We start from the raw sequence: 55,155 nt of genomic DNA on the forward strand, positions 1-55,155 counted from the left end.
CCGATTTTGTAGCCGTGACTTCCCATGCGCTGATCAGCCGTCGCGCGGGGTTCCATGTGGCGCTTGGCATTGCCGCAGCGATCATGGTGTGGGCGGCTCTCGCGATGTGTGGCCTGGGCCTCGTACTGACGCAGATTGCATGGGCTCACCTTGCCGTCCGGATCGCCGGTGCCGTGTATCTCGGTTACCTGGGCAGCAAGATCCTTTTGTCGGCTTGGCAGGCGCGGCCACCGCTGGCCGTCGGTGGCGCAGAGACTACGGCTCCTTGGCGAAGCGGATTCGTTGTCGGAATTACAAATCCGAAGACGGCCGCGTTCTTCGCGAGCCTGTTCATATCGGTATTGCCGATGCAGGCTCCGATCTGGGTCCAGGCAGTGTCGCTGGCCATAATCGGGCTGGTCGCGATGGCGTGGTTTGGGCTTGTCGCGCTAATGTTCTCCACAAGAAGGGTTCGGTCGGTATATGGCAGCGTCCGCAGGCCGATAGATGCCTTGCTCGGAGTTGCACTCATCGCGCTGAGTGCAAGAATTGCGGTCACCCACTAGCAATAGCCCAGCTGCTCGGCACACCTTCGCGCGCTTGCCCCCCGATCGTTTCCGTTTTTTGGGCCAGTGCGTTGATTTGCGCAGCCTCTGGCTGTACCTGTCCGGGAACAAGAGTGGCCAATGGCTGTGATCGCGAAAATCCTCGTCTTCGCCGGCTCGGTGCGCAGCGGCGCCTTCAGCGGCAGGACCGCCGATGTGGCGCAGAAGGAGCTGGCCATGCAAGGCGCCGAGGTGACGCGCATTTCGCTGGCCGACTATCCGCTGCCGATCATCGACGAGGACCTCGAAAAGGAAAAAGGCGTTCCCGACAACGCCGTGAAGCTCGGCCGGCTGATCGCCGCCCATGACGGGCTGCTGATCGCGACGCCGGAATATAATGGCTCGATCCCGCCACTGCTCAAGAACACGATCGACTGGGTAAGCCGGGTGCGCCTCGATGGCGGCTGGCCGGTGAGGCCATTTGTCGGCAAGGTCGCCGGCCTGTGCTCGTCTTCGAACGGACATTTCGCCGGGATCCGCTGCATCAACCATCTGCGCGCCGTGCTGGTGCGCTGCCAGCTGGAGATGGTGACGCCGGAATGCTCGGTATCCGATGGCGGCAGTGCCTTCGACGGCGACGGCAATTTCAGGGATGATAGACTGACCAAATCGATGGAGCACCTATGCCGCACGCTGATCGAAACCTCGCGCATGCTATCGACCCGGACCGGGGCATGATTTCCACAGCCATGCAGGCCCATACCATGAGAGACAGGCTGATCGTCGGCCTCGACGTGCCGACGGTGAAAGAGGCCGAACAGGCGGTGCGCGAACTCGACGGCGTCGTCTCCTTCTACAAGATCGGCTACCAGCTGGCCTTCGCCGGCGGGCTCGACTTCGCCAGGGAGTTGGCCAGCGGCGGCACCAGAATCTTCCTCGACATGAAGCTGCTCGACATCGACCACACGGTGGCCAAGGGTGTCGAGAACATCGTGCGCATGGGCATGACCATGCTGACCATCCACGCCTATCCCAAGGCGATGCGGGCCGCGGTGGAGGCCGCCAGGGGCAGCGACCTGTGCCTGCTGGCGGTCAGCGTGCTGACCTCGATGGACGAGCAGGACGTGATCGACGCCGGCTATGAATATGACCCGCACACGCTGGTGCTGAGGCGCGCCGAACAGGCGCTGCATGCAGGCATGGGCGGCGTCGTCTGCTCGGCCGAGGAGGCGGAAGCGGTGCGCCGCATCGTCGGACCCGACCTGGCGGTGGTGACGCCGGGGATACGGCCCAAGGGCAGCGACCATGGTGACCAGAAACGCGTGGTGACGCCCGGCCAGGCGATCCGCAACGGCTCCAGCCATCTTGTTGTGGGCCGGCCAATCGTGGCGGCAAGCGACAGGCGCGCGGCGGCGGAAGCCATACTGGAAGAGATGCGCGCCGCGTAACGAGGAGAAGAAAATGCGCAAGGGATACTGGATAGCCCGCGTCGATGTGTGCGACGCTGAAGGCTACAAGGACTATGTCGCTGCCGCCAAGCTCGCTTTCGACCGTTTCGACGTGAAGTTCCTTGCCCGTGGCGGTGAGCATGAAAAGGCCGAGGGGCCTGGCCGCGCCCGCAATGTCATTATCGAGTTCGAATCGCTCAGCGCGGCGCATGACTGCTACCACTCGCCGGAGTACCAGCGCGCCGTGGCCATCCGTCAGAAAGTAGCCGATGGCGAGATCGTGCTGGTCGAGGGTATCTGACGCGCGAAGCTGCTCTGCTCAGTGCGGCGCTTCCTCCTGCGCCAGCACCTCCAGTTGATGGCGGTGCCCCGACAGCTCATAGCCGACAACGGTGACGGCCGGCGCTAGCGTGAGTAAGATGAGGCAGACCGCCATGTCGACGCCGGCAAGGGCGGCGATGATGGCAAGTGCGACGACCGCAGCCGTTCCCGCCAGCAGCCAGACATGGAGGGGATCGAAGCGCTGGACGAGATAATAATACAGCGCGTAGATCGCCCCCAGGAACACGCCTAGCGGAATGGCGACCGAGAGCAGGGTCGCTACCGGGCCGATATGGGCCTTGTGCTCGATGAAATAGGCCGCGACATGCAGCCCGGCGCCGGTGGCGACGATGGCCGCCACGATCAGCATCTGGCCATAGCCCCAGACAAAAGAGCGATTGCGGTGCTGGTGCAGCACCGTCCCCGAGGGCAGCATGTAATAGACCCACCACATGCCGAAGGTGAGACCCATTCCGGCAATGCCGATCAAGGCGGCATCGAGGTTCCAGCCCTGCTCCTCGACCACGGCCGACAGCGTCGCCAGCGTGCCGACCACCCCTTCGCCCAGCGCGATGATGGCGAAGAGGCTGTAGCGCTCGGCGACGTGATGCGCGTGCCAGGGCGTGCCGCCATCCCGGCGTTCGGCGATGACCGGTCCGGCAAGCTCGATGAGAAGCAGGACCGCGCCGAAAGCCAGGCTCGTCGCCAGCGAGAAATCGACCAGGATCTGCACCACCCAGCCGATCTGGGCGATCGCGATGGCGATGGCATAGGTGAGACAGGCACGCCGCCGCCCAGGGTCCTGCCGCGCCGCGCGCAGCCATTGGAAGATCATGGCGACGCGCATGATGACGTAGCCCAGCACCATCACCGAATTGTTGAGGTGTTCGCCATGCTCGATCGAGGCGAACATGCGCGGCAGGCCGATGGCCAGCACCAGCACGCCGATCATCTGCACCATGGTGACGAGGCGGAAGATCCAATCGTCGGTGTCATAGGCGGAGGAAAACCAGGAGAAATTGATCCACGCCCAGCAGATCGCGAAGCTGGCAAAGCCGAAGCCGATCAGCGCCGCCGCGTAGTGGCCCTCGGCCAAGGCATGCGCCAGTTGCGACGAGGCAAGGCTGAAGGCGGTGACGAAGGTCAGATCGAACAGCAGCTCGAGCGGCGTGGCGACGCGATGCGCCTCATGCGGATCGCGCCCGGCCATGCGCCTTATGTGATGATGGAGGGAGCTTGCTGGTGTGCTCATCGCGCGGCCTTGCCTGAGGACTGTCCCGCGACACTAAAGGTGGAGCAAAAGCCGTCAAGGCGCGGTAGGTCGTGCCGGTCCCCGCGGCCTTTCAGATCGCCTGTCGGTTCAGTCGGTTCGCCGCCGTCTCGGCAACCGCATCGGCCAGCGTCATGCTCCATTGCAGCCGGCAATAGGCGCGGAAATCGAAGCAGGGCAGGCCGGGACAGACTTCGAACTCGATGAGGTGGGCATGATCGGTGGCCTCGACCCTGAAATCGATGGAAAACACGTCGCGCAGGCCAAGTCCGCTGACCAGCCGCTCGGCGATGCGGCGGATGGTTGCCGCGGCTGCCGGCTGGGTGTCGGCAACCGCCTCCAGCACCGGCTCGCTGTATAGTCCAGCCGCCTTGGCGGCCTCGCCGGTGTCGCCGTAAAGCGCCATCGAGTCCGCCATGGTCTGGAAATCGCCGCCGGAGTCGACGAACGCAATGCCGAGCGCTTCCGCCCCGGCATCCGTTTGCAGCCCAAGGAAGCTGGCGCGGACATTGCGACCGCCGACATAGGGCTGGACGACGACATCGTCGCGATAAGCGGCATAGACCCGCCGGCTAAGCTCCAGCGCATGGGCCAGGTCGTTGCAGCGTGAATCCGGCCAGATGCCTACCTTAGAGCCGAGCCGGTTCGGCTTGACGAACCAGCCGGCTTCCGAAGCTGGCGGGGCGGCCAGCCAGCGGCCGTCGCGGGCCAGGCCTGCCTGCGGCGCCGGCAGGCCGAGCGCGCAAAGCACGGCGCCGGAGCGGAACTTGTCCTGGCAAAGCGCGAACAGCGCATCGTCGGCTCCGATGGTTCTAAGCCCGTTCAGCCTGGCAAGTGCGGGCGCTGCAGCACCGCGGAAATAGGCAATGCCGTCGGTCAGCGTCCAGACAAGCGTGGTTGCGGGATCGGCCTTCGCCAGCGCGCTTGCCGCATCGTCGAGTGCAACCGGCATGAAGGCGAGGCCGCGCCGCCCGCAAGCGGCGGTGATTTCATCGAATTCGGGCGCGAGATCGGTCGATTGCGCCAGATAGGACGAGATTTCCAAGGCACGCTCGGCAGGAAAACCATCGGCGACCAGCCTGTCGAAACAGGCCTTTTCAGGCTCGTAGACGAGGATCAAGGTCGGGCGCGGCATGGGTCAAAGCTTCTCGGTGATGCAGCCACACCATCGCACGGCCAATGCGATCGGCTTGCGCGAAATCGACCCGCGCCCGCCGCCTGCACGACAACCGGTACGCTCAGGCGATCAGCACGCGCGGCTCGAAGCGGCCGTTGACGGGGATGTCGAGCAGGAAGGTCATGCCGGCCTGTGGGTCGAGCTTGCGCTGCTTGTCGTCCTTGCCTTTCCAGGCCGAGGTCACCGCCAGCCGATCGGCCTTGGCGCCGACAAAGGCCGGGCACGAGGACTGCCCCGCCGGCACGGCAATCTCGCGCAACAATGTGCCGTCCGGCGCATAAGCCTTCACTGCCTTGCCGCCCCAGACCGCGTTCCACAGCACGCCGTCACGGTCGACAACCGAGCCGTCGACATAGCCCCGCGACGAGCGATGGTCGACGAACACTTTGGACTCGCCGACCGGCAGGCCCGTCGCCGGATCGCAGGCGACGCGCATCAACAGGCCGGTCGCGGTATCGGTGTAGTAGGCGATCGTTCCATCCTGCGAGAAACAGATCGAGTTCGACACGGTGATGCCGGTGTAAAGCGTGCGCAATTCGCCCTTGAAGAACCAGTAGATGGCGCCCGCGCCCTTCTCCTCACCCTTGCCCATCGTGCCGACCCAGAAGGCGCCACAAGGGTGGACGCGCGAATCGTTGGAGCGGGTCAGCGCATTGTCGGCCTCGATGGGCGTATGCAGCGTCAGCTTGCCGGTCGAGACGTCGCGGACATGCAGGCCGGTCTCGGTGGCGATGAGCTGGCGATGGTCGTCGATGATGGCGATGGCGCTGGCCATCTGGCCGAGGTCGTGGACCTTCAGCGCGCCGGAAGCGACGCCCTGCTCCAGCAGAAGGCCGTTGACGATGTCGAACCAGAACAGCGTATCGGTGGCGGGATCGTAGCTCGGCCCCTCGCCGAGTTCGCAGACATGGTCCGAGAAAACCGAAACGTTTTCCATCATGCCGCTCCGCCGAAGGCCGCATCCCAGGCCGTCACCGCCGCCTGCGCGCGCGAGGCCACCTCGTCGACGCTCATGCCGGGTTTGAACAGGCTGGAGCCAAGACCAAAAGCAGTCACCCCAGCGGCTTTGTAGCCGGCAAAGTCTTTGTCGGAAACGCCGCCGACGGCGCCGACCACGGTATCGGCCGGCAGCACGGCCCGCATCGCCGAAATGCCGCTAGGCCCGAGCACGCTTGCCGGGAAGAATTTGAGCGCCGAAGCCCCAAGCCTAATCGCCTGAAAAGCTTCGGTGGGGGTGAACACGCCTGGCATCGTTACCATGCCATGGTGCATGGCGCGGGCCATGACGTCGGCATCGATGTTGGGGCTGACCAGCAGCCTCCCGCCGGCCTTGGCCAGGGCGTCGACATCGGCTGAAGTCAGCACCGTGCCGGCGCCGACCAGCGTTGTCTTGGGCAATGCGGTGACAATGCTGGCGATCGATGAAAACGGCTCCGGCGAATTGAGCGGCACCTCGATGGCTTCGATGCCGGCGTCAAACAGCGCCTGGCCGATGGCCACCGCCTCGGACGGCTTCAGCCCGCGCAGGATGGCAACGAGGCCGCGCTTCAGCTTCGGGAAAGGTGCGGTCTGGGTCACGCTGTCACTCCACTCTGGTGCGTCATTTGGCGATCATGCCATTTTCTCGCGCCGCTTCGATAAGCCCGGCACGCACCGCCTCGTCGGCGTCGACCGTCCTGACGGCAAGCCCGGCAAGGTCGAGCGCCTGCCGGTAGAGGGCTGCTAGCGAGCCGGACGCAACCAGCACGATTGCGGTGGTGCTTTCGCCATAGCGGCGGCCCGCCGAGGCGATCTCGCCGCCGATCAGCAGGCCGGACAGGCAAGCGGCGGCATCGTCGGCCTTGAGGTTCTGCAGCAGGCCGGCGGCGCGGATCGAAAACAGCCGCGAGGTGACATCGCCGCCCTCCGCCAAAGCCTTGCGGCACCATTCCTGGAAGAACGGATTGTCCGGAGTGACCGGCTTCGGGCTCTCGCCCAGCGAATGGCGCAGGATAGAGTGAGTGGCCAGCACCGAAAACAGCTCGCCGGTCGGCCAGGTGCAGAAGCCGTCGACCGCGCCGTCTTCGACCAGAACCCATTTCGAATGGGTGCCGGGCATGCAGACGAGATGGCGACCTTTTGCCGGCAAACCGGCGCCGGCAAGCTGGGTTTCCTCGCCGCGCATTACGTCCGGCGCATCTTCCAAGCGTTGCGCCAGGCCAGGCACGATGCGGATGTCGCGGCTCTGGCCGGGAATGCGGGCGGCCCCCGCGAGGATGGCACTGAGCGGCGCCGGCACGATGACGTAAGGCGCTTCCAGCCAACCCTGGCGCGAGCCGGCCATGCCGCAGATGATGACCGGCAGTGTGTCAGGTGCGCCGAGCGCCGCCAGATGGCCCTCGAGGATGGTCGAAAAGCCTTTTTGCTGCGCGGTGATCAACCCATCATCGCCGCGACGCTCGGCGAGCACCCCGCCCGCCTCGTCGACCAGCCAGACCCGCATGCGGGTCGTGCCCCAGTCGACGGCGGCGACTGCCGGCGTGCCTTTGGCCGGATTTTGATTCACCGGGCTCACAGGAAACCCCCGTCCACGATTAACATCTGCGCCGTCAGCATACGCGAGGCGTCGGAGGCCAGGAACAGCACCGTGCCGACGATGTCGTCGGGCTGCATGACCTGCTTGATGCATTGCTTGGCGACATGGGCGGCGAGCCCCTGCTCGGTGACCCAGAGTTCCCGCTGCCGCTCGGTGATCACCCAGCCCGGCGCAATCGCATTGACGCGGATGCCGTCGACCCCAAGCTTGCCCGCGAGACCTTTGGTGAGGCCGAGTATGCCGGCCTTGGCGGCGGTGTAGGCCGGCATATCGGGGTGGTTGATGAGATAGGAGGTTGAGGTGAAGTTGATGATCGAACCGCCGCCGGCCCGCTTCATGCCCGGCGCGACCGCCTGTGCGGTGAAGAAATGCGGGCGCAGATTGACGGCGAGATTGTTGTCCCAGAACTCGACGGTAACGTCGGCGACGTCGTGGCGTTCGTCCCAGGCGGCATTGTTGACCAGCACGGTGACGTCGCCATGTGCCTCAGCCGCTTTGGCGGCCGAAGCGCGCAACGCCTCGACGTCGCGCAAATCGGTCTTGAGGTAGAGCGGTCGCCGGCCAAGTTCTTTTTCGACGCGGTCGGCAAGCAGCGTGCTTGGGCCATCGGCGATGTCGATGAAGGCGACATGGGCGCCCTGGCGAACGAAGCCCTCGGTCAGTGCCGCACCAATTCCGGAACCGCCGCCGGTGATCAGCACCGAGGCTCCCCTGAGGTCGGCAAAATCGGCCGATGGCATCATATCTTCATCTCCCGGTCCGGTCGGCGCGCATCCTATCCAGCCAAGTCCGGGGAGCAAGGGCGAAAACGGCGATTTGATTGGCTTATGTCAGACAAAAGGCCGCAACATGGCGGGCACAGTCGATCTTGGCTCGCACCGCTGACTTGCTCGACGCAGGCAAGACCGCCGGTCAGACTGCCTTGGCGTAGAGGGCGCCGCGATAGGAATCGCGGAGGTAGCCGAGCGTGGCGTCGGCGTCGACCGGTTTGCCGAAGAGATAGCCCTGGCCGCCGGCGCAGCCGAACTGAACGAGGCGGTCGGCCTGCGCCTCCTCCTCGATGCCTTCGGCGACGACATCCATGCCGAGCCCTTCGCACATGGCCAGAATGGCGCGGATGATGTGTTCCGACGGGCGGTCGTCGAGGATCGAGGAGACGAAGGCGCGGTCGATCTTGAGCTTGTCGAAATGGAATTCGCGCAAGCGGCCGAGCGAGGACTGGCCGGTGCCGAAATCGTCGAGCGAGACTCGGATGCCGACGCGACGCAGGTCCTCGACGATCTTCTCGGCCGAGGCCGGATCGTTCATCAGGCCGGTTTCGGTGATCTCGATCTCCAGCCGTCGCGGATCGAAGCCGGTGCGGTCGAGGATCGACAATATGTGCAGGCCAGTGTTCTGGTCGACGAGCTGCGAGGGGGACAGGTTGAAGGACAGGAACAGGTCCTTCGGCCAGCTGCGCGCCGCTTCGGCCGCCTTGCGCAGCACCAGCTGCGACAGCGGGCCGATGATGCCGCGCTCTTCGGCGATCGGGATGAACACGGTCGGCGGGACGACGCCGAGGTCGCGATCGGTCCAGCGCGCCAGCGTCTCGAAGCCGATGGTGCGGCGGGTGGTCAGATCGACGATGGGCTGGAAATGCGGCTCGACCTCACCGGCCGAGACGGCGCGGCGCAGCGCCTGTTCGATGCGGGTGACGCGCTTGGCCGCCTCTTCCATTTCGCGGGTGTAGACGACGACGCGGCCACGGCCCGAACGCTTGGCGTGGTAGAGCGCCGTTTCGGCCTTGTTGACGAGGATTTCCGTGGTTTCGTCGCCGGAATAAAAGAGCGAGCAGCCGACCGAGGCCGAAAGCCTGGCGGTGCGTTCGCCGACATCGTAGGGCGCCGACAGGATTTCGATCATCATGCGCGACTTCTCGGCCGCCGCCTCCTCCGAGAACACCATCGGGTAGAGGAAGGCGAATTCGTCGGCGCCGATGCGGCAGACAGTAGAGTGGCTGTCCATCGAGGCGCGCAGCCGCATCGCCACCTGGATCAATATGTCGTCGCCGGCCTTGTGGCCGAACAGATCGTTGATCGGCTTGAAGCCGTCGAGGTCGAGAATGCCGACCGTGAACGGCGCGGGATCGTCTGCACGGTCGCTGATCAGGCGATCGACCTTGTCGAAGAAGCGGCGATGGTTGCCAAGCCCGGTCAGCGCATCGGTGAACGCCAGATCCGAGTTTTCCCTGCTTGCCTGCCCGGTGCCAAACGTCGTTTGCATCGGTATCCCTGTTTGTGACGCCCGAAATTTAGGCTGAGACTGGCAGCAAAGCGTTTAGGAAGCGTATCGCGAAATCGATTTTTCGCTGGCGAATGATGCTTTAGCGGACGCGGTAGAGTTCGACCGGGGTTCCGCGCGTTTCGGCCACCGGTTCGAGCCAATCGGGGACGCTTCCCTGCATCAGCCTGGCCAGGAAGCCTTGCGGCGCCTTGGCGGCAAGCATCTTGCTTTCGGCGCTGCCGCGGCAGAGCGCCATCAGGCCGACGTGGTGAGCCGCCGCGATCGTCCTCGCCTGGTCCGCCGATCCGAGGAAGGCATCGAGCGCAAGCAGGTCGCCGGCGATGTTGCGATGATAGGGGCCGGCAAAGACGCGGTGCCCGGAATAGGCCAGGATGGGCGAGCCGAGATTGGAAATGGCAAGCACCGTGGTGTCCGGCAGCCGGGCCAACGCCGCGAAGGAGGCCTTGCGCTCGCAGGACGGATCGCTGTCGGTGTCCTGTGCCTCGACCGAGACCTTGTTGGCCTCGAACACGCTCGACGTCGCGGCGGCAGCGCCGGCCCAGACGGCATTCACCGACACCACCCAGACCGCCGCCATGCGCAGCGATACGCTGCGCGCAGGGCTGATCCTCGCCCGTTCGCGCCAGCTTGCGATCCAGGCCGACAGCGGGATGACGGCAAAGGCGATCGAGAATGTCGAGCCGCGGACCTGCCAGGCGCTGACGATGAAGGCGCCGACCAGCAAGGCGCCGACGAGGCTGTCCTGGCGGCGCCATGGTCCGCGCAGGCGAAGCGCCATCAGCGCGATCGCCACCAGCGGCGTGACATAGCGCGCCGCCAGCGAGGCCGGCTCGCTGGCGGCAATACTGAACAGCGACTGCGCCTCGTCGATGTGATCGAGCCACAATTCCTTGAGGCGCGGATCGAGAGTTGCGTAGGGAGCCGCAAGGCATTGCGGAAACAGCGCCGCGACAACGGCGCCCAGCACAAGCGCGAGCAGGCCGAGCGAAATCAGGCGGCGTCCGGCCGTGCCGTTGGACACCTTGAGCGACGTCACGGCGGCAAGGCCCAGTCCGGCGATTGCCGCGACGACGAATTGTACGGCCGAGAAGGCATCGCACTGCGCCTGGCCCCAGGCCGATGGCGGGATGGTGCTGACGAAGACCAGGGCTGAAACGCCGGCAAAGCCGAGACCGAAATCCCTGGCGATCCGGCGTTCGCCGCCGGGATCGACGACGAACAGCAAAGCGATGCAGGCGCCGATGGTGGCGACATAGGGCGCGGTTTCCATGCCGACGGCCAGCGTCAGGGCCGCACACAGCCCGGAAATCAGCGCCGCCCAGCGACGCGCCGGCGCCTCGAGCAGCAGGCTGAGGCTGGCCATGGTCAGCGTCAGCTGGACATTGTGATGATCGAGCGCACCCGGCAAGAAAATGCCGATGAAATGCAGCGCCGCCGCGCCGATAACGACCGCCGGCAGCACCGCGCCGACGCCGGCGAAGCTGCGCGCCGCACGGGCGAGGAAGAACACCGCCAGGCAAAACAGCAGCGCCGGCCACAGCACCTGCGCGATCGCTTCGGCCATGGCCATGCTGCCGGTCAGCGCCGAGGCGGCGAGGATGATGGCGGCGAGCGGTGCGTCGACCAGCCGCGACCAGTGCATGACGAAACCGCCTTCCGGCCCCATCCTGTACTGATGCAGGTCGAACCAGCCCTGGCCGGCCAGCATGTCGCGAACCTCGACCAGCCGCAGCAGGCTGTCATTGTCGCCGCCGGCATTGCTCAATTCGCGAAAGCCCGTGGCGGCATTGACAGCCAGCACCACCAGCATGGCAAGCAGCGCCAGCGTCATATCGGACTTCCAGGAGGAAGCACCCGCCTTGGCTGCGTTCATCATCATGACCTTCGTCGGAAAGACTGCGGCCTTAAACCTAGCCTTAACAGCTTCAATAAATAGTAAAGTCGCCTGAGCGAGGCCGCATATGAGCGCGGCCGGAGGCTCCGCCGGGTGTCGGGAGACGGAAATGCCGCACGAAGTCCGCCATGAGCCGGCCATTGCCGTGCTCCTGCCTTGCTACAATGAGGAACTGACCATCACCGAGGTGGTGCGGCGCTTTCGCGAGACGCTGCCATCGGCCGAGATCTATGTCTATGACAACAATTCCAGGGATTTGACCGCGCTCAAGGCGCGCGCAGCGGGCGCCATCGTCGTCCGCGAGCCGCGCCAGGGCAAGGGCAATGTCGTGCGGCGCATGTTCGCCGACATCGATGCGGACATCTATCTGATGGCCGATGGCGACGGCACCTATGCGCCGGAAGATGCCTCGCTGCTGATCAACATCCTGCAGACCGAGCGCTGCGACATGGTGGTTGGCACCAGGCGCGGCGTCACCGACGATGCCGGCCGTTCCGGCCATGCCTTCGGCAACCGCATCTTCAACAGCCTCTACAAGCGGCTGTTCGGCGCCGACTTCACCGACATCTTCTCCGGCTACCGCGTCTTCTCGAGGCGTTTCGTCAAGAGCTTTCCCGCGGTTTCCGGCGGCTTCGAGATCGAGACCGAAATGTCGGTGCATGCCTCGCAGCTCAAACTGCCGGTGAGCGAGATCGCGCTCGATTATGGCCGCCGGCCTGAGGGATCGTCGTCGAAGCTGTCGACCTATCGCGACGGCGCCAGGATCCTGTGGATGTTCGCCATGCTGATGAAGGAAACGCAGCCGCTGCGCTTCTTCGGCGCCTTCGCGATTTTCTTCCTGGCGTCGAGCCTTGCCCTGATGACGCCGGTGCTGATCGAATTCGCCCAGACCGGCCTCGTGCCGCGCATGCCGACCTGGGTGCTGTCGGTCGGCCTGCTGCTGCTCTCGATGCTTGCGATGGTGACCGGATTGATCCTCGATTCGGTATCGCGCGGACGCGCCGAGCAGAAGCGCATTTTTTATCTCTCGGTGCCGTCGGGCCGGGTCGAACGGCGCGAACGCACTGGTGAAATCCCGAAGGCCGAACCGGGCAAGACGCCCCGGGCCGCCTGAGGCCGTGAGCCGGCTCGTCCGCTTCGTCCTGGCCGGCGGCGTTGGTTTCGTCGCCGATGCCGCGGCGCTCTGGCTGCTCTTGGCGGTGACGCCGCTCGGTCCCTTCGTCGCCCGTGTCCTGTCGATCGGCTTTGCGCTGTGCGTCACCTGGCAGATCAACCGGCACCTGACCTTTTCGCCGTCGAGCCGCGGCGTGGCTAGCGAGGGTGCGCGCTATGGCGGCGTCGGCATCGCCACCAGCATCGTCAACTATCTCGTCTACTGCGCCATCCTGTTCGCGCTGCCGGCAATGCCGCCGCTGGCGGCACTTGCGATCGCCTCGCTGGTAGCGATGGCGCTGTCGTTCCTCGGTTACTCCCGGCTGGTCTTCGACTGTTAGGGGGTCTGGGCCAAGCAAGCGCGATTGGCAGAAGCCGCCAAGTTCCGTATATCGGCGACTTGCCTTGCCGCAATTCCGGACGGAAAACCGCTACGCACTTTTCCTGGACTTGCTCGACCCGCTGGAGACCAAAAGATGACCCTGAAGATCGCCGTCCAGATGGACCATGTCTCCACCGTCTCGATCGCCGGCGACACGTCGTTTGCGCTGTCGCTGGAGGCGCAGCGGCGCGGGCACCAGCTGTTCCACTACACGCCGGACCGGCTGTCGATGCTGGGCGGCAAGGTGTTTGCCCGCATCGAGGAGATGAAGCTCCGCGACGAGAAGGGCAATCATTTTTCGCTGGGCGACAAGGTGCGCACCGACCTGTCGGAGATGGATGTGATCCTGCTGCGCCAGGATCCGCCCTTCGACATGAATTACATCACCACCACGCATATTCTGGAGCGCATTCACCCGAAGACACTGGTCGTCAACGACCCGGCCTGGGTGCGCAACAGCCCGGAAAAGATCTTCGTCACCGAATTCCCCGATCTGATGCCCGAAACGCTGATCACCAAGGATCCCCAGGAGGTCGCGGCCTTCCGCAAGGAATTCGGCGACATCATCGTCAAGCCGCTCTATGGCAATGGCGGCGCCGGCATCTTCCATCTCAAGGGAGACGATCGCAACCTCGCCTCACTGCTCGAAATGTTCGCCCAGCTGTCACGCGAGCCGTATATCGTCCAGCGCTATCTGAAGGATGTGCGCAAGGGCGACAAGCGCATCATCCTGATCGACGGCGAGGCGGTCGGCGCCATCAACCGCGTGCCGGCCGACCACGATTCCCGCTCCAACATGCATGTCGGCGGCCGCGCCGAAAAGACCGAGCTGACGGAGCGCGAACGCGAGATTTGCGCCCGCATCGGCCCGTCGCTGAAAGAGCGCGGCTTCATCCTGGTCGGCATCGACGTGATCGGCGACTACATGACCGAGATCAACGTGACCTCGCCAACCGGCGTGCGCGAAGTGCAACGCTTTGGTGGCGCGGATATCGCCAGCCTGTTCTGGGACGCGGTAGAGGCGAAGCGGCGGAATTTGGCCGCGTAGTGTGCGTTGCTACGGAGGACTTTGGTGGGTCCAGAGAAGCATCGAAAGATGCTCTTTATCGGGTAAGACTGCCGAGCAAGCGGCTCATCAAATCAAACTATGTCCCGGAAGCGCCGAGGCCTCAGTTTCGGAGGAAGGAGACCGATAAGTCTGGTCTGCAATTTTCGCTGTGGTGTTGCCCAGTCTTTCAGCAGAAAACCCGCATCGGAGTTCTTTTCCAGCAATGCAAAAGCCGCAGACAGTCCGATCAGGTCGACCAAGGTCCTGCGCATTGAGTGGCGGGAGATTAAATGCGCCAGTCCCGGCGCCACTTCGCACCAACGATTGGCCAGTGCCCGCCGTATCGCTATTTCAGTATCAGGCGACATCCTGCCGAGGCCAACTCCGGTACCCAGGATGCGCCCGTCCGCCCAGCCATTGCCGCCGTGAAGCCGATAACTGCCAAGAGCCCGCCCAATCCTCACGGTTCCGCCGATCATATGGGCGGCACGAGCCATATAACCATCGGCACATATCCTTATTTCGTCCGGATCGGATGGACGCATGATTTCAAGCGGAGCTCGACGAAACATCATCCCCGATGTGGTTGACCAAAACCAACCCACGGTACCCCGATCAATAAATAATAATGTCGGGTCAGCTTCGGTGTCGACATGCAGGTAGCCGCTCATTTTCGGCATCGATCGCGGGTCGTTCAGGTGGAATACGGGATGACCGCCCGCAAGCAGGTTGCCGGCCGTATCTATCACCACCTCATCGGAGCTCGACATTGCCGCGATACGGGTTTGGCTGAGATGCGCTCTCACATGGCATTCTATGAAGTCAGGATGCCAAGCATCGTCACCGTCAAGAAAGGAGATCAGGGGCCCGGCTGTCGCGTCAAGCCCGGTCATCATTGCTGTCAACTGCCCGCCATTTTGCAGTCGGGGCAGAAAGCGGAAACGACTGTCGCCAAGCTGGGACAGACACTCTTCAATCCTTCGGCGGGAACCGTCGGTCGAAAAATCATCGACCACCACGCATTCGAACGCAGTGTATGTCTGCGCCGCTACGGATCGGATCGCAGTGTCGATGAATGCCTCTTGATTGAAACAGCCTACGCAAACGGATACGGTTGGTAGCGCGATGTGAGAACCAGCTCCGCTTGGGACGATGTTTTCTTTCAAGAGGCGCTTCTCCGTACACCAGATTTGATCGCCTGAGATATTCCGTCGATCAAATGGCGGTGTTTCTTTGCCAAATTTCTCTCTATCGAAGCGAGTTTTTCTCCGCACTCAAGATCGCAATTGCCGCATGTTGACCCTACAGCACGGGTATCGCCCTCCTACCAAATTCGAGATTGTCAGAGCCATGCTGCGTCATGGCCACAACCTCAGAAAAGGGCACCCTTCCGCGAAGTCGCAACCTGCTCTTCAGGCCAGTTTGCTGTCGGACGATCCGTTCATATCCTATTCGGGAATGTCCGGTACGCCGCTCGGATTAGCAAGTCATATGCCTTTCCTTCCACGCGGCCACCGCGCCTGGTTTCTCATCTCGCCAACCTGGTCCATCGAAAACAGTGCTAGCGTCAAAACCATCCGGACCTATGCCGTTCTGCATAGACTCAAGAACCCCCGTCACTCGCTAATCTTCCTATCCAACACTCAGGCCGAGGCTGATCTGTTGAATCAGTCCGGCGAGGCCGCCGTCCTGCACAACAAGACGTCAACAACCTCCGAACACATATTCAGGCCTCTCGATGACGTCCCTGTAGAATTTGATGCAATCTACAATGCGCAGCTGGCTCCGTGGAAGCGCCATGACTTGTCGCTTGGCATCCAGCGTTGCGCATTTGTCTTCTATCGAGATTCAAGCGGATCCTCCACGACGGAGTCGGAAAGAGCGCGAATAAATCGGCATAGGGAGCTCGCGCCGCATCACGTCTTTATCAACGAGTTTGACGGCACCGGCAAGCCTGTCCGATTGGCACCGGCTCAGGTGAACACGCATCTAAATCGTGCAGCCGTGGGAATCTGTCTCTCTCACCTGGAAGGACCAATGTTCGCCAGCACGGAATATCTTCTCGCGGGCCTTCCAGTGGTCACGACGCCGAACCATGGCGGCCGAGACCTTTATCTGGATGACGACTATTCGCTCACAGTTCCACCCGATCCTCGATCCATCGCGGAGGCTGTCTTAGCGCTGAAGGAGCGACGAATTCCCCGGGATTACATTCGTTCGCAAACTTTGAAACGAATCGAACGAGACCGCGGGCGGTTCATAGACCTTGTAAACGAGATTTTTCTGGAGAGCGGCTCTTCGCGCCGGATCGCCCTGCCTTGGCCTTTCAGATATCCTGTCATGGAGTGGCTTCCACCGCAGGTCGCGATCGATCGATCGCTTTCAGGTTCGGTCGATGCCTTCATCACCGCTTAGAAGCAACACCCTCAGATCGCCGAAGGGCCTAGTCGCCCTTGTTAAACGCGGTCGAGGAGGCGGAGCAGCCGTTCCATTTTGCTTGACCATCTTCCTTTTTTGCAACCGGCACAGCGCGCTGCAGCCACCACGAATGCATGTTCCTGTAATGTTCTTGCCTTGGCCTGAAATCTATGGTTGTCTTGTCCTGACGTCGCTCGCGGTCTGAACCACAAGGCCGAGGCGAGCCGATATCCGGGGGCAGAGCAAGATGGTGGCGCGGGTTCGCACGGTTGCTTTCCAGGGCATCGAGGCCGTACCGGTCGATGTCCAGGTGATGATCGCGCCGGGCAAGGTCGGCATGCAGATCGTCGGGCTGGCCGACAAGGCGGTGGCCGAAAGCCGCGAGCGCGTGCAGGCGGCACTGCATGCGTCGGGGCTGTCGATGCCGTCGAAGAAGGTGACGGTCAACCTGGCGCCTGCCGATCTTCCTAAGGAAGGGAGCCATTACGACCTGCCGATCGCGCTCGGCCTGATGGCTGCACTCGGCGCCATTCCGGGCGACATGCTGGCCTCCTATGTCGTGCTCGGAGAATTGTCGCTCGACGGCACCATTGCCACGGTCGCCGGCGCGCTGCCGGCGGCGATCGGCGCCAATGCCGAGGGAAAGGGCCTGATCTGCCCGTTCGGCTGCGGGCCGGAAGCGGCCTGGGCGGGCAAGGATTTCGACATATTGGCGCCGCGCAGCCTGATTGCCATCGCCAATCATTTTCGCGGCACGCAGGTGCTGTCGCGGCCCGAGCCCGGCATCCATGTCTCGGCCCGCGACCTGCCCGACCTTTCAGACATCAAGGGCCAGGAAAGCGCCAAGCGGGCGCTGGAAGTGGCGGCGGCCGGCGGCCACAATCTGTTGATGGTCGGGCCTCCCGGCTCGGGAAAATCGATGCTGGCGCAGAGGCTGCCTTCAATTCTGCCGCCACTGGCGCCCAAGGAACTTCTTGAAGTCTCGATGATCGCCTCGGTGGCCGGCGAGCTCGGCGAAGGCAAGCTCACCGACCGGCGGCCGTTCCGCGCCCCGCACCATTCGGCTTCGATGGCGGCAATGGTCGGCGGCGGCATCAGGGCGCGGCCGGGCGAAGTATCGCTTGCCCATAACGGCGTGCTGTTCCTCGACGAGTTTCCCGAATTCACGCCGCAGACCTTGGATGCGCTGCGCCAGCCACTGGAGACCGGCGACTGCATGATCGCGCGCGCCAACCACCGCGTCACCTATCCAGCGCGCATCCAGCTGGTGGCGGCGATGAACCCGTGCCGTTGCGGCATGGCCGGCGAGCCCGGCTATCGCTGCCTGCGCGGTGAGCGCTGCCGCACCGACTACCAGGCGCGCATTTCCGGCCCGCTGCTCGACCGCATCGATCTCAGGATCGAGGTGCCTGCGGTTTCGGCCGCCGATCTGATCCGGCCGGATCGGGCGGAGAAAAGTGCCGCCGTTGCGCAGCGCGTCGCGCGCGCCCGCACCATCCAGCGCGAACGGTTCGAGCGGCTCGGCGTGACCAGCGCGACCACCAACGCGCATTGCTCGCCTTCTGTTATCGAGGACATCGCGATGCCGGATGCCGCCGGCCTGTCTCTGTTGAAGGACGCCAGCGAAAAGCTCGGCTTTTCCGCGCGCGCCTATCATCGGGTGCTGAAAGTGGCGCGCACGCTGGCCGATCTCGAAGCGAGAGAAACCGTCGGCCGCATTCACCTGGCCGAGGCGATTTCCTACCGCATGATGTCGGAGCGGGTGGCGCAGGCGGCGTAACGCTCCTCCTTGAGGGGAAGGTGGCCCCGAAGCGGCAGGGTGGGGGTCGCCGAAGAATGGTCGATCTTTTTGGAGCCGAGCCGAGAAAGGGCCTCTGCAATGACATTGCTTGTAGTGTCGTCCGAAGGGAGTCGCCGCACTTCACGCAGGACCCCACCCGGCCCTTCGGGCCACCCTCCCCTCAAGGGGGAGGGAAATGCAGGCGCTAATTCGCCCGCTCTTTCGCCTTCAGCTCCAGCCGCCGTGCGTGCAGCACCGGTTCCGTATAGCCATTCGGCTGTTCGCGGCCTCTAAACACCAGGTCGCAGGCGGCGTGGAAGGCGATGGAATTGTCGAAATCGGTGGCCATCGGGCGGTAGAGCGGGTCGCCGACATTTTGGAGGTCGACGATCGCTGCCATGCGCCGCAGCGAATCCATCACCTGGATCTGCGAGCACACCTTGTGGTGCAGCCAGTTGGCGATGTGCTGCGAGGAGATGCGCAGCGTGGCGCGGTCTTCCATCAGGCCGACATCGTTGATGTCGGGCACTTTCGAGCAGCCGACGCCCTGGTCGATCCAGCGCACGACATAGCCAAGAATACCTTGCGCATTGTTGTCGAGTTCGCGCTGGATCTCGTCGGGGGTCCAGTTCGGCCGCACCGCCACCGGCACCGACAATATATCATCGAGCTTCGCCTTCGGCCGGCTCTTGAGCGCCGCCTGGACGGCATGGACATCGACCTTGTGATAGTGCGTGGCGTGCAACGTCGCCGCCGTCGGCGACGGCACCCAGGCGGTGCTGGCGCCGGCCTTGGGATGCGCGATCTTCTGTTCCAGCATCGCCGCCATCAGATCGGGCATCGCCCACATGCCCTTGCCGATCTGGGCATGACCGGCGAGCCCGCATTCGAGCCCGATATCGACATTCCACGCCTCATAGGCGGAGATCCAGGCGGCCTGCTTCATGTCGCCCTTGCGGATCATCGGCCCGGCTTCCATCGAGGTGTGGATCTCGTCGCCGGTGCGGTCGAGGAAGCCGGTGTTGATGAACACGACGCGTTCCTTGGCGGCGCGGATCGCCTCCTTGAGGTTGACGGTGGTGCGCCGCTCCTCGTCCATGATGCCCATCTTGATGGTGTTTGCCGCCATACCGAGCAGCGCTTCGACGCGGTCGAAAATCTCGACTGCGAAGGCGACTTCCTCCGGCCCATGCATCTTCGGCTTCACCACATACATCGAGCCCGCGCGGGAATTCATCCGACGCCCGTTGGCGCCGACATCGTGCAGCGCGATCAGCGCCGTCATCGCCGCATCCAAGATGCCTTCCGGCACCTCGTTGCCATCGCGGTCGAGGATGGCCGGATTGGTCATGAGGTGACCGACGTCTCGCACCAGCATCAGCGAGCGGCCAGGCAAGCTCAGCGCGCCACCACTGGGCGCGGTCCAGGCGCGGTCCGGATTGAGCTTGCGCGTGAAGGTTTTGCCGCCCTTGCTGATTTCCTCCGCCAGATCGCCCTTCATCAGGCCGAGCCAGTTGCGGTAGACGATGACCTTGTCCTCGGCATCCACCGCCGCGACCGAATCCTCGCAGTCCTGAATGGTGGTCAGCGCCGATTCCAGGATCACGTCGGCAATGCCGGCCGGGTCGGTGCGGCCGATCTGGTTGGTGCGGTCGATGAGGATCTCGATGTGCAGGCCGTTCTGGACCAGCAGGATGGCTTCCGGGTTGGCGCCGTCGCCGCGGTAGCCGGCAAATTGTTTCGGGTTGGCCAGTGTGGTGCCGCCGGCGCCGGCGCCGAGCCGCAAGGTGCCACCCGAAACCGTCAGCCCGTTCACGCCGGCCCATTTGCCCGAGGTGAGCGGCACGGACTCGTCCAGAAAACTCTTCGCCCAGGCAACCACCTTGGCGCCGCGCACGGGGTTGAAGCTTTTTCCCTTCTCGGCGCCACCGGTCTCGGCAATGGCGTCGGTGCCGTAGAGCGCATCGTAGAGCGAGCCCCAGCGGGCATTGGCGGCGTTGATCGCATAACGCGCATTCATCACCGGCACCACCAGCTGCGGCCCGGCAACGGTGGCGATCTCGGGGTCGACATTGTCGGTCGACACGGAAAAGGCCGGCCCTTCGGGCACGAGATAGCCGATCTCACGCAAGAAGCTTTTGTAGGTCTCCATATCGATGGGCGCGCCATTGGCGCGGTGCCAGGCGTCGATCTGTTCCTGCATGGCGTCGCGTTTGGCCAACAGCGCCCGGTTCTTCGGCGCGAGATCATGGACGATGGACGAAAAGCCGTTCCAGAAGGCGTCGGCGGCAATACCGGTACCCGGCAGCGCTTCGCCGACAAAGTCATGCAGTTCGCGGGCAATCCGCAATCCGGCGATCTCGACGCGATCGGTCATCAGGGCTTCTCCAGATGAAAGGCTTTGCGGCCTTTGGCATGTCAGGGGTGAAGGGTCAATTCAGCTTAGGGTGAAGGCGGGGATTTTGAAGCTGCTGATCTCCCCCCAAGGGGACCCCAAGGGGGGAGATTACCTAAACCGCAATCCTCGGCCGACCCGATGCAACCGCCACCACATGCGCTTCGATAAACATCCGTTGGGCCTCAACGGTAGACACCTTGAACTCGGTCGAAACGTCGATCTCGGCATTATCCGTGCCGGCATCCTTCGCCCGCTCGGCTACGATCGCCCGCACATCAGCCTCCGCTGCCGCGATCGCCTTGGCCTCGTCCGTGAAGTCGCGCACCGTTTGCCCCGACGCGACCCGGAACAAACCTTCCTTGGGCTGGCTGACGCGGGCTTCGGCCGAGACGCGGACCTGGCCGACGACGGCGCCGAGCGCGTTGGCGACGTCGGTATCCTCCGGCACCACGCACTCATTACCGACCAGCTCGGCCAAGCCGGCATAGTGCAGCGGCGCCGAGGCGCCGAGGCCAATGACCGGACGATCGAGCGCGACGCTGAGCCTTGCGATGCCGGGATGGGAATCGACGGCGCGCTGCACCAGCGCATGCGCGACGGTGGCGGCGCCATCCAGCCCGTCTTCGGCAAAGGCGGTCTCCAGAATGTATTCGGCCGACCAGCGCGTCAGCGTCAGCAGCACCCGTTCGGAAATCACCTCCGGAGACGGCGCGATGTACTGGCCTCGCCCATCACGCTTGCGGGCAAACAGTTCGGCGCCGAGCCGGGCCGCAAGCGGGTCCCAGTTGGCCTGCTTGCCGAGCACATGGGCGGCGTCCGAGGGGGTGAAGCCCGAGATATGCACAAGACCGCGCGAGACCAGCCGGTTCAGCGTGGCGTTCTGGGCGTTCGAGGTGAGCAGCCTGTCGATGGCGAGCGGCACCGCACCAATCAGTTCATACAGTTTCGCCTCGGGCGCGGTCAGGCCGGCGGCGAGCCTGTCCGGCACGCCGGTGCGCAACGCAAAGCGGCCGTCCATGCGGCCGGGGTTGGGCGCCCTGAGCTGGCGCTCGAGCTCCGATGTCACGGAAACACCATGCATCATGCCGGCCAGCGCCAGCGGCACCAGGCGGCGCGGCCCGAGCAGGATTTTCGGGTTGAGCGCGCCATCTTCCAGTGCCACCTCGGAATCGCCGCCGAGGCCGAAAGTGCGCATGGCGACCGCCTCGACCATGGTGCGGAAGCCGCCGACAGTGGCGCCTTCGGGATCGAGCCGGGGACGGCCGCCGTCGAGCACGGCGACATCGGTGGTGGTGCCGCCAATGTCGGACACCATGGCGTTGTCCAGGCCCGTCATGTGGCGGGCGCCGACCAGGCTGGCGGCCGGGCCGGACAGGATGGTCTCGATCGGCCGCTGGCGGGCAAACGCCGCCGAAACCAGCGCGCCATCGCCGCGCACCACCATCAGGGGGGCTACGATGTTGCGGGCCTCCAAAAATCCTTCGGTTGCCGCCACCAGCCGGTCGATCATCGAGATCAGCCTGGCGTTGAGCAAGGTGGTGAGCGCGCGACGCGGACCGCCGAGCTTGGCCGACAATTCATGGCTGGCGGTCACCGGCAGGCCGGTCTTTTCGCGGATGAGGTCGCGCGCGGCGAGTTCATGCGCCGGGTTGCGGGTGGCGAAATAGGCGCACACGGCAAAGCCCGACACCGAGGCGCCGAGTTCAGGGAGTGCTGCTTCCAGCCCCGACAGATCGAGCTTGGCCGCATTGCCGTGCACGTCATGGCCGCCCGGACAAAACACCACCGGATCGGTGCCGAGCGCCGTCTTCAGCCCGTCGCGCGCAAGGTCGGCCCCGGTAAAGCCGATCATGATGAGCGCCACACGCCCACCCTGGCCCTCGACCAGCGCATTGGTGGCGAGCGTCGTCGACATCGACACGAGTTTGATCGCGGCCGGATCGGTGGCCGATTTTCCCAGCACCGCATCGACCGCGCCGGAAATGCCGACGGCAAGATCGTGCCGCGTGGTCAGCGCCTTGGCCTTGGCCAGCACCTTGCCTTTTGGCCCGCCTTGTTCCGACCACAGCACGGCATCGGTATAGGTGCCACCGGTGTCGATACCGAGAAACAGGGGTTTTGGCTTGGCGGTCATGTCTGGCGGTCCGGGATTCTGCTCCCCCGCCCTTAGCCGATACGGCCCGGCTGATAAAGGCGGGAGAGGTGGGCCAGTTTGACCCTCGTCGCCGCTCATGCCCGCCAAACTTTGTAACGGTCACATTTTTTCATTGGTGCGTGGCCTGCCTTTGCGTGCACCATGCGCCGATCTCATCCCTTTCAGGACTTCGCCATGACCACGCTCCCCGGCATCGCCGACATCCATGCCGCCGCCGCGCGCCTCTCCGGCCTGATCGCCGAAACGACCTTGATCGAATCGCTGGAACTCAACAAACGCTTCGGCGGCCGCATCCTGTTCAAGCCGGAGACGCTGCAGCGCACCGGCTCGTTCAAGTTCCGCGGCGCCTACAACAAACTGTCTTCGCTGAGCGAAGAAGAGCGCAGCCGCGGCGTCGTCGCCTTCTCCTCAGGCAACCATGCTCAGGGCGTCGCCGCGGCGGCTGCCATGTTCGGCGTCAAGGCGGTCATTGCCATGCCGGCCGACGCGCCGGCGATGAAGATCGCCAATGTCCGCAAGATGGGCGCCGAAGTGGTGCCGTTCGACCGCTTTCGCGACGACCGCATGACGGTGGTGCGACCCTACATGGACAAGGGCATGGTGCTGGTGCCTCCTTTCGACGATCCGGCCATCATCGCCGGCCAGGGCACGATCGGTCTCGAACTGACGCGCCAGGCAAAAGCGCTCGGCGTCAGCCTCGATGCGGTCGTCATTCCCTGTGGCGGCGGCGGCCTGACGAGCGGCATTTCGATCGCCGTCAAGGATGCCTCGCCGGCCACAGCAGTCTGGGCCGTTGAGCCCGAGCATTTCGACGACACCCGCCGCTCGCTGATCGAAGGAAAAAGGGTTTCCAACGAGCCCGGCCACAGTTCGATCTGCGATGCCATCCTCACCGCAGAGCCCGGTGCCATCACCTTCGAGATCAACCGCAAGAACCTCGCCGGCGCCATCGCCGTCTCCGACAAGGCGGCCGCACAGGCGGTGCGCGACGCCATGGCCCATCTCAAGCTGGTGGTCGAACCCGGCGGCTGCGTGGCGCTGGCGGCGCTCTCGTCAGGCGAGATCGAACTGTCGGGCAAATGCGTCGCCGTCGTGCTGTCAGGCGGCAATGTCGATTTCACCACCTATGCCGAGATCATGGCCGCGGCCTGAGAACCGATATGGCAGACGCTGAGATAAGGGCGGCTCTCGATCGCCATTGGGCTGCCTCCGATGCCAATGATCTCGAGACGGAGCATCAGATCTATCGCGAGGACGCGGTGCTCGATTATCCGCAATCAGGCGAGCGCATCAGCGGACGGCACAACATCCAGTCGTCGCGCGCCACGCAGCCCAACCGGAAGCGCTTTGCCGTGCGGCGGATCACCGGGTCAGGCGACCTCTGGATCACCGAATATGTCCTGACCTATGACGGGATTCCGTCCTATACGGTGAGCATCATGGAGTTCGTCGATGGCAAAGTGGTTCGCGAGACCCAGTATTTCGGCGATCCGTTCGAGCCGGGGCAGTCGCGCGCGCAATGGGTCGAACGGATACCTTGAAACACGGCGGCGGTAGCATGACCGGCCACCATCCGCTCGATCGTGCCGAACTGCCTGATGATACGGCCGATCTCGCCCGCTATCTCATCGGCAAGCTCGTGGTGCGGGAGCTGCCGGAAGGCATCGTCAGCGGCCGTATCGTCGAGACCGAGGCCTATGTCACCGGCGACGCCGCCGGGCACGGCTATCGCGGCATGACGCCGCGCAACCGTTCGCTGTTCCTCGGGCCCGGACACGCCTACGTCTATCTCGCCTATGGGGTCTCCTGGATGCTCAATGTCTCAAGCGAGGGGCCGGGCACCGGCACCGGCGTGCTGATCCGGGCGCTGGAGCCGCTCGAAGGCATCGCCATCATGCGGCTGAACCGGGGCGTGGAGCGCCTGCGCGACCTGGCGCGCGGGCCGGGGCGGCTCGCCCAGGCATTGCGGATCGACCGTTCGCTGGACGGCCTCGATCTGTGCCGCCAAGGCCCGCTATGGCTGGCAGCCGACGAGCATCAGGCCAGCGACATCGGCCAAGGCATCCGCATCGGCATCACGAAGGATGCGGACCGCCCGCTGCGGTTCTATGTCAGAGGCAGTCCGTTCGTCAGCGGTCCGCGATCGCTCAATTCCTGAACGCTCAGTCGAGCGTGCGCCTGAACCGCACCAATGCGACGCCGGCAAACAAGGCCACGAACCCGACCAGCCAGGCGATCTCGCCCGCAACCGCCGGCAGTTCGGCGCCCTTCAGCATCACCGCGCGGGTAATGCGCAGAAAATGCGTCAGCGGGAAAATCTCGCCGAAGGTCTGCGCCCAGCCCGGCATGCCGCGATAGGGGAACATGAAGCCGGACAAAAGGATCGACGGCAGGAAGAAGAAGAAGGTCAGCTGCAGCGCCTGCATCTGCGTGCGGGCGATGGTCGAGATGGTGTAGCCAAGCAGCACCAGCGCCAGCACGAACACCAGCACGGCGGCAAGCAGCAGCGACATCGAGCCGGTGAAAGGAATGGCGAACAGAAGCTTCGACGCCGCCAGCACGACGACCACCTGGACGCCGCCGACCACAAGATAGGGCAGCACCTTGCCCAGCATGATCTCGAACGGGCTGGACGGCATCGCCAGCAGGTTTTCCATCGTGCCGCGCTCGGTCTCGCGGGTCAGCGCGATCGAGGTCATCATCACCAGGGTCATCTGCAGGATGACGCCGAGCAGGCCGGGCACGATGTTGTATTGCGAGATGCCTTCCGGATTGTAGCGCTGGTGCACCACCACATCGAGCCGGCCCCTGGCGGCCTCACTCGCCGCCTCCTGCATGCCTTGCGCCCGAAGCAGCGCCTGGCTGGCCACTTTGCTCAGCGTCGAGATGGCGCCGCTGGCGGCGGCCGGGTCGGTTGCGTCGGCCTCGATCAGGATCTGCGGATTGTCGCCACGCTCCACCCGGCGGCCGAAATCGGCCGGGATGGTGACGACGAAGGCGACATCGCCGCGCGCCATCAGGAATTCGGCATGCTCGGCATTATGCGCGACATGGTCGAAGCGGTAGTAGCCGGTGGTCTGCAGGGCTGCGACAATGGCGCGGGTGTAGGGGTCGTTGCTGGTCGCCACCAGTGCGGCAGGCAGGCTTTTGGGATCGTTGTTGATGGCGTAGCCGAACAGCACCAGCTGCAAAAGCGGCACGCCCAGCATCATGGCGAAGGTGATGCGGTCGCGCCGCATCTGGATGAATTCCTTGATCAGCAGCGCACCTAGCCTGGCGAAGGAGAAGACGCTGTTCATGCCATATTGTCCTTCGAGCCGGACATGAACTGGATGAAGACGTCCTCAAGGCTGGTCTCGCCGGGTTTTACGCTGACACCCTTGTGCTCCTTCTCGACATCGGCGAGCGCCTTTTCGAGCTTTGCCTTGTCGGAGCCGACGACATGCAGCGTCGCGCCGAACGGCGCCACCTGGTCGACGCCGGGCCGGTCCCTGAGTGCATCGGCGACCTGGTCGAGGCGCGGTCCCTGCAGCACGAAGGTGGTCAGACCGGCATTCGTCACCACCTCGTCCACCGTGCCGGTGGCCAGCATCTTGCCGTAGGAGATATAGCTGATGCGGTGGCAGCGCTCGGCTTCGTCCATGTAGTGGGTGGACACCAGCACGGTCAGACCGCCGCTCGCCAGCCGGTGGATCTCGTCCCAGAATTCGCGCCGCGCCTTCGGATCGACGCCGGCGGTCGGCTCGTCGAGCAGCAGCAGCTTCGGCTTGTGCATGATGCAGGCGGCCAGTGCCAGCCGCTGCTTCCAGCCGCCCGACAGCGTGCCGGCGAGCTGGTTGCGGCGGCTCGTCAGGCCAAGCTCTTCCAGCGTTTTCGACACATGCTCCTCGACCGGCTTCAGTCGGTAGAGCCGCGCCACGAATTCGAGATTCTCGCCGATCGTCAAATCCTCGTAGAACGAGAATTTCTGCGTCATGTAGCCGACTTCGCGCTTGATGCGGAGCGACTCGGTGCGGATGTTGAAACCCAGCACCGTACCTTCGCCCTCGTCGGGCGTCAGCAGGCCGCACATGATGCGGATGGTCGTCGTCTTGCCGGACCCGTTGGGCCCGAGAAAGCCGACGATCTCGCCCTCGGCCACCGTCATTGTCACATGGTCGACGACGGTCTTGTCGCCGAAACGCTTGACCAGGCCATGAACGTCGATGGCGTTCATTTTGAGGCCGCCAGCTCGACATCGACGATCTGTCCCGGCTGCAGCGCTTGCGCCTTGCCCTCAGGCCGCGCCTCGACGAGGTAGACCAGCTTCTGCCGGTTCTCGAGCGAGTAGATCACCGGCGGGGTGAATTCCGGGTCGGGCGAGACATAGCTGACGCGCGCCTTCACCTCCGGCCCGCAGCCGTCGCAATGGACGACAAGCAGCGTGCCGACCTTGATCGACGAGAACGCACTTTCCGGGACATAGACGCTGAGCTTTACCGCACCGTCCGGCAACATCGAAATGACAGGCGCGGTCGGACCAGCGGTGTCGCCGGGATTGCGGATGACGTCATTGATGCGGCCGGGCGAGGGTGCCGCCAGCACGCGCTTCGATAGCCGCCACTCAGCCTGTTCCAACGCCGACTGCGCCTGTTTGACCTGATTGTCTGCCGCCTTGATCGTTTCGGGACGCGCAGGCAGACCGCCGACGGCGAGGTTGGCCTGCGCCTGGCCGACCTGCGCATTGGCTGTCTCCAGCGTCGCGGCGGCGGTGTCGTAGTCGGCCTGCGTGCCGGCACCGCGCTTGAACAGGTCGGCGGCGCGGTCGTATTTGCGCTTGGCATCCGTGGCCTGGGCCTTGGCCATGTCGACCTCGGCCTTCAGCACCGCGATCTCCTCCGGCCGCTTGCCGATCTGCAGGTCGGCAAGCTGCGCCTGCGCCTGGGCGAGCGCGGCCTCTGCCTGGGCGACGGCGATTTTTGCGTCGGCGCTTTCGAGAGTCACCACCGGCGTGCCTGATACAACACGGTCGCCGCGCTTGACCGCGACGGTCTCGACCTGCGCCACTTCGATCGGCGCCAGCAAGACATAGTCGCCCTCGACATAGCCGACGGCAAGCGGCGCTGCCGGCGCGCAGGCGCCGAACAGCTGGGCCGCGAGCGGCAGGGAACAGAGAAAACTCATCGCTTGCCCTCCTTGCGGGCGACCGGATTTCGGGCCGCCAGTATGGCGCCAAGATTGCTTGTGACCGCCGCCACCACCTTGGCGGCTTCGGCGTTACCGATCTCGCGCCAGCCCATACGACGCATCACTGCTTCGCGGCCGATGCGGAAATAGATGACCTGGCCGATCAGCGTGAAGACCACGAGCTTGGTGGCCTCGCTTTCGGCCGGCTCGCCCGTCGCCTGTTCCCAGATCTGGCAGAGGCGGCGATGCGTCGGTTCGAACACCCCGTCATAGATGCGGTCGAGGGCGGCCGTCGGATGCGACAACTCTCTAAGTACGAATTGTACGATATCGCCCGCCTCCGGCCGGGCGACGATAAATCCTACCATCCGCTCCAATGCGGTCGAGAGCTGCGCCCGCGCCGTCTCTGAACTGGCTTGACCTTGCAGCTGCATGCCGCCGAGCGCCTGGCCGGCAACCGCCTGGATGGTCTCGACGATGTGGTCGGCGGCGGCCCCGCGGAGCCCTTCCTTGCCGCCGAAATGATAGGCGATGGAGCCGATGTTGGCCTTCGCCTCCGCCGCGATCTCGCGCGTCGAGGTGCCGTCGAAGCCCTGCCGCCCGAACAGTTTGAGCGCGGCCAGCACCAGTGCGGCGCGCGTCTGCTCGGCGGGCGATGTCTCCTGGCGGGGCATTTTGTCGGGCGCGGATTTGATCATGTCGGCGTCTTTAATCAATCGATTGATTAAAGTCAAATTGATTATCTACGGCCGCTTGCCATGTCGAGCCGCAGACGCTTTAGTGCGCGGCCATGGGCAAGGAAGTCGAGCGCAAGTTCCTGGTCTCCAGCGCCGAATGGCTGGAAATGGCCGAGGCGAATATACGCATTCGCCAGTTCTATCTTGCCGCAGCACCTGGCCGCACCGTGCGCGTGCGCATCAGCGACGGCAGTTCGGCGAAGCTGACGCTTAAATTCGGCAGCAAGATCCGCGAGCGCGACGAATACGAATATGAAATTCCTCTGACTGATGCCGAGGAGATGCTGGCCTTCGCCATCGGACATGTCATCGAGAAGACACGCCACCATGTTAGGCATCGCGGCTATCTCTACGAAGTCGATGTTTTCGGCGGGATCCTAGCCGGCCTTGTGGTGGCCGAACTGGAGACGCCGGAGGATGTACCTGACGAAATGCTGCCCGATTGGCTCGGCCGCGAAGTGACCGGCGAGCAGAGATTTTACAACGCGTCGCTCGCCCTAGAGCCGGATGATTTTAGGTCGGGTCGACCTAAAATCGGAATCCGGCTCTAATCAAAAGAGATGGAGCATGATGTCGTCCGAAAACCGCTTCACACTTTTCGGCATCATGCTCTAGGGGGATTCCGGAGATCGCCGCATGAGCTTTCGCATCGATCCGCGCCTGCCGCTGACCGGCGAGGTCAGGCGTATCCTTGGCGAGGAGATCGGCAAGGCGCTTGCCCATCTGGCCGTCGCGCGCGACCAGCCGGAGCAGGCATTGCACAAATGCCGCAAGCGGCTGAAGAGCGCGCGCGCCTTGCTGCGGCTGGTCCGTTCCGGAAATGAAACATTCTGTCGGACTGAGAACCAATGCTACCGTCAGGTGGCGGCGCTGCTTGCCGGGCCGCGCGAGGCGACCGCGCTGGTCGAGACCGTCGACCGGCTGGCAGCCGCCTTTCCCGAGCAGGTTGCCGGCGGCGGCCTCGACAGCGTGCGCGACCGGCTGATTGCCCGCCAGCATGAAATGCATGCCGGCGCCGGCCTCAACGCCGCCATAGGCGCGGCCACCGCCGCCTGCGAGGAAGGCCTCATCAGGATAGAGCGGCTGCTGCTCCCCGATCTGCCTGAGCATGCAGCCGATGTGCTTGCGGAAGGCGCTCGCAAGACCTTGCGCCGTGCCAGGAAGGCGCTGGACCGGGCGGGATCGCGCGGCGAAGCAGAGGATTTCCACGATCTGCGCAAGGCTGCCAAGACCCACTCGATGCATTTGTCGCTGCTCGGCCGGCTGTGGCCGACGCCGATCAAGGTGCGGCGCAAGGCGGTCGACGAACTGGGCGAAAGGCTCGGCGAACTGCACGACGTCTTCGTCATGCGCGTGTTGCTCGAGGCCGACGGTGAGCCGCTCGGCGATGCGCAGGACACAAGGCTTCTTGGCAAGCTTTTGAAGCGCTCGGAAAAAAGCCTGAAGAAGAGCTGCCTCGCCGGAGCGGCCGAGCTGTTCGGCGACAGCCCCAAGCGCTCGACAAAGAAACTCGCGCGCAATGTGCGCGACGACCTCGCCGGCCCGGTATTGTCGAAAGAGGTCCCGGTCGGTTGATCATGGCCGAGGACGTCACCTCGTGCTAGTCACACTTTACCATGACCGCGCCGCGCGACACGCTTCTCGACCGACTTGGCCGCTGGCTTGCCGGCCGGCTGCAGGACGAATCCTCGGGCTATGAGCCCTACACGCCGTCCGACGCCGAGACGTTGCGGCGCACGCTCGAACCCGGCGACATCCTGCTCATCGAAGGCAACCAGAAGATCTCCGCGGCCATCAAATACCTGACACAGTCGACCTGGTCGCATGCGGCCTTCTATATCGGCGATGCGTTGTCCGAACCGGAGGACGGATCGGAACGGCGTCGGCTGATCGAAGTCACGCTAGGCGAAGGCTGTGTCGCCGTGCCGCTGTCGCGCTACCGCACCTACAACACCCGTATCTGCCGGGCGAGCGGGCTGGCGCCGGAAGACCGCGACCATGTCGTCGCCTTCATGATCGGCAAGCTCGGCCTGAAATACGATCTCAAGAACATCTTCGACATGCTGCGCTTTTTCCTGCCGACGCCACCGGTGCCGGTGCGCTGGCGCCGCCGCATGCTGGCTTTCGGTTCCGGCGATCCGACGCGCGCCATTTGCTCGACGCTGATCGCCGAAGCCTATGGTGAGATCCGCTACCCGATCCTGCCCGAGATCACCCGCGCGCCCGGCCGCGCCTCGGCGCAGTCGAACTATTCGCGCCGCGAAATCCTGCACATCCGCCACCACTCGCTCTACACGCCGCGCGACTTCGACCTGTCGCCCTTCTTCCGCATCGTGAAACCGACGCTGGAATTTGGTTTCGACTACCGGGCGGTGACCTGGGAGGACAAGGCAGGCACCGACGCCGCAGCCGCGAAGGCTGGCGCAATCGCCTCAGACACGTGATGGCTTCGGCCTGAGTCATGAGGTTCAGGCGTCTCACATGGCGGCCTGCATCACGCCGAAACCGCAATAGCGCCCTGGTTTTCGGCCCTGTGTTCGACCCAGACATGGACCGGTTCGTCCCGGCCGCGGATGCTAACCGGTCCATGATCGCGCGCATTCAACCGTGTCGTTGGCGATTCCGCCTTCGCGGCCTCGATCAGTCGTGACCCAAAGCAAATATTCGCCTGAAGCTCCCGGCAGAGCGCCTGCAAACGGCTGGCGACGTTGACGGTGTCGCCCACCACCGCGAAGGACAGGTTGCGCTCGCTGCCGACCGCGCCGAGGACGACGGCGCCATATTGTGCACCGATCCGAACGTCCAGCGGCGGATATCCTCTGGACACACGCTGGACATTCCAGTCTTCGATAGCGGCGATCATCGCTTCAGCGCACCGGATGGCCCGGGTTGCGTCGTCATGGCTGGCTTGCGGAACCCCGAAGGTCGCCATGATGCAATCGCCGATATAGTTGTCGACGGTGCCATGGTGGTCGAAGACGACCTGCTCCATGCGACGGTGGAACTGACGCAGTAGTTCGAACACTGCTTCGGCCGGATGATCCTCGGAATAGTGTGTGAAGCCGACGATGTCGGCGAACAGCACCGCGATATCCTGCCGGCGGACCGGGCCGAAGGGCTCGTCATCCGTGGCGAGCTGGTCGACGACATTGGGCGAAAAATGCCGGGCGAGATTGGCGCGGGCGCGCTCCGCCTTGACATAGTCTTCCGACAGATGTCGGGAACGAGAGACGACCAGCGCCATGATCGCGCCGATAATCAGCACAACCAACACATTGGTCGCCTGCGCGAACGTATCGACGAAATTGGGGTTGAGATAGAGATTCAGTCGCTCTGTCAGCGGCAGCGAATAGAGGTTCGTTGCCGGAATGACGGTTCCCGCATGAAAAACCACCCATCCCACCCCGATCGTCCACGTCAAGGCCGCGAGCGCGCCGAGATAGAGCGCCAATCGTGTCGAAAGGGTCAGCGCGCCAAGGCATACGAAAATCAGCAGGAATTTGAAGCTGCCCTCGCGCAGTTGCATCGCGGCCGGCGCGACCTCGAGGGAAAACGGGTTGGGCGTTACCAGCAGAACGGTCAACAGAATGATGTCCAGCGTACCGACGAGGTAACCGATCCACCATGGCGCGTTGCGACGGCGCGCAAAGCGAAACTGGATCAGGCCGACGAGTTGGAACAGCGCGAGGCCCGCCAGCACGAAGAGCAGCGAGGCATCCCAGCGGCTGATCAAGGAAAAGAAGCAGGAGATCACGGCGAGCGATGCCGTGCGCGCCCAGAACTGCAATGCAGCACCCTGGCGTTCTGCGCGCTCCCGCAAATTTTTCAGGCGCGAATAGCGGCGAAGTTCAAGTGTTGGCGCGGTCGGCATAGGATCACTTCGATTTTGCGGGGACGGTCACGCATTCGGCAAACCCGCCCCGTACAGTCTGGCAAATCAGCGCGCGAACTCTATCATGAATGTGGCTTCATTTTTGAAGCACCTCCGGACTGGAGCGCGACAAGCTCAGCCGCCAGATGCAATCCTGCTCGGATGATGGCCCAGTCAGGCCGGCAACGGGCGGCGTCCCTTTGCCGGAGCGGTGGGCCGGTCGGACGCACCGGCATCCCTGGGGTGCGGGCCGATCGGCATGATCGCCGGAAACGGGGTTGCGCCAAAAGCAAACGTCCATTTGTAGCCGGTCAGCCCGTCTTCCGGCGTCGTGTGCTGGTCGTGATGGGCGAGCAGTTTGGCGCGCTCGGCCAGTTCCTCCGCCTCGCGCTTCACCATCTCCGCCGTCTCCGGCCGCATCCGCCTGGAGAAAGAGACGAAGGTCGCTTCCCGCTCCAGATGGGTGATCGCCCAGCCGATGAAATTCTTGTTTGTCATCTCGAATAGCGGCCTGAGCGGCCCTTCGAAATTCCACTGGATCGGTGTGTCGACCAGCAGCCGTGCCGACAGCCCGCTGCCCAATGCGATCAGGCCGATCGCTTCGAGATCGCGCAGATAAAGGAACATCGAGGCTTCGCTCAAGCCTTGCGAGCGCATGACGCCTTCGGGCGTGAACTTCTCCGACAGCATGACGAAGATGAACAGCAGCGCCGGCCGTCCCGCGAGCTTGCGCTCGATCTCCGGCGCGATGCGATTGACCGGTCCCGGCCCCCGGTTCATCGACCCCAGCACGTTTTCCAGCTCGACGCCGGCGGCAGCGCAGATCCCGATGAGACGGTCGAGCTTGCAGTTGCGCTCGTGGAAGATGCGCTTCACCGTCGGCTCGGAAATGCCCATACGCCCGGCTAGCTCACGATAGGTGACGCCCTTGGCCTTCAGCGTCCGCTTCAGCGCCTCGAAGATCAGGCCGTTCATGGAATGCACCTCTTTTCTCGCGGTTTGGTATCGCGTTTCGATACTAGCGGCAATCGCCCTTCCGGAAAAGTATCGACATCTCTAGCTCTCCGCCATCCACCACAGGAGACCTGGCCGTGAAAACCCTCATCCCCTCTATTTGTCTCGCCGCCTTCGGTATCGCGCTCGTGCCTGCGGCCGAGGCCGCCGAACTCTGGCGCGCCTCGGGCTTCGAGCAACCCGAATCGGCGCTGTTCGATGCCGCCAACAATCGCATTATCGTCTCCAACATCGTCGGCAATCCCGGGGAGGCCGACGGCAACGGCTATCTCTCGGTGCTGTCGCTGGACGGCAAGGTCGTTAGCCGGCACTGGACCGCCGGCATGGATGCACCGAAGGGCTCGGCGATCTCTGGCGGCAAGCTCTACGTCGCCGACATCACCAAGGTGCGCATCGTCGATCTCGCCAGCGGCAAGCTCATCTCGACGATCGATGTGCCCGGCGCCGTTTTCCTCAATGACGTGACATCGGACAGTTCGGGCAAGGTTTATGTCACCGACATGCTGGCCGATGCGATCTACCGCATTGACGGCGACAAGCCGGAACTGTTCGTGAAGGATGCGAAGCTCGCCGCACCCAACGGCATCTTTGCCGATCGCGATCGGCTGATCGTGGCGTCCTGGGGCAAGGGCATCAAGCCGGACTTCAGCACTGCCGCGCCCGGGGGCCTGCTGTCGGTCGATCTCGCGACGAAAGCCGTGACGCCGCTGCCTGGCGCACAAAACTTTGCCGACCTCGACGGCGTCGTCGCCATCGGCGACAGCATCTACGCCACCGCCTTCATGACCGGCACGCTCTATCGGTACAAAGTCGGCGAGGCGCCGAAGGCTGTAGAGCAGTTCAAGCCGGGCAGCGCCGATATCGGCACAGACGGCACGCGGATCTTCGTGCCGCTGATGAACGAGGGCGAGATCGCGGTGCTGAGCCTGGACTGACGGCGCACACTTGCCGGCTCAGCCAGCGGGCGCGGCTTTGAGTTGCGCCCGCGAATCCTTGATCGAGGCGGCAAAGGTCACCAGCGGCCGCTTGACGCCGTGGTTGATCAGCATGCGCCGTGTCTGCGGCGAGGCACCGGCGATGATGAAACGCACCCCTGCGCGCTTCGCCTTGTGCGCCGCGCCCTCGATGACATTGGCCGCGGTGGAATCGAAGAACGGCACCGCCGAGCAATCGAGGATGAAGTTCTTGCGCTGGTCGGCGATGCGGTCGAGCACCGTGCCGACAGTCGAGGCGGCGCCGAAGAAGAAGGCGCCGGAGATGCGATAGACGACGGTGTCGGCGTCGCTTGCCTCGCTTGCATCGTAGGCGCGGCCGCTGCTGTCGGCGACATCGTCCTGCACCAGCGGCAAATCCGCCTCCACGGCGATCGACTTGGCCATGCGGTCGATGAACAGGATCGAGCCTAGCGCGAAGCCGACGACGATGCCTTCGGTGAGATCGCGGAAGACGACGATCAGGAAGGTTGCCATCAGCACCAGGGCGTCGCCGCGCGAAGCGCGCAGCAACGTGGCGAAGGCCTGCTTCTCGAACATGTTCCAGCAGACAACCGCCAGCACCCCGGCAAGGGCGGCAAGCGGGATGTAGCTCGCCATTGGTGCGGCCACCAGCATGAAGACCAGCAGAAAAAGCGAATGCAGCATGCCGGAAACCGGCCCATGCGCGCCGGCCCGCACATTGGTGGCGGTGCGGGCGATGGTGCCGGTGGTGCAGATGCCGCCGAACAGGGCAGACGCGATGTTGGCAAAGCCTTGCGCCACCAGTTCGCAATTGGAACGGTGACGCCGCCCGGTCATGCCATCGGCGACCACGGCCGAGAGCAGCGATTCGATGGCGCCGAGCAGCGCAAAAGCCACCGCATCCGGCAGCACCGCAAGCGCCTTGTCGAGGTTGAGTGCCGGCAGTGCCGGCAACGGCAGGCTGCGCGGAATGCCGCCATAGCGGGTGCCGATCGTTTCCGCCGGCAGCGAAAGCAGCGCCACGACAAGGGAGGCCAGTCCGACGGCGATCAGCATGCCCGGCCAGCCGGGCCGCCAGCGCTTCACCCCGACGATGGTGGCGATGGTCAGCGCCGCCACCAGCGTTGCCGAGATATTGAGCGTGCCGGCCGCGTGGCCGATCGCCATCAGCTTCGGCAGCAGCGGCCCGGGCTCCGGCCCGGCAAGCCTCAGCCCGAACAGTTCGACGATCTGGCCGGAGAAGATGATGACTGCGATGCCGGCGGTGAAGCCGACCGTCACCGGGTAAGGGATGAATTTGATATAGGTTCCGAGCCGGAGATAGCCGATGGCGAGCAGGAAAATGCCGGCCATCATCGTCGCCAGCAGCAGTCCGTCGACGCCTTCGCGCTGCACCGTCGCCGCCACCAGCACGATGAAGGCGCCGGCCGGGCCGCCGATCTGGAAGCGGCTGCCGCCGAGCGCCGAGACGATGAAGCCGCCGACAATGGCCGTGAACAGGCCGCGCTCCGGCGTCACGCCCGAAGCAATCGCAATCGCCATCGACAGCGGCAACGCGACAATAGCGACGGTCAGCCCGGCCATGAAGTCGGCCTTGAACTGCGGCAGGCGGTAACCTTCGCGCCAGACCGTCACCAGCTTGGGCGTGAACAGCTCTGAAAATGTCGGCTTTGCCGACTTCTGGGCCGGTTGATGCACTGCCCGCCGGATCTGATCCATGGACTGCCTTCCGCTTGCGTGAAGGCGGCGGGATCGTCGGCAGGACTGTCGGCGGTCGCCGTCGCGACTATATGCCGGCTCAGCCTTGCGGGTTCGGCGGCGCGACCGGCTTGAGGCGCACGCCCCGGCCGCCGCGCTCGCTGGTCTGGTTCTCGCCGATGAGCTCCACCCCGGCCTCGTCGAGAGCCTGGATAACCTTCATCAGCGTATCGACCACACCCCTGACCACGCCGTCACTCGCTTCCATGCGCTGGATTGTCGGAAGCGAAACGCCGGCACGCTCGGCGAGCGTCTTCTGATCGATGCCGGCCAGCGCCCTCGCGGCGCGCATCTGGGCGGCAGTGATCATCGGTCGGAACCCCCGTCTGAGTCTGCGGAGACGACGTGTAATACAATCATAGTGATGTTTCAACCATCATAAAGCATGCATGAAACATGATCTCTCCACAAAGCCGGATGGCGGGATACGGGATGAGCATGCTACGCTACCGCCTTGGCTCTTACTGGCGGGGAAATATCAGTCGAATATTTTCAGGACCTTGACGACGTCGGCAGCCTTGCTGTCGGCGGTTTTTCTGCTGGCAGGCTGCGGACACGGGCTGATCAACCGGCTGATTTGAATGTCGCTCCGGATCGTCAGTCTTCGGGCTCGTTGCCATCGGCCACCGCCTTGTTCCGCTGCAGCATTCGCGCCGCCAGCCAGCACAGCGTCGCCCAGGTGAAGCCGGCGCACCATCCCGCCAGCACGTCGGAAGGCCAGTGGACGCCGAGATAGACGCGGCTGACGCCGACCAGCAGCGTTACCAGCACCGCCAGGCTGAGGACATAGATTTTCGTCGTTCGTCCCGGCAGGAAGCGCGCTGCGAGCGAGCCTAGCGTGAGATAGGTCACCGCCGACAGCATCGCGTGGCCGCTGGGAAACGACAGCGACGTCTCGTTGGCCAGGTGCGAGACAAGATCGGGGCGCGGCCGGTCGATGCCGGCCTTGAGCAAGGTCGACAGCAGCTGCCCGCCGGCCACCGCGACAAAGATCAGCAGCGCCGTCCTCGGCCTACGGATCAGCAGGAGGTAGACGATCACCGCCGTTACGATCAGCACCAGCACGCTGGAGCTGCCGAGGCTGGTGATGTCGCGCATCGCGCCTTCCAGCCATGCCGGGCCGACGGGAACATCCGGCTGACCCACTTTTCGGAAAGCGAGCAGGATCTCAGTATCGAAAGCGTGCGGCGTGGTGGCCCGCGCCACCTCCATCAGTTCCTCGAAGCCCCACAGCCCGGCGGCTATCACCAGCCCGGCCAGCAGCACCGGAAATTCAAGCCAGTTGGTGAACGCACGCGGGGTCTTCATCGGATTACAGTCGCCCCTGCAGGTAAGGCCCGAGCGAGATCAGCACCACCGCCGCGATGGCCAGCACGATGCCGGTCGCCTGCAAGGCATTGACGCGTTCGCCGAAGAACACCAGCGCCACCACATTGACCGCCACCAGCTGGATCACCGCCGACAGACTGAACGACACCGACATGCCGAACTCACGAACCAGCCGCAGCATCATCAGATTGCCCGCCGTATAGAGCGCCAGTGTCAGCACGATCTTGCCAAGGCTTGGCGCCAGCCCCCATTGCTTGGCCGCGATGGCCGCCAGCAGGAAGATCACCGTCGAAATGACGAGCTGCGCCAGTCCCCAGAAACTCACTTTTGTGCCTCGCTGTCCTTTGTGGCAGCTCTTGTTTCGCAAGCGTGGCGGCACGTCAAGCAGACTGCGGCGGAACAGGCCACGGCCGAGGTGCTGAATGAATGGCAGCGCGATCGCGGTCTGACTGCCACGCTCGGTCGGATTCGTGCAAACCCAGGCAGCTGCGCTCAAGCATTGGAAAAGAATGGACTTTTAAACATGGCGCCCCACCTCTTCTGGAGGAGAGTGCCATGCCAAAGTCCGTCTATGACCGTGGCCTGCTGAAACCCGACGACATCGCCAGGCTGCAACGCGTATTCGACGAAGCCTGCCGCAGGCGCGACGTGCATCCCGATTCGGCGGAGGCGCGGGAGATCGCGCTGAACCTGCTTGCGCTGCACAATGCCGGCATGGTCGAGGAAGATATGCTTATGGAAACCGTGGGTTTCCGCCGGTTGGAGCCGAAATCAGCCTGAGGCCCGCAAGGCGGCCTGGAGCGATTCCAGGAAAAGTGTGAAGCGGTTTTCCGTCCGGAATTGCGTAAAAATAAAGGCCTAGGAGCGGTTCGCCGTTTCCGTGAAACGGTGAAACGCTCTAGCCGGCGCGCTGCACGACGGCCACATTCATCTCTGCCCGCAGCCTGAAGCCGATGGATTCGTACAATCCAACCGCGTTGGCATTGCTGGCATAGGCATGCAGGTAGGGAACTTCGCCGCGCGCAAAAATTCGGTTGGCCACGAACACCGACAGCAGCCGGCCGAGGCCGCTGCCGCGAAATTCGGGATGCGAGCAGACGCCGCTGAGTTCGCTGTAGCCGGGCTGCTTCATGCGCTCGCCGGCCATCGCCGCCAGCCGGTCGTCGATTTTCACGCCCCAGAACTCGCCGAGGCTCAGCGCCTTGAGCGTGAACGGGCCGGGCTTGGTCAGTGACGCCAAAGCAAGCATCTCGGCCGCGTCGTCCTGCGTCAGCTGCTGCACACGCTCGTCCGACACGGAAGGCAATGGCGCCTCGGCAACCATCTGAACGCCGAAGGCGGTCACGGTCGCGGTCAGTTCCGGCGGCAAGGCAACGGGGTCCGCCTGGAGCATGAACACGCTCTCACCTGCAGGAATGAGGCTTGCGAGCGCCTGCAGACTCTCAGCGTCGTCTGCCCCGGAAGCCGCGAAGGGGACGATCGAGGAGGGATAGCGCCTGGCGAGCCTGTCGCCATACGCAAAGATCCGATGCCGCGTGTCGAGCGCGCTCCAGACCGGACGATCGAGGACATGGCTCATGGCGCGACATCCTGTTTCACACGGCGGTCGAGCGGGGCCGCCGCCAGGCCGTCCTCCATTGCCGAGAGTTGTTCGAGAAGCGGCCCTGCAAGGCCTTTGCACAAGTCGGCAACGGCGTTCTCGATGCGCGGCCAAACGTCCCGCTTCGCCTTATCGACCAGGCGCTGGCCGTTCGCGGTCAGCGAGATCATCCTGCGGCGCTGGTCGTCGTTCGATGGCGCGGCCTCGACCAGCCCCAACTCGGCCAGCAGCGCCACGCTGCGCGTCACCCCCGGCTGGGTGATCCCCAGTGACTGCGCCAGTTCGCCGACAGGCAGCGGCCCAAGCCGGTCGAGCGCGGCCAGCAGAGGATACTGGCTGGACTGCACCGGCACCTCCAGCCCATCGAGCATGCGCTGCGTATCGGCCTGCAACTGCTCGCCGATGCGCTTCAGCCTGCTGCCGAGGGTGAGGTAGCCAAGGGATCGAATGATGTCTTCCATGGGTGGTCCGTCTCCTGGATAACCATAACATGTTATATAACGATGCAATGAACGAGTTCAAGCGCCTGCTTTGGAGGTTGGCCGCAAGCATCTCAACTTCGTCGTCCTTGGGCGAAGCAGGAGCGAAGCTCCGTCGCGGAGACCCAGGGATCATGCCTTGGCCGTGGAAGCAGCGGAGCAGAACCTGCAACGCAGCGTAGTTCAGAAGTCACGGCATGGATCCTCGGGTCTGCGCCGTCGCTACGCTCCTTGCTTCGCCCGTGGATGACGACGGGATCGGCGTTTCAGCCAATCGCCAGGATATTCGATCCGTCTTGCAGATGCGTTGAACCACTAGTCCGCGCCATAGCAGCAGCCCGAAGTGCGCGGTGGTTCTCCGTCCAGAAGCGCTCGTCTACACCCCTTGGCGATCTGACGGGCAATCGCTTCGGCCTGCAGGCCGGCGCTGTGAAAATAGCTGGTCAGGCTTGGCCGCATGCCGATGAACCACAGGCCGGGCTGGCCGCTCGGGGTGCCGCCATTGGCCTTCGGCACGCCCTTGGCGTCGAGCACGCCGAGATCGCCCAGCATGGCCTCCAGGCCGGTGCGATAGCCGGTTGCCGCGATCACCACATCCGGCTCGAGCACCGTGCCGTCGTTCAGCCGCACGCCGGCGCCTTCGAAAGCCGCCACCGGCGCCACCACCGAAATCCATCCGGCCTTCAGCGCGGCAACCGCGCCGTCGTCAACGGCGATCGCGATCTGCTCGACGCCGAGCCGGCTGGCGCCGCCTTTCGGCGCCGGCGGCAGGCCGAAGCGGGCGAGGTCGCCGAACACCAGCCGCTGCGTCGCGGCAATCGCGGCATCGGCAATCCACGTCGGCAGCATCGCCATGAAACCGCCGAAGCGCGCCACGGCGACCTTGCCGATCCGTTTCGGCATCAGCGACGGACCCTGCCTGGCTGACAACCAGATGGCCTTGGTGTCGGCACGGGCGAGGTGGTTGAGCACGTCGAAGCCGGAATTTCCGGCCCCGACCACCAGCACGCTTTTGCCCACATAGTCCTGTGCTGTGCCGAAATCGGCGGCGTGGCTAAGTTTGCCGGTGAAAGTCGCCTTGCCTTGCCAGTCCGGCGTCCATGGCAAGCGGTCGCGGCCGGTGGCGACGATGACATTGCGGGCGCTCAGCGTTTCCCGGCCCGTATGGACGAGCCAGCCATTGCCTCTGCGTTCGATCCGCTCGACGGCGGTGCCGAATTCGACCCTTATGCCGCGCGCGCGGGCAAAATCCTCGAGATAACCGATGATGGCATCCTTGTTCGGAAAGGCGGCGGTGCGGGGCGGATAGGCAAGGCCGGGCAGGGTCGACAGCGCGCGATGCGTGTTTAGGGTCAGCTTCTCGTGCCGCCGTCGCCACGGTTCGGCGATCCGCGGCTCCTTTTCAAGCACGACGACCCGCACGCCGCGCCGGCCAAGCGCGTCGGCGGCCGCCAGCCCCGCCGCTCCGGCGCCGATGACGATAACCGTATAGTCGGGTCCTTTCGGCCCCAGGACGATAGGCATCGTTTCGCTTGTCGTAGCCGCCATTCGGTCGAGATTTCCTTTCAGGTGCGCCATGGGGACCCGTCCTATATGGCACGTCCCATATGGCACAGGGGCGATATGATCGATAATGAGGTCGCGTCAATGCGACTGATTCGAGGCCTTGGGGGCAAGCCTCTGTTTATCATCGGCACGCGGAAGCTCGACCATGCCCTCCTTGCGCATCTTTCTCGACAGACTGCTGGAGGGCGCCGCAGCCAAGGTGCCGCGCCAAGATTTTTCGCATGTCGAGCGGCTGGCGCTTGTCCGCCAGCACGGCGACTTCTCGCTGGCCTATTCGACCGCCGTGCAGCAAAAACTGTCCTATTTCGGCGACGCCGACGGCTACATCGCCTTCGGCACCAAGATGAAGCACCATTTCGCGCTCGGTGACCCGGTGGCCCATCCGGCCGATCGGCCCGACTATATCAGGCGCTTTGTCGAAGCCGCCGACAGCCCGTGGTTCGTGCAGATCGGCGAACCGACGGCGCGCGTTCTGGCCGGGCTCGGCTACCAGGTCAACCGTCTCGGCGTCGACACGCGGCTGGAACTGCCGGCTCACGATTTTTCCGGCAAGCGCAACGAAACCGTGCGGTATTCCGAACGCTGGCTGTTGAAGAAGGGGTTTTCCTTTGGCGAAGGAGCGGTCTATCTCGACGAGGTCCAGCGCCTGTCACAGAACTGGCGGGCCGACCGCATCGTCAAGCGGTGGGAGATGGCGTTCCTCAACCGCCCCTTTGCCGATCATCTCGGCATCGATATGCGCCGTTTCGTGCTCTACAGCCCGGAAGGCGAGCTCGTCGCTCTGCTCGATTTCGATCCGATGTTCCGGGATGGCAAGGTGATCGGCTACACCACCTCGTTCAAGCGCAAGCACATCGATGCCTCGCCGCATGCCGAAATCGGGCTGACCAAATTCGCCGTCGACCGGTTTCGCAATGAGGGCATTTCGGTCGTCACGCTCGGCCTGTCGCCGATGCTCGAGGTCGGAGCCAACGGCTTTGCCGAATCGAGCTTCTGGCGCAACGCCTTCGCGCGGGCCTATGAGTCGCCCTGGGTCAACCGCAGCAAGTTCAACCTCAAGGGCCAGGCGGCGTTCAAGCGCCGCTTCCACGGCATCGAGGAACCGACCTACATCGCCTTCCGCCAAGGCAGGCTGATCGAGATGCTGGGGTTGCTGCGCCTCATCAAGGCGATCTAGCAAGAACCGTGGCGGCCAACGTGGCCAATTTGCCCTCAGCAAAACTGTTGATTTGACCGGCGCACGGGCGATCGCCTATTTGCATGTCGCTCAAAAGTGGTCCCGATTTGAGCAAACGACATGCATAAAAACAAAGACCTAATGCGCGTCGCCTGAGTCCGTTCAAGCGCGACGCGCTTTAGAGCGGCAGGGTCAGTTGCGCAGCCGGTAGCCGGTGCGGAAGATCCAGGCGACGATGGCGATGCAGATGGCGAGGAACACCGTCGTCATGCCCAGGCTGACGGCGACCGAGACATCGGACTTGCCGTAAAAGCTCCAGCGGAAACCGCTGATCAGGTAGACGACCGGGTTGAACAGCGTCACCGTGCGCCAGGTCTCGGGCAGCATGTTGATCGAATAGAAGCTGCCGCCGAGGAAGGTCAGCGGCGTGATGATCAACAGCGGCACCAGCTGCAATTGCTCGAAGCTTTTCGCCCAGATGCCGATGATGAAGCCGAACAGGCTGAAGGTCACCGCCGTCAAGACAAGGAAGGCCAGCATCCAGAACGGATGCTGGATGGTGAGCGGCACGAACAGCGAGGCCGTCGCCAGGATGATCAAGCCGAGGATGATCGACTTGGTCGCGGCGCCGCCGACATAGGCGATGACGATCTCCAGATACGACACCGGCGCCGACAAGAGCTCGTAGATGGAGCCGACGAATTTCGGGAAATAGATGGCAAAGGAGGCGTTGGAGATCGACTGCGTCAACAGCGACAGCATGATCAGGCCGGGCACGATGAAGGCGCCGTAGCTGATGCCGTCAATCTCGGTGATGCGCGAGCCGATGGCCGAGCCGAAGACGACGAAATAAAGCGATGTCGAGATCACCGGCGAGACGATGCTCTGCAGCACGGTGCGGAACGCACGCGCCATCTCGACCCGGTAGATCGCCCATACTGCTCGCCAATTCATGGCTCTTGCCTCAACAGATTGACGAAGATCTCCTCGAGCGAGCTGTTTTGCGTGTCCATGTCGCGAAACTGGATGCCGGCCGTCTCGAGTTCGCGCAGCAGCGATGCGACGCCGGGGCGTTCGCTCTGGTTGTCATAGGTGTAGGTCAGCTGTGTGCCATCGCTCGACAGCTCCAAGGCGTAGTGCGAGAATGCATCGGGAATGGCGGTGAGCGGGTTGCGCAATTCGACGATCAGGCGCTTGCGGCCGAGCTTGCGCATCAGTTCGGCCTTGCCCTCCACCAGGATGATCTCGCCGCGGTTGATGACACCGACACGGTCGGCCATCGCCTCGGCCTCTTCGATATAGTGCGTGGTGAGGATGATGGTGACGCCATCGTCGCGCAGCCGCCGCACCATCGCCCACATGTCCTGGCGCAGTTCGACGTCGACGCCGGCCGTGGGTTCGTCGAGGAACAGGATGCGCGGCTCATGTGACAGTGCCTTTGCAATCATCAGCCGCCGCTTCATGCCGCCCGACAGCGTGATCGCCTTGGCGTCCTTCTTGTCCCACAACGACAGGTCGCGCAGCACCTTTTCGACGAAGCCCGGATTGGGCGCCTTGCCAAACAGGCCGCGGCTGTAGGTTACGGTTGCCCAGACGCTCTCGAACGCGTCGATGGTCAGCTCCTGCGGCACCAGCCCGATCAGGCTGCGCGCGGCGCGGTAGTCTCGGTTGATGTCGTGGCCGTCGACGGTCACCGTTCCCGACGAACGGTTGACGATGCCGCAGACGATCGAGATGAGCGTCGTCTTGCCGGCGCCGTTCGGCCCCAGCAGCGCGAAAATCTCGCCGCGTTCGATGTCGAGGTTGATTTCCTTCAGCGCCTTGAAGCCGGTGGCGTAGGTCTTGGTGACCCCGGAAATCGAAATGATGGAAGGCAAATTAGTGGAAGACATGAGGCCGAAAACGACTGTTTGAAAGAGGCGGGGATTATTATTGCGCTGAATGTCGGTGCGTACGGCGCGAAGTCAATGCCGCTGCTGACTATTGTGGACAAACGTTCCCCTTTTGCCGTTTCGTCATGGGGGTATCGGGGCACTGACGGATTGATCCCATCTGCTGCGACAACGCGCCCCGCGTGACGCCAAGCCGCTTTGACCGGACCGCATCCGCCGCCTATTCTGCGCCAACAACAGCAGCCGGAGCCCGCATGGACCCGCTCATCCTGTCGCGAATGCAGTTCGGGGCGAATATCTCGTTCCACATCCTGTTTCCGACCATCACGATTGCGCTTGGCTGGGTGCTGCTGTTCTTCAAGCTCCGCTACAACGCCACCAATGATTCCGCCTGGATGCGCGCCTATTTCACCTGGGTGAAAGTGTTCGCGCTGTCCTTCGCCATGGGCGTGGTCTCCGGCGTCACCATGAGCTTCCAGTTCGGCACCAACTGGCCGGGCTATATGGAAAAGGTCGGCAACATCGCCGGGCCGCTGCTTGCCTACGAGATCCTCACCGCCTTCTTCCTCGAAGCGGCCTTCCTCGGCATCATGCTGTTCGGGTTCCGCCGCGTCTCCAACCGCGTCCACACGCTGGCGACGGTATTGGTCGCCGGCGGCACCACGCTGTCGGCCTTCTGGATCATTGCGCTCAATTCCTGGATGCAGACGCCGGCCGGCTTCGAGATGATCGATGGCAAGGCGCATCCCGTCGACTGGTGGGCGATCGTCTTCAACCCGTCCATGCCCTACCGTCTGACGCATATGCTGCTTGCCTCCGGCCTGACGGTGTCGTTCCTGATCGCCGGCCTGTCGGCGCTGCGCTACCTCACCGGCGACCGGTCGGAATCGATGTGGAAGGCGCTGCGCACCGGCGTCTTCACCGCCGCCATCCTGATCCCGATCCAGATCTTCGCCGGCGACCAGCACGGGCTGAATACGCTGGAGCACCAGCCGCAGAAGATCGCCGCCATGGAGGCGAACTGGAACACCGGCCCCAACGTGCCGCTGGTGCTGTTTGCGCTGCCCGACGAGGCGGCGAAGGAAAACAAATTCGAGATCGCCATTCCCGACGGCGCCAGCCTGGTGCTGCGGCATTCGACCAGCGGTATCGTGCCGGGGCTCAACGACTATCCTGGCCTGCACCCGCCGGTGTTCCCGGTGTTCTGGGGCTTCCGCATCATGGTCGGCACCGGCATTTTGATGCTCATCGTCTCGTGGTCGGCGACCTTCTTCCTCAAGCGCCGCCACAGCCTGCCGAGGCCGCTGGCCATGCTGATGGTGCCGATGGCGCTGTCGGGCTGGCTGGCGACGCTGGCCGGCTGGTACACCACCGAAATCGGCCGCCAGCCCTGGCTGGTCACCGGCGTGCTGAAAACCGCCGACGCTATCGGCCCGGTCGCCGGCAGCCATGTCGCGCTGACGCTCGCCATCTATCTCATCCTCTATGTGCTTTTGCTGATCGCCTATCTCGGCGTGCTGGTGCACCTGGCGCTGAAGGCGGCCAAGGACGGCGACACCTCGCCGCTGCCGGGCGTGATGAAGACGGCGATGTCGCAACCGGCCGCAGCGGAGTGAGAATGGTCCGCGTAGCGGACGAAAAGCCAACGATTTGGCTTTTCGAATGACGAACGCCCGGAGCCATAGCGAAGGGCAGAACCGTTGATGAGAGGGATGACAGACCGATGACCTTCGACTGGCCAACCGCGCTGCCCCTGATCTTCGCCGGCCTGATGGGCCTCGCCATCCTGATCTACGTCATTCTCGACGGTTTCGATCTCGGCATCGGCATCCTGTTCTCGGTCGCCGAAGATGCCGAGCAGGACACGATGATCGCGGCAATAGGCCCGTTCTGGGATGCCAACGAGACCTGGCTGGTGCTGGCCGTCGGCCTGCTCCTGGTCGCCTTTCCGCTGGCGCATGGCGTCATCCTCACCGCGCTCTACATTCCGGTCTTCGTGCTTTTGGTTGGCCTCATCCTGCGCGGCGTCGCCTTCGATTTCCGCGCCAAGGTGCCCGCCGGCAAGAAGCATCGCTGGAACCGCATTTTCTTCCTCGGTTCCGTCATCGCCTCGCTGGCGCAAGGCTATATGCTCGGCGTCTATGTGCTCGGCCTCGATGTCGGTTTTGGCGGCACCGCTTTCGGGGCGCTGGTGGCGCTCTGCCTGTCGGCGGCCTATGCAGCGATGGGCGCTGCCTGGGTCATCTACAAGACCGAGGGCGAATTGCAGAGGAAGGCGGTGGCCTGGCTGCGGACAGCCCTGGTGCTGACCGCGCTCGGCATGGCGGCGGTGTCGCTGGCGACCCCATTCGCCAGTCCGCGCATCTTCGCCAAATGGTTCGTCTGGCCCGAAATGCTCTATCTGTCGCCGCTGCCGATCCTGTCGGCGCTGCTGTTCCTGTGGCTGTGGCGGCAGACCTTCCACCTGCCCAAGCCCGACGATCGCCACGCGCTGCGGCCGTTCCTGACGCTCGCCGCCATCTTCGCGCTCGGCTTTGCCGGGCTTGCCTGGTCGTTCTATCCTTTCGTGGTGCCCGACAGGCTGACCATCTGGCAGGCGGCGTCGGCGACGGAAAGCCTGGCCATCATCCTCGCCGGCACGGTCGTCGTGTTGCCGGTGATCATCTTCTATTCGTTCTATGCGTATCGGGTGTTCGGCGGGAAGGCGACGGATCTGACGTATGATTGAAGGGCTCTCTAATCGCGGTTTGCGCGAGGCACCCCCCTCTGGCCTGCCGGCCATCTCCCCCTCAAGGGGGGAGATCAGCTCCTCACTGCGGCCTTCGCCAACCTTGCAAGATGAGCACCGTCAGCGACGCTGCCAATCTCCCCCCTTGAGGGGGAGATGCCCGGAAGGGCAGAGCGGGGTGATGTCCCGCTGGCGTCTCAGGTAGGGCGTCGCCGCTCTCTGCGTCCGGCCAAGTCCTATCGCCCCTCAGCTCTTCCCCGCCAGCACCAGCACCGGCTTCTCGCTGTACAACCCCGGGAACAGCGCCTTCAAATTCGCCACCTTGGGCAGGTCGTTGTAGACGATGTAGGGGTAGGTCGGGTTCAGCGTCAGAAAGTCCTGGTGATATTCCTCGGCCGGATAGAAGGTTTTGCCCGTCTCCAGCGTGGTGACGATCGGCTTGGCAAACACTTTCGCCTGGTCGAGTTGGGCGATGTAGCTCTGGGCGATCTTCTGCTGCTCGCCATTCTCGGCAAAGATGGTCGAGCGGTACTGGGTGCCCGAGTCGGGGCCCTGGAAGTTCAACTGCGTCGGGTTGTGGGCGACCGAGAAATAGACCTGCAGCAGCTGGCCATAGGTCACCTTGGACGGATCGTAGGTGATCTCGACCGATTCGGCGTGGCCGGTGCGGCCGCTGCCCACCGTTTCGTAGACGGCGTCATCCTTGGCGCCGCCGGTGTAGCCGGAGACGGCCTTGGTCACGCCCTTGACGTGCTGGAACACGCCCTGCACGCCCCAGAAGCAGCCGCCGGCGAAGATAGCCTTCTCGCTGCCGCTGGCGGCCTTCTCGTCCATTGCCGGCGGCGGGATCACCACCGCGTCCTCGGCCGAGCGCGCAGGGCTCTGCCAGAAGGCGGCCGCGGCGGCGGCGGCGATGAGCGCGGCAAGCGCGCTCTTGAAGATCGGCGTTCTCGTCCTTGCAATGCCGGTCATGTCTGATCTCCTTGATGGTGGCGAAGACTATACGACAGAACGTCCCGCCTGGTTTCTCAAATTGCCGTGCGCCGGCCCGGCCACTGTGCGGCCGGGCCATGGGACCCAGCCTTATTGCGCGGGCGCCATGGCGTCCGCCGGCTTCATCGCATTCGTTGCGGGTTTCATGGCATCGGCCGGCTTCATGGCGTCGGCGGCGGGTTTCATCGCATTCGTCGCCATTGGGTCGGCTGGCTTCATGGCATCGGTCGCCGGCGCCATGGCATCGGTCGCGGGCTTCATCGCATCGGTTGCCATCGCCGGCTTCATGGCGTTGGTCGCTTCGTCGGCACGGGCGCCGGCGGCGAAGCCGGTCATCGAAAGCGCAAGGGCGAGCGCGGTCAGGGTCTTGGTCATGATGGTATTTCCTCCTTGAAGAGGGCGCGCGGATGCGAGCCCGGTTATGCCGCGCTAGCGGCGTTGCGTAGAAAAAGAATCAGTCGGCGGCTGCAGCCAGGATCGGCCCACCACCCGGCGACTGCACCAGCACCGCGGTGCTCAGCCCGCCGCTTGCCGCCGGCAGCGGCAGTGTGGTGGCGTCGCCGCTCCAGCTGCCGAGTTTCTCCAGCGAGTGCACGACATTGGCATGCGGCAGCGTGCGCCCGGTGTTCTCGCCGCGCGCCACCGGCACTTCGACGCCCTTGTTGTAGCGGACCAGCCAGACATCGGCGCGGCCGGCCGGCGCGGAACCGGTGCCGATGCTGATCTTGCCACCGTCGAGCGACAGCATCGGCCCCTTCGTGTGACCGCTCGCGGAAATCAGTTGCTCGATCTCGCCTGATGCCGCGCCCACCGCATCGGCACCGCCATTGACCACCACCTGCGGCGTGAACGGGCCGGAGCGGCCGAGCGACGGCTCATAGCGCACTTGGCGCTGGGTGAATTCCTCGCGGCCGAAAATGTCCTTCCAGCCGAGATAGTCCCAGTAGGTAACGTTGAACGACAGCGCCAGAACGCCCGGCTGGTCCTTGACCTTGATCAGATTGGCATTGGCCGGCGGACAGGACGAACAGCCCTGGCTGGTGAACAATTCGACCACGGTGAGCGGCTGGGCAAAGGCGGTGCCGCCAAGCATCATCAGCGCCGCGCCTGCGGCAGCCAGCATCGCGCTGCGTTTTGGGTTAAGTCCAGTCATCGGGGGTCTCCGTTGCGGCGGGTTCATCCCACACTTCGCCGCTGCCCGAGGCTTCGTTACATGGTTCACCGCTTCGTGATTGGGGGCCGACGCGTCGTTGCCTTCTCCCCTTGTGGGAGAAGGTGGATCGGCGCGAAGCGCCGAGACGGATGAGGGGTGTTCCAGCGGAGTGAGACGTTGGTTAATCTAACGTCATGCCACATCAGCCCGTCGCTCCTGCCAAACGAAACTTTGCCCGTTCGCTCCGACGTGAAATGACGGAGGCGGAAGACAAACTGTGGCACGAACTACGTGACCGCAGGCTCGATCGGATCAAATTTCGGCGCCAAGTTCCTGTTGGAAAATACGTCGCCGATTTCGCTTGTCTTGAATCACTCCTCATCATCGAGATCGATGGGAGTCAGCATGCGGACTCAGAGTCAGACCAGGCCCGTAGAACGGAACTGGAGGCGAGAGGCTTTCGTGTGTTGCGCTTTTGGAACGACGATGTCCTGAAAGACATGGACAGCGTCTGCACCACGATAATCGCTTATGTAAGGGATGTCAGTTTGCAGCCATGGCGGTGAAAGAACGTCGGCGTCAAGCTGGAACACCCCTCATCCGTCTCGGCGCTGCGCGCCGATCCACCTTCTCCCACAAGGGGAGAAGGCAAGGGCACCACCCCCCGCTTGCCCCTGCAACCCGCCCCTGCTAAAGCCGCCGCATCATGAGCACGCCTCTCGACCACATCCGCAATTTCTCCATCGTCGCCCATATCGACCATGGCAAATCCACGCTTGCCGACCGGCTGATCCAGTCCACCGGCGGGCTGGAGCTGCGCGACATGAAGGAGCAGGTGCTGGACTCGATGGACATCGAGCGCGAGCGCGGCATCACCATCAAGGCGCAGACGGTGCGGCTGAAATACCGCGCCAACAATGGCGAGGACTATATCCTCAACCTCATCGACACGCCCGGCCATGTCGACTTCGCCTATGAAGTGTCGCGCTCGCTGGCCGCCTGCGAGGGCTCGCTGCTGGTCGTCGACGCCTCCCAGGGCGTCGAGGCGCAGACGCTGGCCAATGTCTACCAGGCCATCGACAACAATCACGAGATCGTCGTGGTGCTGAACAAGGTCGACCTGCCGGCCGCCGAGCCCGAGCGCATCCGCGAGCAGGTCGAGGAGGTCATCGGCATCGACGCTTCCAACGCCGTGCTGATCTCGGCCAAGACCGGCCTCGGCATTCCCGACGTGCTGGAAGCAATCGTCCACCAATTGCCGCCGCCGCGCGAAGGCGATGCGTCAGCACCCCTGAAAGCCATGCTGGTCGACAGCTGGTACGACGCCTATCTCGGCGTCATCGTGCTGGTGCGCATCATCGACGGCGTGCTGAAGAAGGGCGCGACCATCCGCATGATGGGCACCGGCGCAAAGCATCTGGTCGAGCGCACCGGCGTGTTCACGCCCGCCCGCATCAATGTCGACGAGCTCGGCCCCGGCGAGTTCGGCTTCTTCACCGGCTCGATCAAGGAAGTGGCGGACACCCGCGTCGGCGACACCATCACCGAGGACAAGCGCCAGACCGCGCATGCTTTGCCCGGCTTCAAGCCGGCGCAGCCGGTGGTGTTCTGCGGCCTGTTCCCTGTCGACGCCGCCGACTTCGAGGATCTGCGCGCCGCCGTCGGCAAATTGCGCCTCAACGACGCCAGCTTCTCCTATGAAATGGAGACCAGTGCCGCGCTCGGCTTCGGCTATCGCTGCGGCTTCCTTGGCCTGCTGCACCTCGAAATCATCCAGGAGCGGCTGGAGCGCGAGTTCAACCTCGACCTCATTGCCACGGCGCCTAGCGTCGTCTACCGGCTGCTGCTCAATGACGGCTCGGTCAAGGAGTTGCACAACCCCGCCGACATGCCCGACGTGGTGAAAATCTCAGCCATCGAGGAGCCGTGGATCCGCGCCACGATTCTGACGCCGGACGACTATCTCGGCGGCATATTGAAGCTCTGCCAGGACCGGCGCGGCATCCAGGCCGACCTGTCCTATGTCGGCAAGCGCGCCATGCTGATCTACGACCTGCCGCTCAACGAAGTGGTTTTTGACTTCTATGATCGCCTAAAATCGATCTCCAAGGGCTACGCCTCCTTCGACTATCATCTGACCGACTACAAGGAAGGCGATTTGGTGAAGATGTCGATCCTGGTCAATGAAGAGCCAGTCGACGCGCTGTCCATGCTGGTCCACCGCACGGCGGCGGAAAAGCGCGGCCGCCAGATGTGCGAGAAGCTGAAGGAGCTGATCCCGAACCATTTGTTCAAGATCCCGATCCAGGCCGCCATCGGCGGCAAGGTCATCGCCCGCGAAACCATCTCGGCGCTGCGCAAGGACGTCACCGCGAAGTGCTATGGCGGCGACGTGAGCCGCAAGCGCAAGCTGCTGGACAAGCAGAAAGAGGGCAAGAAGCGGATGCGCCAGTTCGGCAAGGTGGATATTCCGCAGGAGGCGTTTATCCAGGCGCTGAAGATGGGGGATTAAGCGGTCCGGCCTTCGGCCGGACGCATCGACCCGGTGGGTGTTCCATCGCGTAGCGCAGCAGAAACTTGCCGTCAAAAATCTCAGCGTCTAACGGGCGCAGGCCGCCTTGGGCCGAGCTCTGCGAGGAAGCGGCTTGCTTGTGCGTTCGCATTTCCGTTATTCAGATTGAATGCTTCCGCATATCCAAATTGTCGAAAGCTCGACAACGTCAGCTCTCCTGGCTTATTTTCGTCCGGTACGGATTTAACTCGCGTCAGCGCTACATAAAATAAGCGCCTTTGTTCTTGTCGCTTTCTTTCTACCTCTGCAGGGGTGTCATCTGCGTCCGGAAACCTAGGGAGCAAGCCATCGACAAGGCTAGTAATATATACGATGGGGCTCCCTAGCCCCTTGCTTCCATAAAGCGTCATTATGCGAACGTAGTCGACGTCATCCGGATAATTGGGCTCATAGATTTTCTCCAAAATGAGCTTCCGGACGTCGCTAATCTCGGTATCCTCGTCGATTTCGCCTTCGAACAGCTCGCGTATGCGCGTAAACGAGGGGTCACCCGGAGAGAAAAGTGCATCTAGCACATCAGAGGCGCTGTCCAGCTCCGAGATCATTTCGATTTCATTCTGAATCTCTCTAAATCGAGTTCTCAGCGTCTGGCACTGCGGCAACTGCAAAGTACCAGCCTCAGACCGCTCAAGAGCTTCCCATGGCGATATGTCATGTTCCGTGCATTTCGCACGTAAGCGTCTGTATTGCCCCGCTCGAAAATCATTACTCCCGTACCCTAGGAGCCATCTAAGTGCTGGCCGGTCATCTCGATCTCCTGCCACCATGAGGAGCGCCAATTTCTCCGTAACCTCATCCGTTTCAAGCTCGCTTTCGGATAGGTAGTCGCGACAAGCTATGCCTGCCTCGCGGAGGGCATCTGAAATTTTTAATCCGAGCTTCTTTCTGGGAGTTAGAACGATAATATCGCCTGGATCGGAACCGGCGGCGATCTTCTGTACAATATCAGCTGCAATCCCATTGGCCTCCTCATCAATTCCTGCGAATTGGACTATGCTGACAATGCCGTCACCGTTCCCCTGGCGTGCCTCTAGTGGATGCGCATTGCCCCCCGGGTTGTGAGCGATAAGGCTGTTTGCCATCGAGACTACTCGCCCAGGACACCGATAGCAGGTGGTCAATTCGTGATCAGACCGGTCTAAATTGTCATCCTCCCACTCGATGATCCCCTCGGGATGTGCATGCTTGAAACTGTAGATTGATTGATTCTCATCGCCAACAATTATGACGTTTGCATCCCGTCCAAGGAGTTTTACGACACTCTGCTCGACCTTATTCAGGTCTTGATATTCGTCGACCAGAATATAGTCGAATAAATCAAACTCTGGCGACGCTTGGGTTATCTCTGAGATAGATGTACAAAAATGGAATCGCCTCGCCGAGAAGAATGCATTTATGAAATGTCATCCAGTCAACAAGAGCGTGTCGAAATTCTCGGTCGACCGCATCTGCCGCCTCTATAGGATCATCGTCTTGAGAACGAGCGAAGGCAGCTTCATATGCCTTAATCCGCTTCTCGCGTGCACCCTTATTGCCAAATCGATTGTCTCCGAGATCATATAGGAGTGGTTCAATTTCGAAATTTAGGAGCGGCCTTGTAACGCGTCCAAGTAAATTGATCACCCACTGTTTTCGAAGTATCCGCATAGCAAAGCTATGTAGGGTTCGTGCCTGAATCTCGTCTGCACCCTCAACATCGAGCTTGTTCAACTCTCGTCGAACGTCTTCGGCGGCTATTCGAGTAAAGGTGACCGCCAAAATTCGCTCTGGATCTGCGCCGCTCTCGACTAGTCGCGCGACACGCCTCCTCATAGAGAACGATTTTCCAGTGCCAGGCCCCGCAATTACACGAAGCCTATTCGCCGCATCGGCAGCTATTTCATAAGCTGATGTTCCCACCAGCAAGTCATCGTCCCAAGCCATGAATTCACCCCTCCCTTTATTTATTTTAGTTTGGCTCATTGTAGATCGAGATCGAGCTTTGTGGTCAATCTCGTTTCTGCACGCTTCATGATGTTTCTACAAAGCGACTAGATGAGGTTGTTTGTGTGAACCGCGCGGGTTCGTACTGCAACAGCCTGCCTCTCCTTGAGGCCGCCATTGGAGAACATCCCTTCCTGAAGTATCCTGAGGCGGTATGGGGGAGGTCTCGATGCGCTCCAATCTCGACACCATCGCCGCAATCGGCCTCGCCATCGGTGGCGCCTTCGGCCTGGCCGGCACCTTCGTCACCAGCGCTCCGCTGCGTGAAACACTCTGGGCGATCGATGGCGTGGCGCTTGTGGTGGCAACCGCGCTGCTGACCATGAAATACCAGCGGCTGGGCAACGAGTGCGTAGCCGCCGGGTTCCTCACCTTCCTCGTCGGCGAGAGCTTGATCATATCAGGCAATGCGGCGGGGCTGGAGGCCAGCGTTCCCTCCTATGTCGGCGGCATCTCGCTGTGGGCGGCAGCGCTGGTCCTGATCGGCGCGGCGAACACCTTTGCACTCTGGATGCGGCTCACCGGCCTCATCGCCGCCGTGCTGTTTGTGGTGACGGTGGCCATGGTGCTGTGGGGCTCTCCCTTGCTGCCAACCTCGGCGCCGCTGCCCGCCGCCGGCTATCGTTCCTGGTGCTGACTTTTGCCGGCTGGATATGGACGTTGCTGAAGTCGCCGAGGTGATTGACGCGATCCGACGGCTGGCGCCGCATGTGAAGTGGGGCAGTAGGGGGCGTAGGGTATCACGAGGCCGCCCCCTCATCCGGCCGCTTCGCGGCCACCTTCTCCCCGCTGGGGAGAAGAGGCGAGCACCAGCGCCGAGCGAGCTCCTCTCCCCTCGGGGAGAGGTCGGATTGCCCCGAATTGCCTTTCGCAATTCGGCTGGCAGTCCGGGTGAGGGGGACTTGCCTAGCCGTGGCTCTAGGCCCGGCCCTCGCGGCGTGCGACCCTCGCATCTCCGATTCGGGACCGCCCATCATGCTCCGCCTCACCCTTGCCGCCCTCCTCATCGCCACGCCGGCGCATGCCGCCGATATGGCGTTCTTCGTCAAGAATTTGCGCAGCCAAGCGGTGGCGGTGGAGCTGTTCAGCCGTGACCGCAAGATGTCGTGGCCGGGCGGCGACCAGGTGTTTCTGATCGAACCCAGCTCGCAGAAGTCGGTGCCGATCTCGTGCAATCCGGGCGAGAACATCTGCTACGGCGCCTGGGTGAATGGCAATGATGCGATTTCGGCCGGCGTCGGGCCGGATAATGACCAGCCGTGCGATACGTGCTGCTTCATCTGCGTGGAGAAGACGACCGAGACGATCGATCTGGTTGAGTGAGGGGCGGGGCGCCGAAGCTGCTGATCTCCCCCC

At 63.5% G+C, this 55,155-nt stretch carries 56 protein-coding genes (1 of these 56 cut by a window edge); 25 read left to right on the forward strand and 31 right to left on the reverse strand.

Going from position 1 to position 55,155, the window contains the following annotated elements:
* The 4 genes from NKI31_RS21450 to NKI31_RS21465 all read left to right on the forward strand — a co-directional run.
* Window positions 1-545, forward strand: partial view of a LysE family translocator gene (locus NKI31_RS21450; protein WP_023687486.1) — the 3' portion only. The gene continues 67 nt to the left of window position 1, outside the view; the window shows 545 of its 612 coding nt (coding positions 68-612); the start codon falls outside the window, past its left edge; the stop codon is at window positions 543-545.
* A 120-nt stretch (window positions 546-665) separates the two neighbouring features.
* Window positions 666-1,262, forward strand: a complete 597-nt coding sequence (locus tag NKI31_RS21455; RefSeq protein ID WP_023701964.1) for an NADPH-dependent FMN reductase — start codon at window positions 666-668, stop codon at window positions 1,260-1,262.
* A complete protein-coding gene (gene pyrF / locus NKI31_RS21460) occupies window positions 1,259-1,972 on the forward strand; it encodes an orotidine-5'-phosphate decarboxylase (RefSeq protein WP_023701963.1) in 714 nt (237 codons plus the stop codon). The genes NKI31_RS21455 and pyrF overlap by 4 nt, the downstream gene beginning before the upstream one ends.
* A gap of 13 nt (window positions 1,973-1,985) precedes the next feature.
* Window positions 1,986-2,273 carry a DUF1330 domain-containing protein gene (locus NKI31_RS21465; RefSeq protein ID WP_352652502.1) on the forward strand — a complete coding sequence of 96 codons (288 nt, stop codon included), beginning with the start codon at window positions 1,986-1,988 and terminating at the stop codon, window positions 2,271-2,273.
* A gap of 18 nt (window positions 2,274-2,291) precedes the next feature.
* Here NKI31_RS21465 and NKI31_RS21470 read toward each other — a convergent pair whose 3' ends face one another.
* The 8 genes from NKI31_RS21470 to NKI31_RS21505 form a co-directional block, all read right to left on the reverse strand.
* The gene (locus NKI31_RS21470) at window positions 2,292-3,545 is read right to left on the reverse strand and encodes a low temperature requirement protein A (RefSeq protein ID WP_027049051.1); all 1,254 of its coding nucleotides are present in this window, start codon (window positions 3,543-3,545) and stop codon (window positions 2,292-2,294) included.
* Between the two features lie 91 nt (window positions 3,546-3,636).
* A complete protein-coding gene (locus tag NKI31_RS21475) occupies window positions 3,637-4,698 on the reverse strand; it encodes a D-alanine--D-alanine ligase family protein (protein WP_352652503.1) in 1,062 nt (353 codons plus the stop codon).
* A 103-nt stretch (window positions 4,699-4,801) separates the two neighbouring features.
* Entirely contained in the window at window positions 4,802-5,677 is an 876-nt protein-coding gene (locus NKI31_RS21480) for an SMP-30/gluconolactonase/LRE family protein (protein ID WP_196814867.1), read from the reverse strand.
* On the reverse strand, window positions 5,677-6,318 hold the full coding sequence (locus tag NKI31_RS21485; RefSeq protein WP_352652504.1) for a 2-dehydro-3-deoxy-6-phosphogalactonate aldolase: 642 nt from the start codon (window positions 6,316-6,318) through the stop codon (window positions 5,677-5,679). Before NKI31_RS21485 ends, NKI31_RS21480 begins: the two co-directional genes overlap by 1 nt.
* Before the next feature lie 22 nt (window positions 6,319-6,340).
* The gene (locus NKI31_RS21490; RefSeq protein WP_031201383.1) at window positions 6,341-7,285 is read right to left on the reverse strand and encodes a 2-dehydro-3-deoxygalactonokinase; all 945 of its coding nucleotides are present in this window, start codon (window positions 7,283-7,285) and stop codon (window positions 6,341-6,343) included.
* Window positions 7,286-7,290: 5 nt separating this feature from the next.
* Window positions 7,291-8,058, reverse strand: coding sequence for an SDR family NAD(P)-dependent oxidoreductase (locus NKI31_RS21495; RefSeq protein WP_023673186.1), 768 nt, complete (start codon window positions 8,056-8,058; stop codon window positions 7,291-7,293).
* A 169-nt stretch (window positions 8,059-8,227) separates the two neighbouring features.
* Window positions 8,228-9,577 carry a putative bifunctional diguanylate cyclase/phosphodiesterase gene (locus NKI31_RS21500; RefSeq protein WP_023673185.1) on the reverse strand — a complete coding sequence of 450 codons (1,350 nt, stop codon included), beginning with the start codon at window positions 9,575-9,577 and terminating at the stop codon, window positions 8,228-8,230.
* Window positions 9,578-9,677: 100 nt separating this feature from the next.
* Window positions 9,678-11,477 (reverse strand): hypothetical protein, encoded by a 1,800-nt coding sequence (locus NKI31_RS21505; protein WP_023755347.1) that lies wholly within the window; start codon window positions 11,475-11,477, stop codon window positions 9,678-9,680.
* 124 nt (window positions 11,478-11,601) lie between these two features.
* Between NKI31_RS21505 and NKI31_RS21510 the strand changes: the two genes are divergently transcribed.
* The 3 genes from NKI31_RS21510 (at window position 11,602) to gshB (ending at window position 14,074) form a co-directional block, all read left to right on the forward strand.
* Window positions 11,602-12,606, forward strand: a complete 1,005-nt coding sequence (locus NKI31_RS21510; RefSeq protein WP_023821717.1) for a glycosyltransferase — start codon at window positions 11,602-11,604, stop codon at window positions 12,604-12,606.
* Between the two features lie 4 nt (window positions 12,607-12,610).
* Window positions 12,611-12,985, forward strand: coding sequence for a GtrA family protein (locus NKI31_RS21515; RefSeq protein ID WP_023821716.1), 375 nt, complete (start codon window positions 12,611-12,613; stop codon window positions 12,983-12,985).
* A 135-nt stretch (window positions 12,986-13,120) separates the two neighbouring features.
* The gene (gshB, locus tag NKI31_RS21520) at window positions 13,121-14,074 is read left to right on the forward strand and encodes a glutathione synthase (RefSeq protein WP_023821715.1); all 954 of its coding nucleotides are present in this window, start codon (window positions 13,121-13,123) and stop codon (window positions 14,072-14,074) included.
* Between the two features lie 92 nt (window positions 14,075-14,166).
* Here the strand turns inward: gshB and NKI31_RS21525 are convergent, their stop codons facing one another.
* Window positions 14,167-15,240: a glycosyltransferase family 2 protein gene (locus NKI31_RS21525; protein WP_023714454.1), complete on the reverse strand. Its 1,074-nt coding sequence runs from the start codon at window positions 15,238-15,240 to the stop codon at window positions 14,167-14,169.
* A gap of 184 nt (window positions 15,241-15,424) precedes the next feature.
* On the opposite strand from NKI31_RS21525, the gene NKI31_RS21530 reads away from it, so the two are divergent.
* Window positions 15,425-16,489 carry a glycosyltransferase gene (locus NKI31_RS21530; RefSeq protein ID WP_155921611.1) on the forward strand — a complete coding sequence of 355 codons (1,065 nt, stop codon included), beginning with the start codon at window positions 15,425-15,427 and terminating at the stop codon, window positions 16,487-16,489.
* Window positions 16,490-16,739: 250 nt separating this feature from the next.
* The gene (locus NKI31_RS21535; protein ID WP_352595211.1) at window positions 16,740-18,272 is read left to right on the forward strand and encodes a YifB family Mg chelatase-like AAA ATPase; all 1,533 of its coding nucleotides are present in this window, start codon (window positions 16,740-16,742) and stop codon (window positions 18,270-18,272) included.
* A 205-nt stretch (window positions 18,273-18,477) separates the two neighbouring features.
* On the opposite strand, the gene NKI31_RS21540 is transcribed toward NKI31_RS21535, so the two are convergent.
* Entirely contained in the window at window positions 18,478-20,649 is a 2,172-nt protein-coding gene (locus tag NKI31_RS21540; RefSeq protein WP_352595214.1) for a malate synthase G, read from the reverse strand.
* 133 nt (window positions 20,650-20,782) lie between these two features.
* Window positions 20,783-22,804 (reverse strand): hydantoinase/oxoprolinase N-terminal domain-containing protein, encoded by a 2,022-nt coding sequence (locus NKI31_RS21545; protein ID WP_352595217.1) that lies wholly within the window; start codon window positions 22,802-22,804, stop codon window positions 20,783-20,785.
* Between the two features lie 195 nt (window positions 22,805-22,999).
* On the opposite strand from NKI31_RS21545, the gene NKI31_RS21550 reads away from it, so the two are divergent.
* The 3 genes from NKI31_RS21550 to NKI31_RS21560 are packed head-to-tail and all read left to right on the forward strand — an operon-like array spanning window position 23,000 to window position 24,983.
* Window positions 23,000-23,977 carry a threonine ammonia-lyase gene (locus NKI31_RS21550; RefSeq protein ID WP_023748246.1) on the forward strand — a complete coding sequence of 326 codons (978 nt, stop codon included), beginning with the start codon at window positions 23,000-23,002 and terminating at the stop codon, window positions 23,975-23,977.
* Between the two features lie 8 nt (window positions 23,978-23,985).
* Window positions 23,986-24,366: a nuclear transport factor 2 family protein gene (locus NKI31_RS21555; RefSeq protein WP_023681284.1), complete on the forward strand. Its 381-nt coding sequence runs from the start codon at window positions 23,986-23,988 to the stop codon at window positions 24,364-24,366.
* A 17-nt stretch (window positions 24,367-24,383) separates the two neighbouring features.
* Entirely contained in the window at window positions 24,384-24,983 is a 600-nt protein-coding gene (locus NKI31_RS21560; RefSeq protein WP_023748245.1) for a DNA-3-methyladenine glycosylase, read from the forward strand.
* Window positions 24,984-24,987: 4 nt separating this feature from the next.
* On the opposite strand, the gene NKI31_RS21565 is transcribed toward NKI31_RS21560, so the two are convergent.
* The 4 genes from NKI31_RS21565 to NKI31_RS21580 are packed head-to-tail and all read right to left on the reverse strand — an operon-like array spanning window position 24,988 to window position 28,689.
* Window positions 24,988-26,124: an ABC transporter permease gene (locus NKI31_RS21565; RefSeq protein WP_352652505.1), complete on the reverse strand. Its 1,137-nt coding sequence runs from the start codon at window positions 26,122-26,124 to the stop codon at window positions 24,988-24,990.
* Window positions 26,121-27,041, reverse strand: a complete 921-nt coding sequence (locus NKI31_RS21570; RefSeq protein WP_023673289.1) for an ABC transporter ATP-binding protein — start codon at window positions 27,039-27,041, stop codon at window positions 26,121-26,123. The genes NKI31_RS21565 and NKI31_RS21570 overlap by 4 nt, the downstream gene beginning before the upstream one ends.
* The gene (locus tag NKI31_RS21575; protein WP_352652506.1) at window positions 27,038-27,988 is read right to left on the reverse strand and encodes an HlyD family secretion protein; all 951 of its coding nucleotides are present in this window, start codon (window positions 27,986-27,988) and stop codon (window positions 27,038-27,040) included. Before NKI31_RS21575 ends, NKI31_RS21570 begins: the two co-directional genes overlap by 4 nt.
* Window positions 27,985-28,689: a CerR family C-terminal domain-containing protein gene (locus tag NKI31_RS21580; protein WP_023681279.1), complete on the reverse strand. Its 705-nt coding sequence runs from the start codon at window positions 28,687-28,689 to the stop codon at window positions 27,985-27,987. Before NKI31_RS21580 ends, NKI31_RS21575 begins: the two co-directional genes overlap by 4 nt.
* Before the next feature lie 92 nt (window positions 28,690-28,781).
* Here NKI31_RS21580 and NKI31_RS21585 point away from each other — a divergent pair, with 92 nt between their 5' ends.
* The 3 genes from NKI31_RS21585 to NKI31_RS21595 all read left to right on the forward strand — a co-directional run bounded on the left by NKI31_RS21585 (window position 28,782) and on the right by NKI31_RS21595 (window position 31,172).
* Window positions 28,782-29,279, forward strand: a complete 498-nt coding sequence (locus NKI31_RS21585; RefSeq protein ID WP_023681278.1) for a CYTH domain-containing protein — start codon at window positions 28,782-28,784, stop codon at window positions 29,277-29,279.
* Between the two features lie 85 nt (window positions 29,280-29,364).
* On the forward strand, window positions 29,365-30,303 hold the full coding sequence (locus tag NKI31_RS21590) for a CHAD domain-containing protein (protein WP_352652507.1): 939 nt from the start codon (window positions 29,365-29,367) through the stop codon (window positions 30,301-30,303).
* A 41-nt stretch (window positions 30,304-30,344) separates the two neighbouring features.
* The gene (locus NKI31_RS21595) at window positions 30,345-31,172 is read left to right on the forward strand and encodes a C40 family peptidase (protein WP_023687509.1); all 828 of its coding nucleotides are present in this window, start codon (window positions 30,345-30,347) and stop codon (window positions 31,170-31,172) included.
* Between the two features lie 50 nt (window positions 31,173-31,222).
* Here NKI31_RS21595 and NKI31_RS21600 read toward each other — a convergent pair whose 3' ends face one another.
* Both NKI31_RS21600 and NKI31_RS21605 read right to left on the reverse strand, forming a co-directional pair.
* A complete protein-coding gene (locus NKI31_RS21600) occupies window positions 31,223-32,599 on the reverse strand; it encodes an adenylate/guanylate cyclase domain-containing protein (RefSeq protein WP_023728782.1) in 1,377 nt (458 codons plus the stop codon).
* 174 nt (window positions 32,600-32,773) lie between these two features.
* Entirely contained in the window at window positions 32,774-33,574 is an 801-nt protein-coding gene (locus NKI31_RS21605; protein ID WP_023681272.1) for a helix-turn-helix domain-containing protein, read from the reverse strand.
* A gap of 116 nt (window positions 33,575-33,690) precedes the next feature.
* Here NKI31_RS21605 and NKI31_RS21610 point away from each other — a divergent pair, with 116 nt between their 5' ends.
* A complete protein-coding gene (locus NKI31_RS21610; RefSeq protein ID WP_023692976.1) occupies window positions 33,691-34,548 on the forward strand; it encodes an NHL repeat-containing protein in 858 nt (285 codons plus the stop codon).
* A gap of 18 nt (window positions 34,549-34,566) precedes the next feature.
* On the opposite strand, the gene NKI31_RS21615 is transcribed toward NKI31_RS21610, so the two are convergent.
* On the reverse strand, window positions 34,567-36,288 hold the full coding sequence (locus NKI31_RS21615) for a SulP family inorganic anion transporter (protein WP_023692975.1): 1,722 nt from the start codon (window positions 36,286-36,288) through the stop codon (window positions 34,567-34,569).
* A 79-nt stretch (window positions 36,289-36,367) separates the two neighbouring features.
* Window positions 36,368-36,637, reverse strand: coding sequence for a helix-turn-helix domain-containing protein (locus NKI31_RS21620; protein ID WP_023673276.1), 270 nt, complete (start codon window positions 36,635-36,637; stop codon window positions 36,368-36,370).
* Window positions 36,638-36,716: 79 nt separating this feature from the next.
* Between NKI31_RS21620 and NKI31_RS21625 the strand changes: the two genes are divergently transcribed.
* A complete protein-coding gene (locus tag NKI31_RS21625; RefSeq protein WP_352652508.1) occupies window positions 36,717-36,908 on the forward strand; it encodes a hypothetical protein in 192 nt (63 codons plus the stop codon).
* Window positions 36,909-36,924: 16 nt separating this feature from the next.
* Here NKI31_RS21625 and NKI31_RS21630 read toward each other — a convergent pair whose 3' ends face one another.
* Together NKI31_RS21630 and NKI31_RS21635 are read right to left on the reverse strand one after the other, a co-directional pair.
* The gene (locus NKI31_RS21630) at window positions 36,925-37,635 is read right to left on the reverse strand and encodes a phosphatase PAP2 family protein (protein ID WP_023687516.1); all 711 of its coding nucleotides are present in this window, start codon (window positions 37,633-37,635) and stop codon (window positions 36,925-36,927) included.
* A 4-nt stretch (window positions 37,636-37,639) separates the two neighbouring features.
* The gene (locus tag NKI31_RS21635; protein ID WP_023681268.1) at window positions 37,640-37,981 is read right to left on the reverse strand and encodes a hypothetical protein; all 342 of its coding nucleotides are present in this window, start codon (window positions 37,979-37,981) and stop codon (window positions 37,640-37,642) included.
* A 230-nt stretch (window positions 37,982-38,211) separates the two neighbouring features.
* On the opposite strand from NKI31_RS21635, the gene NKI31_RS21640 reads away from it, so the two are divergent.
* Window positions 38,212-38,436 carry a hypothetical protein gene (locus tag NKI31_RS21640; protein WP_023673272.1) on the forward strand — a complete coding sequence of 75 codons (225 nt, stop codon included), beginning with the start codon at window positions 38,212-38,214 and terminating at the stop codon, window positions 38,434-38,436.
* Between the two features lie 118 nt (window positions 38,437-38,554).
* On the opposite strand, the gene NKI31_RS21645 is transcribed toward NKI31_RS21640, so the two are convergent.
* From NKI31_RS21645 to NKI31_RS21655, 3 genes are all read right to left on the reverse strand, one after another.
* Entirely contained in the window at window positions 38,555-39,235 is a 681-nt protein-coding gene (locus NKI31_RS21645; protein WP_023732788.1) for a GNAT family N-acetyltransferase, read from the reverse strand.
* On the reverse strand, window positions 39,232-39,717 hold the full coding sequence (locus NKI31_RS21650; protein ID WP_023687520.1) for a MarR family winged helix-turn-helix transcriptional regulator: 486 nt from the start codon (window positions 39,715-39,717) through the stop codon (window positions 39,232-39,234). The genes NKI31_RS21645 and NKI31_RS21650 overlap by 4 nt, the downstream gene beginning before the upstream one ends.
* A gap of 333 nt (window positions 39,718-40,050) precedes the next feature.
* Complete coding sequence (locus NKI31_RS21655) at window positions 40,051-41,313, reverse strand: flavin-containing monooxygenase (protein ID WP_352652509.1); 1,263 nt, start codon at window positions 41,311-41,313, stop codon at window positions 40,051-40,053.
* A 133-nt stretch (window positions 41,314-41,446) separates the two neighbouring features.
* Between NKI31_RS21655 and NKI31_RS21660 the strand changes: the two genes are divergently transcribed.
* Complete coding sequence (locus NKI31_RS21660) at window positions 41,447-42,478, forward strand: phosphatidylglycerol lysyltransferase domain-containing protein (protein ID WP_023703862.1); 1,032 nt, start codon at window positions 41,447-41,449, stop codon at window positions 42,476-42,478.
* A 192-nt stretch (window positions 42,479-42,670) separates the two neighbouring features.
* Here NKI31_RS21660 and NKI31_RS21665 read toward each other — a convergent pair whose 3' ends face one another.
* On the reverse strand, window positions 42,671-43,432 hold the full coding sequence (locus NKI31_RS21665) for an ABC transporter permease (protein WP_023703863.1): 762 nt from the start codon (window positions 43,430-43,432) through the stop codon (window positions 42,671-42,673).
* Window positions 43,429-44,355, reverse strand: a complete 927-nt coding sequence (locus NKI31_RS21670; RefSeq protein ID WP_352652530.1) for an ABC transporter ATP-binding protein — start codon at window positions 44,353-44,355, stop codon at window positions 43,429-43,431. The genes NKI31_RS21665 and NKI31_RS21670 overlap by 4 nt, the downstream gene beginning before the upstream one ends.
* 269 nt (window positions 44,356-44,624) lie before the next feature.
* Between NKI31_RS21670 and NKI31_RS21675 the strand changes: the two genes are divergently transcribed.
* Window positions 44,625-45,986: a cytochrome ubiquinol oxidase subunit I gene (locus NKI31_RS21675; protein ID WP_023701933.1), complete on the forward strand. Its 1,362-nt coding sequence runs from the start codon at window positions 44,625-44,627 to the stop codon at window positions 45,984-45,986.
* A gap of 107 nt (window positions 45,987-46,093) precedes the next feature.
* Window positions 46,094-47,098 (forward strand): cytochrome d ubiquinol oxidase subunit II, encoded by a 1,005-nt coding sequence (locus NKI31_RS21680; RefSeq protein WP_352519090.1) that lies wholly within the window; start codon window positions 46,094-46,096, stop codon window positions 47,096-47,098.
* Window positions 47,099-47,344: 246 nt separating this feature from the next.
* Here NKI31_RS21680 and msrA read toward each other — a convergent pair whose 3' ends face one another.
* The 3 genes from msrA to NKI31_RS21695 form a co-directional block, all read right to left on the reverse strand.
* The gene (msrA, locus tag NKI31_RS21685; RefSeq protein ID WP_023699192.1) at window positions 47,345-48,070 is read right to left on the reverse strand and encodes a peptide-methionine (S)-S-oxide reductase MsrA; all 726 of its coding nucleotides are present in this window, start codon (window positions 48,068-48,070) and stop codon (window positions 47,345-47,347) included.
* A gap of 111 nt (window positions 48,071-48,181) precedes the next feature.
* Window positions 48,182-48,466 carry a hypothetical protein gene (locus NKI31_RS21690; RefSeq protein ID WP_023728772.1) on the reverse strand — a complete coding sequence of 95 codons (285 nt, stop codon included), beginning with the start codon at window positions 48,464-48,466 and terminating at the stop codon, window positions 48,182-48,184.
* Window positions 48,467-48,545: 79 nt separating this feature from the next.
* Window positions 48,546-49,244 (reverse strand): DUF1223 domain-containing protein, encoded by a 699-nt coding sequence (locus NKI31_RS21695; RefSeq protein WP_502899170.1) that lies wholly within the window; start codon window positions 49,242-49,244, stop codon window positions 48,546-48,548.
* Window positions 49,245-49,438: 194 nt separating this feature from the next.
* On the opposite strand from NKI31_RS21695, the gene NKI31_RS21700 reads away from it, so the two are divergent.
* Together NKI31_RS21700 and lepA are read left to right on the forward strand one after the other, a co-directional pair.
* Window positions 49,439-49,810, forward strand: a complete 372-nt coding sequence (locus NKI31_RS21700) for an endonuclease domain-containing protein (RefSeq protein WP_023681256.1) — start codon at window positions 49,439-49,441, stop codon at window positions 49,808-49,810.
* A gap of 140 nt (window positions 49,811-49,950) precedes the next feature.
* Entirely contained in the window at window positions 49,951-51,756 is a 1,806-nt protein-coding gene (gene lepA / locus NKI31_RS21705) for a translation elongation factor 4 (protein WP_023673259.1), read from the forward strand.
* An 80-nt stretch (window positions 51,757-51,836) separates the two neighbouring features.
* Here the strand turns inward: lepA and NKI31_RS21710 are convergent, their stop codons facing one another.
* Both NKI31_RS21710 and NKI31_RS21715 read right to left on the reverse strand, forming a co-directional pair.
* Window positions 51,837-53,213 (reverse strand): 3'-5' exonuclease, encoded by a 1,377-nt coding sequence (locus NKI31_RS21710; RefSeq protein WP_352652533.1) that lies wholly within the window; start codon window positions 53,211-53,213, stop codon window positions 51,837-51,839.
* Window positions 53,134-53,739 carry a UvrD-helicase domain-containing protein gene (locus NKI31_RS21715; protein WP_352652510.1) on the reverse strand — a complete coding sequence of 202 codons (606 nt, stop codon included), beginning with the start codon at window positions 53,737-53,739 and terminating at the stop codon, window positions 53,134-53,136. The genes NKI31_RS21710 and NKI31_RS21715 overlap by 80 nt, the downstream gene beginning before the upstream one ends.
* 229 nt (window positions 53,740-53,968) lie before the next feature.
* On the opposite strand from NKI31_RS21715, the gene NKI31_RS21720 reads away from it, so the two are divergent.
* On the forward strand, window positions 53,969-54,436 hold the full coding sequence (locus NKI31_RS21720; protein ID WP_245274466.1) for a hypothetical protein: 468 nt from the start codon (window positions 53,969-53,971) through the stop codon (window positions 54,434-54,436).
* A 338-nt stretch (window positions 54,437-54,774) separates the two neighbouring features.
* Entirely contained in the window at window positions 54,775-55,122 is a 348-nt protein-coding gene (locus NKI31_RS21725) for a hypothetical protein (protein ID WP_352520687.1), read from the forward strand.
* The last annotated feature ends 33 nt before the right edge of the window (window positions 55,123-55,155 follow it).

The organism is Mesorhizobium sp. M0659 (genome assembly GCF_040320605.1).
Taxonomy (GTDB): Bacteria; Pseudomonadota; Alphaproteobacteria; order Rhizobiales; family Rhizobiaceae; genus Mesorhizobium.

Excerpts from the sequence above, each read along its gene's own strand:
- NKI31_RS21565 (WP_352652505.1), bottom strand. The coding sequence starts at position 26,124 with ATGAACAGCGTCTTCTCCTTCGCCAGGCTAGGTGCGCTGCTGATCAAG.
- NKI31_RS21725 (WP_352520687.1), top strand. The coding sequence starts at position 54,775 with ATGCTCCGCCTCACCCTTGCCGCCCTCCTCATCGCCACGCCGGCGCAT.
- NKI31_RS21690 (WP_023728772.1), bottom strand. The coding sequence starts at position 48,466 with ATGACCAAGACCCTGACCGCGCTCGCCCTTGCGCTTTCGATGACCGGC.
- msrA (WP_023699192.1), bottom strand. The coding sequence starts at position 48,070 with ATGACCGGCATTGCAAGGACGAGAACGCCGATCTTCAAGAGCGCGCTT.
- NKI31_RS21680 (WP_352519090.1), top strand. The coding sequence starts at position 46,094 with ATGACCTTCGACTGGCCAACCGCGCTGCCCCTGATCTTCGCCGGCCTG.
- NKI31_RS21640 (WP_023673272.1), top strand. The coding sequence starts at position 38,212 with ATGCCAAAGTCCGTCTATGACCGTGGCCTGCTGAAACCCGACGACATC.
- NKI31_RS21665 (WP_023703863.1), bottom strand. The coding sequence starts at position 43,432 with ATGAATTGGCGAGCAGTATGGGCGATCTACCGGGTCGAGATGGCGCGT.
- NKI31_RS21625 (WP_352652508.1), top strand. The coding sequence starts at position 36,717 with ATGAAACATGATCTCTCCACAAAGCCGGATGGCGGGATACGGGATGAG.
- NKI31_RS21580 (WP_023681279.1), bottom strand. The coding sequence starts at position 28,689 with ATGATCAAATCCGCGCCCGACAAAATGCCCCGCCAGGAGACATCGCCC.
- lepA (WP_023673259.1), top strand. The coding sequence starts at position 49,951 with ATGAGCACGCCTCTCGACCACATCCGCAATTTCTCCATCGTCGCCCAT.
- NKI31_RS21655 (WP_352652509.1), bottom strand. The coding sequence starts at position 41,313 with ATGGCGCACCTGAAAGGAAATCTCGACCGAATGGCGGCTACGACAAGC.
- NKI31_RS21700 (WP_023681256.1), top strand. The coding sequence starts at position 49,439 with ATGCCACATCAGCCCGTCGCTCCTGCCAAACGAAACTTTGCCCGTTCG.
- NKI31_RS21615 (WP_023692975.1), bottom strand. The coding sequence starts at position 36,288 with ATGGATCAGATCCGGCGGGCAGTGCATCAACCGGCCCAGAAGTCGGCA.
- NKI31_RS21555 (WP_023681284.1), top strand. The coding sequence starts at position 23,986 with ATGGCAGACGCTGAGATAAGGGCGGCTCTCGATCGCCATTGGGCTGCC.
- NKI31_RS21545 (WP_352595217.1), bottom strand. The coding sequence starts at position 22,804 with ATGACCGCCAAGCCAAAACCCCTGTTTCTCGGTATCGACACCGGTGGC.
- NKI31_RS21560 (WP_023748245.1), top strand. The coding sequence starts at position 24,384 with ATGACCGGCCACCATCCGCTCGATCGTGCCGAACTGCCTGATGATACG.
- NKI31_RS21505 (WP_023755347.1), bottom strand. The coding sequence starts at position 11,477 with ATGATGATGAACGCAGCCAAGGCGGGTGCTTCCTCCTGGAAGTCCGAT.
- NKI31_RS21695 (WP_502899170.1), bottom strand. The coding sequence starts at position 49,244 with ATGACTGGACTTAACCCAAAACGCAGCGCGATGCTGGCTGCCGCAGGC.
- NKI31_RS21455 (WP_023701964.1), top strand. The coding sequence starts at position 666 with ATGGCTGTGATCGCGAAAATCCTCGTCTTCGCCGGCTCGGTGCGCAGC.
- NKI31_RS21675 (WP_023701933.1), top strand. The coding sequence starts at position 44,625 with ATGGACCCGCTCATCCTGTCGCGAATGCAGTTCGGGGCGAATATCTCG.
- NKI31_RS21530 (WP_155921611.1), top strand. The coding sequence starts at position 15,425 with ATGCTGCGTCATGGCCACAACCTCAGAAAAGGGCACCCTTCCGCGAAG.
- pyrF (WP_023701963.1), top strand. The coding sequence starts at position 1,259 with ATGATTTCCACAGCCATGCAGGCCCATACCATGAGAGACAGGCTGATC.
- NKI31_RS21605 (WP_023681272.1), bottom strand. The coding sequence starts at position 33,574 with ATGAACGGCCTGATCTTCGAGGCGCTGAAGCGGACGCTGAAGGCCAAG.
- NKI31_RS21465 (WP_352652502.1), top strand. The coding sequence starts at position 1,986 with ATGCGCAAGGGATACTGGATAGCCCGCGTCGATGTGTGCGACGCTGAA.
- NKI31_RS21570 (WP_023673289.1), bottom strand. The coding sequence starts at position 27,041 with ATGAACGCCATCGACGTTCATGGCCTGGTCAAGCGTTTCGGCGACAAG.
- NKI31_RS21590 (WP_352652507.1), top strand. The coding sequence starts at position 29,365 with ATGAGCTTTCGCATCGATCCGCGCCTGCCGCTGACCGGCGAGGTCAGG.
- NKI31_RS21575 (WP_352652506.1), bottom strand. The coding sequence starts at position 27,988 with ATGAGTTTTCTCTGTTCCCTGCCGCTCGCGGCCCAGCTGTTCGGCGCC.
- NKI31_RS21600 (WP_023728782.1), bottom strand. The coding sequence starts at position 32,599 with ATGCCGACCGCGCCAACACTTGAACTTCGCCGCTATTCGCGCCTGAAA.
- NKI31_RS21535 (WP_352595211.1), top strand. The coding sequence starts at position 16,740 with ATGGTGGCGCGGGTTCGCACGGTTGCTTTCCAGGGCATCGAGGCCGTA.
- NKI31_RS21650 (WP_023687520.1), bottom strand. The coding sequence starts at position 39,717 with ATGGAAGACATCATTCGATCCCTTGGCTACCTCACCCTCGGCAGCAGG.
- NKI31_RS21550 (WP_023748246.1), top strand. The coding sequence starts at position 23,000 with ATGACCACGCTCCCCGGCATCGCCGACATCCATGCCGCCGCCGCGCGC.
- NKI31_RS21510 (WP_023821717.1), top strand. The coding sequence starts at position 11,602 with ATGCCGCACGAAGTCCGCCATGAGCCGGCCATTGCCGTGCTCCTGCCT.
- NKI31_RS21480 (WP_196814867.1), bottom strand. The coding sequence starts at position 5,677 with ATGGAAAACGTTTCGGTTTTCTCGGACCATGTCTGCGAACTCGGCGAG.
- gshB (WP_023821715.1), top strand. The coding sequence starts at position 13,121 with ATGACCCTGAAGATCGCCGTCCAGATGGACCATGTCTCCACCGTCTCG.
- NKI31_RS21720 (WP_245274466.1), top strand. The coding sequence starts at position 53,969 with ATGCGCTCCAATCTCGACACCATCGCCGCAATCGGCCTCGCCATCGGT.
- NKI31_RS21470 (WP_027049051.1), bottom strand. The coding sequence starts at position 3,545 with ATGAGCACACCAGCAAGCTCCCTCCATCATCACATAAGGCGCATGGCC.
- NKI31_RS21585 (WP_023681278.1), top strand. The coding sequence starts at position 28,782 with ATGGGCAAGGAAGTCGAGCGCAAGTTCCTGGTCTCCAGCGCCGAATGG.
- NKI31_RS21495 (WP_023673186.1), bottom strand. The coding sequence starts at position 8,058 with ATGATGCCATCGGCCGATTTTGCCGACCTCAGGGGAGCCTCGGTGCTG.
- NKI31_RS21475 (WP_352652503.1), bottom strand. The coding sequence starts at position 4,698 with ATGCCGCGCCCGACCTTGATCCTCGTCTACGAGCCTGAAAAGGCCTGT.
- NKI31_RS21645 (WP_023732788.1), bottom strand. The coding sequence starts at position 39,235 with ATGAGCCATGTCCTCGATCGTCCGGTCTGGAGCGCGCTCGACACGCGG.
- NKI31_RS21630 (WP_023687516.1), bottom strand. The coding sequence starts at position 37,635 with ATGAAGACCCCGCGTGCGTTCACCAACTGGCTTGAATTTCCGGTGCTG.
- NKI31_RS21595 (WP_023687509.1), top strand. The coding sequence starts at position 30,345 with ATGACCGCGCCGCGCGACACGCTTCTCGACCGACTTGGCCGCTGGCTT.
- NKI31_RS21715 (WP_352652510.1), bottom strand. The coding sequence starts at position 53,739 with ATGGCTTGGGACGATGACTTGCTGGTGGGAACATCAGCTTATGAAATA.
- NKI31_RS21500 (WP_023673185.1), bottom strand. The coding sequence starts at position 9,577 with ATGCAAACGACGTTTGGCACCGGGCAGGCAAGCAGGGAAAACTCGGAT.
- NKI31_RS21620 (WP_023673276.1), bottom strand. The coding sequence starts at position 36,637 with ATGATCACTGCCGCCCAGATGCGCGCCGCGAGGGCGCTGGCCGGCATC.
- NKI31_RS21660 (WP_023703862.1), top strand. The coding sequence starts at position 41,447 with ATGCCCTCCTTGCGCATCTTTCTCGACAGACTGCTGGAGGGCGCCGCA.
- NKI31_RS21540 (WP_352595214.1), bottom strand. The coding sequence starts at position 20,649 with ATGACCGATCGCGTCGAGATCGCCGGATTGCGGATTGCCCGCGAACTG.